Here is a 54,986-nt window from a genome sequence, read left to right as displayed (position 1 = left end):
CACTTCTTCCGCAACCAGAAGTTCGTGGGCGCGGTCGCGGGCACGATCCTCGTGGCGTTCGGCATGACCGGGTCGCTGTTCCTGCTCACCCAGCACCTCCAGTTCGTCCTCGGCTACGAGCCGCTGGACGCCGGGCTGCGGACCGCGCCGCTGGCACTGACCGTCGTCGCGCTCAACTTCACCGGCATAGGGGCGAAGTTCGTGCTCAAGGCCGGGACGCCGGCGGCCATCGCGCTCGGTATGACCCTGGTGTCCGCGGGGCTGGCGGCGATCGCGCTGTTCGGCGGGCACGGGTACAGCGGGATGCTGCTCGGCCTGATCGTCATGGGTGCGGGGGTGGCGCTGTCCATGCCGGCCATGGCCAACGCGATCATGAGTGCGATTCCGCCCGAGAAGGCCGGTGTGGGAGCGGGGATCAACGGGACGCTCGCGGAGTTCGGCAACGGGCTGGGAGTCGCTGTCCTCGGCGCCGTGCTCAACTCGCGGTTCGCGTCGCTGGTCGCCGTGTCCGCGGCGTCGTTGCCCGCGGCGCTGGCATCGGCGGACTCGGCGGAGGAGAAGGCGCGGATCTCCGACGCGTTCGCCTCCGGCCTGGAGAGCAGTCAGTTGGTGGGGGCGGTCGCTGTTCTGCTGGGTGGTTTGGTCGCGGCGGCGTTGTTGCGGCGGGCCGAGCGGGCAGAGTCCGCCTAGGAGCTCGGGCCGAAGGGCAGTCGGGCGGGTGCGGGGCCGCTGTGGTTGATCGCGCTCACGCGGCGGAGTCGCATATCGACACAGCCCGCGCCCCTGAAAGACGGCGCCGACTAGCATGATCGGCGTTGGAAGGTTAGGGAAGGTGCGCCATGGCGAAAGCGGCCGACAAAGCCGGGCGGAGCAGCGTCTGGCTGGACGGCAAGGCGCACCGGCGACGCGGTGGGGGACAGCCCTCCGGGCTGGACCGGGCGCGCATCATCGAGGTCACCGTGCGGCTGCTGGACGCCGAGGGGCTGGCGAAGTTCTCGATGCGGCGGCTGGCCGGAGAGCTGAACGTCACCGCGATGTCCGTCTACTGGTACGTCGACACCAAGGACGACCTCCTCGAACTCGCCCTGGACGAGGCCATGGGCGAGATGCGGCTGCCCGAGGCGGAAGCCGACGAGGGCTGGCGCGACCAGGTGCGTGCCCTCGCCCGGGAGTACCGCAGCCTGCTGGTGCGCCACCCCTGGGTGTCGCAGCTGGTCGGCACCTACCTCAACATCGGTCCCAACAACGTGGCGTTCTCGGGCGCCGTGCAGCGCGTGATCCGCAGGACCGGACTGCCCGCGAACCGGCTGACGAGCACGATCTCGGCGGTCTTCCAGTTCGTCTACGGGTACGGCACGCTCGAGGGCCATCTCTCCGCCCGGGCCGCGGCCACCGGCATGACCCTGGACGAGTACTTCCAGGACGCCATGAGCGCGGCGACCGAGTCCCCGCAGGCCGCCGACCTCATCCAGGAGTCCCAGGAGATGATGGCGGCCCGCGGCGGCGACACGGTGGCGGAGATGCTGGAGCGGGACTTCGAGTTCGCGCTGGAGCTGCTGATCGCCGGCATCGAGACGATCGTCTCCCGCGAAGCGAACCCCTAGCTAGTCCCCTTCCACCAGCCGCGCCGGGAACCCGCCGGTGGCCACCGGACCCCAGCGCTCCGGGGTGATCCGGATGATCGACTTGCCCTGCTTGGCCATGGCCGCGCGGTACTCGTCCCAGTCGGGGTGCTCACCGGCGATGTTCCGGTAGTACTCCACGAGCGGTTCGATGGAGTCGGGAGTGTCGACGACCTCGGCGGTGCCGTCGATCTGGACCCAGGGGCCGTTCCAGTCGTCGCTCAGGACGATCAGGCTCACGCGCGGGTCCCGCTTGGCGTTGCGGGTCTTGGCCCGCTCCGGGTAGGTGGAGACCACGATGCGGCCGGAGTCGTCGACGCCGCAGGTCAGGGGTGAGCCCTGGGGGCCTTCATCGGCCCGCCGGGTCAGCAGGATCGCGTGGTGCCGGGGTCGTACGAAGTCGAGCAACTCGTCGAGGGAGACACGGGTGTTCGTCGCGATGTTCGGTGCCATGGGCGGCAGCCTACGACGCCATGGCCTCCGCGAGGTTGTCGTACACGGGGACGTCCCGGCGCAGTCCGGTCAGCTCCAGAACGCTGCTCGTGACGCCGTCGGGCCGGGCCACCAGGCGCACCCGGGCCCCGGGGCGCAGCCGGTGGCGGACGTCGTTGATGAGGCGGACGCCCTGGGAGTCCATGAAGGACGTGCAGGAGAGGTCGAGGACGAGCAGCTCCAGCCGGTCGCCACGGTCGCGGGCCGCGGACATGATGAGCGGCAGCAGCTCGGCGGCGTTGCAGAAGTCGATCTCCGCGGGCATCGTGAGGCAGACACGGCCGGGCAGGTCCCGAGGTTCGGTGGGATTCGGGATGAAAGTCACAGCACTCACCTGGCAGACGTTCGTCCGGATTCCGGTAAGGCCGCTTCCTGACCCTTGGGCCCATTCCACCATGCCGGGCCGCGGCCGCGGAAGCGCCTGTCGCGGCCGTCGGCCGGACGTCACCTGGACGCAACCGAGCAGCTAGAGTGCTGTCCGTCCTGTGCTCGCAGTCGGGAATGTGCTGCGGAGCTCTCCTGCGCACGGCCATGGCCGTGCATGCCGAAGAGGTTCGTGGTGGCTGCGTCCGAGTTTCCTGATTTGCCCCGTTTCCCGGCTGGCTCCGAGCTGGCCGAAGCCCTGACGGTGGCGTCTCAGCAGCTGCACGAGACGCTCACCCCCCACAACACCCTGCGGACGGCCGTCCGGCTGGCCGTGCACCTGATGCCCGGGGCCGAGCACGCCGGCATCTCCACGCTCGAGCGTGGCAGCCAACTCCGTACACTCGCCTGGACCGACGAGGTCGTGCGGTCCGCGGAGGCCCGGCACACCGGCCGCGAACCGCACGGGCACTGGGAGCGGTTGTGGAACGACCCGGTGGCGCTGATAGGGGACAGCGAGGCGGACGACGGCTGGGACGTGCTGTCGGCCCTGGGCCTGCGCTCGGCGCTGTCGCTGCGGCTGCGCGCCGACCGCCGCCGGCTGACCGTGCTCACGGCCTACGCGCGCAAGCCGGGCGTCTTCGACGAGGACGCGACGCGCATCGGCCGGCTGTTCACCGCGCACGTCAGCATCGCCCTGGACTCCGCGACCGTGCGCGAGCAGCTCACCGAGGCCATGCACACCCGGGACCTGATCGGCCAGGCCACCGGCATCCTGATGGAGCGCCAGGGCATCGACGCGGCCGCGGCCTTCGAGAGCCTGGTGCGGGCCTCCCAGCGGGAGAACGTGAAACTGCGCGACATCGCCCGCCGCATCGTCGGCACGCACAACAGCACCTGACGTGAGCCCGGTTACGTCGGGGGCGTGCGCGGGCCGCGACGGGATACACGTACGGTCATGAGTTCCGAGACGTCCGACACGCTGGACCAGGCGATGGTGCGCAGCAGTGGTCTCGACACCCTGCTGCACGATCTGACCGACCGTGCGGTGCGAGAGGTGCCCGGCGCCGCAGCGTGCAGTATCACGGTGCGCCGTGCCGGGCGGCTGCTCACCCTGGCCGGCAGCGACGGCCTGCCCAGCGGCCTGGACCTGCGGCAGTACGAGAACGGTTCGGGCCCCTGCGTCGAGGCCGCCGAGACCGGCGCCGAGCAGTACGCTCCCGATCTGTCGACGGAGTCCCGCTGGCCGTCGTACACGCGGTACGCGCTGTCCGTGGGCGTCGGGTGTGTGCTGGCCGTGCCCATCGGCATCGAGGGCGAGACGGGCGCGGCGCTCAACTTCTACGGCGAGCGGCCCGGGGTGCTGGGCGCGGGCCGGGATGCGGCCCGTGCCTTCGCGGCCCGGGCCGGGGACGCGATCGACGTGGCGCTGCGCATCGAACGCGGGCGCCAGTCCGCGGCCGACGTACGCACCGCGCTGCTCTCCCGCAGCGTCATCGACCAGGCGATCGGCATCCTCATGGCCCGGGAGCGGATCGACGCGCGCATCGCGCTGGAGCGGCTGCGCCGGATCTCACAGGACCGGAACGTCAAGCTCCGCGACCTGTGCGACCAGTTGGTGGCCAGAGTGTCCCGGCCGGCGGACCCGGCCTCAGACCGCCGGAAGTGACGTGCCCTGCACGGCCTGGATGTCCAGCTCCACCTTGAGCGTCGTGCCGATGGCGGCGATGCCCGCCTGCAGGACCTGGTTGTAGTTCATCGCGAAGTCCTCGCGGTGCAGTTCGGTCGTGGCACGGAACGCCGCGCGGGTGCCGCCCCACGGGTCCGGGCCCGTGCCGAGGTAGGCCAGATCGAGGTCGACCGGCCGTACGACACCGTGCATGCCCAGTTCGCCGTGGACCGTCCACCGGTCGGACCCGGCCGCCGTCAGCCCGGTCGACCGGTAGGTGATCTCGGGGAACCGCTCGACATCGAGAAAGTCCGGTGACTTCAGGTGCCCGTCGCGCATGCCGTTGCCGGTGTCGACGGACGCGGCCCGGATCACCGCCTCCACACGGGACTTGGTGACGTCGTCCGGGGCGATCTCGATCGAGCCGGAGAACTCCGTGAACCGGCCGTGCACGCTGGAGATGCCCAGGTGCTGTGCCACGGCGGCCACGCTGGAGTGCACCGGGTCCACGGTCCACGGGCCCGGCGGAGGCAGCTCGGTGCCGCCCTGCCGCGCCAGCGTCACCGTGCCGACCTCGGCCCGCCCCCTCGCGGTGACGATCACACTGGAGGCCGCGGGCGCGTACCCGACGGCCGTGACGATGACGGTGTACGCCCCCGCCTCCAGCGGTGTCACGTCCCGCACGGCGCCCTCGGCGTCGGCCTCGGCACGCAGCACCTGCGCGCCCCTCATGTCCGCCACCGTGACGACCGCGTGCGACACGGCCCAACCGTCCCGGGTACGGATCCTCGCGGTCAGTCCCATCTCAGCTGCTCCTCAGAATGAAACCGGCCCGCGACAGGGGGCGCGCCTCCGCTCAGGGCGCGCCCCACCGCCACGGGCCGGGGTCGGACTACTCGCCGGGGTGGGCGAGTTCGATGTCGTGGGCGTCGTCGCCGCGGCCGGTCACCGTCAGGGCGGTGGCCACCGGCGGGTAGCCCGTGGCGATGACGGTGTACTCGCCGCCGTCCAGGTCGGTGAAGGCGTACGCCCCGTCCGTGCCGGTCGTGGCCGAGCCGACGACGTTGCCCGCCTGGTCGACCAGCGTCACTCGGGCATCGGCCAGCGGGCCGTGCGGAGCCCGCACGACACCCTGGACGCGGGCGCCCGAGTCCAGGTCTATCTCGACCCGGGTGACCCCGGTGCCGCCCACCTCGACGGGCAGGGCACGCGGCCGGAACCCGGCGGCGTTCACCGCGACGGTCACCGCCCCCGGCACCAGCTCGGCGAAGGTGAACTCGCCCTGCTCACCGGTGGTCCCGGTGGCCAGCAGGTCGCCGCGCACATCGGTCACGATGACCATCGCGTCCTTGACCGGCTGCCCGTTCTCGGCGGCCCGCACCAGACCGGTCAGCCCGCTGGTGCCGCTGAGCAGGATGTCGTAGGCGACCGGCTCGCCGTTCACCACGACCGTGGAAGCCTGCGGCTGGTAGCCGTCGGCGGAAGCGATCAGTACGTACGACCCGGAGCCCGGGGCGTCGACCGCGTACGAGCCGTCGGCCTGTGCCACGGACCGGCCCAGCTGACGCCCGGCCAGGGAGATCAGCGTGACGGCGGCCTGCGGCACGGGCGCGGACTCGGCGCCGCGGACGAATCCCTTCACCGGGACGCCGCCGCTGGTCTCCTCCGGACGGACCGCCGTGGCGACGGCGGCGAGCCGCTGCGTCCCCTCGGGCCCGGTTCCGTCGACGGCCTCGTTCTCCGCCACGGCCCAGCTCGGCACGGCCTTCTCCGAGGCGGGAGCCTCGACGGCCGCATCAGCGGGAACCTCGGCAGGTGTCTCCGGCTCGGCGGCCTGCGCCAGCCCGCCCTTCGTCTTCAACGGGACCTCCTTGATGAACAGCGACACCAGCAGGGCGAGCAGCGCCAGCGGAGCCGAGTAGAGGAAGACGTCCGCGACACCGTGGCCGTAGGCGCTCTCCACGACGGTGCGCAGCGGCGCGGGCATCGCGTCGAGGTCGGGGATGCCGCCCCCGCCCGTGCCGGCGTGGCCGAGGGCCGCGCCCTTGGGACCGAGGTCGGCGAGGCCGTCCTTGACGTAGTCGGTGATCTTGTTGCCCAGCACGGCGCCCAGCGCCGAGACGCCGACCGCACCGCCGAGGGACCGGAAGAAGGTCACCGTGGAGCTGGCGGCACCCAGGTCGCCCGGCTCCACCTGGTTCTGCGTGCAGAGCACCAGGTTCTGCATCATCATGCCGATGCCGAGACCCAGCAGCGCCATGAAGATCGCGATGTGCCAGTACTCGGTGTCGTAGCGGATCGTGCTCAGCAGGCCGAGGCCCGCGGTCACCAGCACACCACCTGCGACCAGCCACGCCTTCCAGCGCCCGGTCCGGGTGATGACCTGTCCGGAGACGGTCGAGGAGACGAACAGCCCCGCGATCATCGGAATGGTCATGACCCCGGACATCGTCGGCGACTTGTCGCGCGCCAGCTGGAAGTACTGGCTGAAGAACACGGTCCCCGAGAACATCGCGACACCGACGAACAGGGAGGCGACGGAGGCCAGCGTGATGGTGCGGTTGCGGAACAGCCGCAGCGGAATGATCGGCTCGCTCGCCTTCGACTCGACGAGGACGAACACCGCCAGCAGCACCAGCGAACCGCCGACCATCGCGTACGTCTGCCAGGACAGCCAGTCGTACTTGTCACCGGCGAAGGTCACCCAGACCAGCAGCAGGCAGACGGCAGCGGTGATGAAGAAGGCGCCGGCCCAGTCGACCTTGACCTTCCGCTTCACCACGGGCAGGTGCAGGGTCTTCTGCAGCACGATCAGGGCGATCACCGCGAAGGGCACGCCGACGTAGAAGCACCAGCGCCAGCCGAGCCAGTCGGTGTCGGTGATGACACCGCCGACCAGCGGACCGCCGACCATGGCGGTGGCGAAGGTGGCGCCGAGATAACCGTTGTAACGGCCGCGCTCACGCGGCGAGATCATCGCCGCCATGATGATCTGGGCCAGCGCGGACAGGCCGCCCATGCCGATGCCCTGGACCGCGCGGAACCCGATGAGCATGCCGGGGTTCTGCGACATGCCCGCCGCCGCCGACCCCAGTACGAAGATGACCAGGGCGACCTGGATCAGCAGCTTCTTGGAGAACAGGTCGGCGAGCTTGCCCCACAGCGGGGTGGACGCGGTCATCGTCAGCAGGGACGCGGTCACGACCCAGGTGTAGGCGCTCTGGCCGCCACCGAGGTCGCCGATGATCCGGGGCAGGGCGTTGGAGACGATCGTCGACGACAGGATCGCGACGAACATGCCGAGCAGGAGGCCGGTGAGGGCCTCCATGATCTGCCGGTGCGTCATCGGAGCGCCGTCGCCGGAGGAGCTGTGCGAGCCTCCTCCGTGCTTGGCATGAGCCCGCACACCGGCTGGTGTGGTCGTTGCCATGGGCTTCCTTTTCTTACGTGCTTGCGGGTGTACGGGTGGTCTGTTCGACAGCGGGTGGTGCCGCCCGGGGCGCGGGCCGGCAGTCGAAGCTCTCCCGCAGTCGCGCCATCAGGTGCGTGAGCCGGCGGACGTCCTCGTCGGACCAGTCGCTCAGGCGCTCTTCCAGCACCTCGGTGGTCCGCCGGGACAGCTCGTCGAGCTGTGCGTCGCCGGCGGGGGTGAGGCGCAGGATGCGCGAGCGCTTGTCCGCAGGGTCGGGGGAGCGTTCGATCCAGCCCCGGTCCACGACGTGCGTGACATGGCGGCTGGTGACCGACATGTCCACCGCGAGCAGCTCGGCGAGCTTGCTCATGCGCATGTCGCCATGGCGGCCCAGCAGGGTCAGAACGGCCGCCGACCCCCCGGGGCATTCGGCCGGCATGATCCGGCCGAGCTCCCGCTTCACGGCGCCGAAGGCACTGAACTGGCGGACCAGCTCTTCGTACTGCGCCCTCTCGGCCATGACACCTCCCGCTTTCGTTGCTTAGGGCAACCATAGGAGCTGTTGGTTGCTGCAGGCAAATAAAGGAGGTGAATGTGGCGCCAAAACTTGGCAAAGGCAAGTATTGCGTCAGTAAATGTGCTGGTGGCGAGGGTGGCTGTACCGGTCGTCCCGGGGCAAACGGAAGGCCAACCCCCACTTGGGGAGCCCCGGCGTTTTCGCTAGGGTCTCGGGCCATGGCTAACAACCAGGCCCCCCAGGGCAACCACGACCCTGCCGGCAACACCCAGATGTTCCGCGCGTTCGTCGACGAGGCCCCGCAGGGGCGGCAGGCCGCGGCGACGTCCGCCGGCGGCGGCCCGCGCATCGGCCTCATCCTCGGCGTCGTAGTCGCCGTAGCGGTTGTCGCGGCGGTGGCTTGGCTGGCGCTGGCTTAACGCGCACGGCAGGTTTCCGACCCGGCACCTCTGCGGCCGGTTTCCGAGTGCTCGACGTTGTTGCTGAGGCCGGGTGGGTGCGCGACTCGGCGCGACGAGGTGCCGCTGCGCCCACCCGTACCGCCCCTAGCGGCACGCATGCCCGCAGCTGGAGCGGCTGAGCCACGACGCGCCCGCAGCCGCCGGCTCACGGAAGGGGAGTGTCCGCCCGCAGCGGTTGTCGCGTCAACGGACAGTCAGTCGGCGTCCAAGCCCATCGCGACGTTCCGAGGACGGATACCCCGCGGCGCGGCCCCGACCCACCACCACGGCACAGGCGCTACGCGCACCCCCACCGAAGCCGCACAGGCCGCCGCAGGCGTAGGGCCCGCCACGAACAACCCGTAGGCGGCCCTACGACAAAGCCGTGGGCCGCCCCGCGTCGTCAATCCGAGATCAGACCTTCCCGCAGCTGCGCCAGCGTCCGCGTCAGTAGCCGGGAGACGTGCATCTGCGAGATGCCGACCTCCTCGCCGATCTGCGACTGGGTCATGTTCGCGAAGAACCGCAGCATGATGATCCGCCGCTCACGAGGCGGCAGCTTGGCCAGCAGCGGCTTCAGGGACTCGCGGTACTCCACGCCCTCCAGCGCGGTGTCCTCGTACCCCAGCCGGTCCGCCAGCGACCCCTCGCCGCCGTCGTCCTCCGGCGCCGGCGAGTCCAGCGAGGACGCCGTGTACGCGTTCCCCACCGCCAGCCCGTCGACGACGTCCTCCTCGGACACCCCGAGCACGGCCGCGAGTTCGGTGACCGTAGGAGACCGGTCCAGCTTCTGCGAGAGCTCGTCACTGGCCTTCGTCAGCGCCAGCCGCAACTCCTGCAGCCGCCGCGGCACCCGCACCGACCACGACGTGTCACGGAAGAACCGCTTGATCTCCCCGACCACCGTCGGCATCGCGAAGGTCGGGAACTCCACCCCGCGTTCGCAGTCGAACCGGTCGATCGCCTTGATCAGCCCGATCGTGCCGACCTGGACGATGTCCTCCATCGGCTCGTTCCGGGACCGGAACCGCGCGGCGGCGTACCGCACCAGCGGCAGGTTGAGCTCGATCAGAGTGTCACGGACGTACGCACGCTCGGGGCTGTCCTCGTCGAGCGCGGCCAGCCGCAGGAACAGGGAACGGGACAGGGTGCGGGTGTCGATGGCGCCCGCGGTCGGAATCACCGGGGCGGGCTCGGCCGCCAGGACGGCCGGAGCATCATCGATGGGGCCGAGTGAGTCGAGAGCATGGGGAGCTGTCTCGCTCTCCGCGAGTGTGAGCACCTTCGAGCTGCCCTGTTCTGCGGACATGCCACCCCCTTTGGGTCGCGGGACGGTCGCGGCGAACGCTCCCGTCTGGGGAACGCAGCCTTCACCTGAATACCGGAGCCGAAGCCCCGGCAAACGCGCTTCCCGCAGAATGTCACATGTCGGCAACACGCTGTAGTGACATGTCGACATCTGAGACGCGAATAAGCCCTGCAAACAAGGGGTCTGACGGTCTATCGGCCCGCAACTGCCGGGAACGGCCCTGATGAGCGATTCCCTCGCCCAGGTGACCTCTCGCTCCTGTTTGCGGTTACGCGTCGATTCTGTTCGCAGACCGCAATCGCTGGAAGCTACGCGCGAGTAGCCGCGAGACGTGCATCTGCGAGACGCCGAGTTCCGCACTGATCTGAGACTGCGTGAGATTGCTGTAGTACCGCAGCAGCAGAATCCGCTGCTCCCGCTCTGGCAGTTGTACGAGCAGGTGTCGTACGAGATCCCGGTGCTCCACGCCGTCCAGCGCGGGATCCTCGTAGCCGAGCCGGTCCAGCAGCCCCGGCAGCCCGTCGCCCTCCTGCGCGGCCTCCAGTGAGGTCGCGTGGTACGACCGCCCGGCCTCGATGCAGGAGAGCACCTCGTCCTCGGTGATGCGCAGCCGCTCGGCGATCTCCGAGGTCGTCGGCGTGCGCCCGAACGAGGTGGTCAGGTCCTCGGTCGCGCTGTTGACCTGCACCCACAGCTCGTGCAGCCGGCGCGGTACGTGGACCGTACGGACGTTGTCGCGGAAGTACCGCTTGATCTCGCCGACGACCGTCGGCATGGCGAAGGTCGGGAACTGCACGCCCCGGTCCGGGTCGAAGCGGTCGATGGCGTTGATGAGCCCGATGGTGCCGACCTGGACGACGTCCTCCATCGGCTCGTTGCGGGAGCGGAAGCGGGCGGCCGCGTAGCGCACGAGCGGGAGATTGGCCTCGATGAGCGCCCCGCGCACCCGGTCGTGCTCCGGCGTGCCCGGCTGGAGCTCCTTGAGCTGGCCGAAGAGGACCTGCGTGAGGGCGCGCGTGTCGGCGCCACGGCTCCGCTGAGGAGTCGTTTGCGGAGCCGCTTGGGAAGTCGCTTCCGGGGAGGCTTCCGAGGCAGAGGAGGGTGCCTGAGGCGCAGTACTGGCCAGCACGGTCAACTCCACCTCGTCATCCGTCAACCCATCAGTCGACTCTTCCATCAAAAGCGGTCATAGCATCACAACACATGTCCACTGTGCGCAAGCACCCCATAACTACGTGTTGAGGGATGAAAAGCGGCATCCATCGGCGCGCACCACGGAAGAGCCCCCGTCAAGACGACGGGGGGCTCGAAGTCCGGTGGCCGGGCGGCCTCAGAACTCGTAGTCGGCGATCACCCACGTGGCGAACTCGCGCCACAGTGCGACACCCGCCTGGTGGTCGGGATGCTCCACGTACCGGCGCAGCGCGTCCGCGTCGTCGAAGGCCGAGTTGATGGCGAAGTCGTGGGCGATGGGGCGGTCGCTGATGTTCCAGCCGAGCTCCCAGAAGCGGAGCTCGGGGATCGCGCCGTCGAGCGCGCGGAAGGCCTCGACGCCCTTCACGACGCGCGGGTCGTCGCGTTCGACGCCGTCGTTGAGCTTGAAGAGGACCAGGTGGCGGATCATCACTTTCCTCCGTCGGCGACCCATGTGGCGAAGTCGCCGAGGGCCTTGGCGGCGTCCGATATGCCCTGGAACCCAATAAGGACGTAGTCGGAGGCCTTCTTCGGGTCCGTGATGATCACGTACGCCACGAAGACCACGGCGACGTAGACGGCGACCTTCTTCGCGTTCACCGCCATCGCGGCCTCCCTGTCCCTGGTGTCCCATGCAGCGCACATGATCGCACGAAGGTCCGACCGCACGAAGGGGCAGATCGCACGAAGGGCCCCATCTGACGACGGGGCCCTTCTCAAGCGGTAGCGGAGGGATTTGAACCCTCGGTGACTTGCGCCACACTCGCTTTCGAGGCGAGCTCCTTCGGCCGCTCGGACACGCTACCGAGGGAGACACTACAGCAAGGTGCGGCATGCCTTGAAATCGGTATTCAGCGGCCTCGGAAGAACTCGGTGAGCAGCCGGGAGCACTCCTCGGCGAGCACGCCCTCGATCACCTCGGGACGGTGGTTGAGCCGCCGGTCGCGGACCAAATCCCAGAGGGAGCCGGCCGCGCCGGCCTTCTCGTCACGGGCGCCGTAGACGAGACGGTCGACGCGGGACTGCTGGATGGCGCCCGCGCACATCGTGCAGGGCTCCAGTGTCACCACGAGGGTGCAGCCGGCGAGCCGCCACCGGCCGAGCTCGGCGGCGGCCCGGCGGATGGCGAGGAGTTCCGCGTGGGCCGTCGGGTCGCCGCCGGCCTCGCGTTCGTTGTGCCCGGCCGCGAGCACGGTCGTGCCGTCCGGGGCCAGTACGACGGCGCCGACGGGGACGTCTCCGCCCCGGACGGCCCCGGCGGCCTGGTCCAGGGCGAGTCGCATCGCGGGTCGCCAGGGGTCCCGTACCGGATCCGGCGGTCCTGGCCTGGCGGGACCGGTCAGCGGACGGTCTCCAGGGTCTCCGAGGCGCCCAGGGACTCGGCGATCTCGGTGACGGCCTCGGTCGACATCAGGCGCAGCTCCTTCTCGCTGACGCCGAGGTCGTCGAGGATCTGGGGGTCGCCGACCGGACCGTGCGGCACGGCGTCCGCCGACCCGGTGGCCCCGTCGCCGCCGTCGGCCTCGTCCTCGTCCTCGTCCTCGTCGGGTTCACCGTCCTCGGTGCCGTCGAGGTCGAGGGCGTCCAGGTCGTCCCCGGCGTCCGGGTCGCGGCCGAGCAGTTCGTCGGTGAGGAGGATCTCGCCGTAGCTGCTGCGGGCAGCGGCGGCGGCGTCGGAGACGTAGATGCGAGGGTCGTCCTCGCCGTCCAGGCGGACGACGCCGAACCAGGCGTCCTCCTGCTCGATGAGCACGAGCACCGTGTCCTCGTCGGGGGAGGATTCACGGGCCAGGTCGGCAAGATCCGACAGGGTTTCCACATCGTCGAGCTCTGTGTCGCTCGCTTTCCACCCGTCTTCGGTGCGCGCGAGCAGTGCGGCGAAGTACACCGTGACTCTCCCACTGGTCAGAGGCGTGCCGGTTGGGGGTCCCCCCGGCGGAGGTTGAGGGCGGGGAGTGCTCGTCCGAGCCCCGCCCACTCGGAATCGTGGCAGAAACCAGGCGTTCAGGGGACGTCTTCGGCACCCTGTGTCCGGCAGTTTTGATCGCCCGCCCGTTGCCGCCACCTGCGGATCGTACGCGGCTTTCCCTCACTTCACCCATGGTCACCGCGACAACGCCCGCGCGGTTCGTGATCTTCTCCGACGGTTTCCTCACCCGTTTCCTACCAGGAGGAAGACATGGGGGTCTGTCCCACGGTCGGGCGTGTACGGGTTCCCTCGGGGGGAGGGGCGAAGGCGGGCGGGTTCTGCGGGCGGGACGCGATCGGTTCCGCCGGCGGACGCATCCGGCTCTCACGGACGGGCCCGCGGGGCCACGGCAAACCCGTGGGGCGGCACGACACCGATGGACGCGTACGGGTGCCGGCAAACCTGCGCGTCGTGGAGGGCCGCGCTCTTGACGGACGGCGCCCGGGGCCCATCGGCGGAAGGCAGGCGGGCGCCGCCGACAGAACCCGTCTGGGCCCCAGGCCGGACGGATGCGGGGCCGGCGGTCGGACGGGTGCCGGGCCGAGGGCCGGAGTCGGCCGGGCCGGAGCCTGGCGCGGGCGGGTCTGCCGGTGGCAGGTGTGCGGGCCCGCCGGTGGGTTCGTTCGGGCGGCCGGCGTGCGCGACCGGTGCTACCAGCGGAATGTGCGCATGCGCATGGCGTGTCGTAGGCGAGCCGTCTTGGCGCGGCGGGGCTGGACCCGGTCGCGTAGTTCGCGGGCCTCGGCGAGGTCGCGCAGGAAGCGGGCGCGGCGTCGGCGGCGTTCGGCGGACGACACGTCAGGCTCGTCCGTCCGGCCGGCCGCCGGGCCCGCCCCGGGCCATGCGCGCGGCGACGGATCTTCTCGGTATTTCCGGTCGGGCATCTGGCTCATCACCCCCAGTTCGTCCTTCCCCGCCTTCCCTCGGAGGGGCGATTGACGCCGGCGAACGCCGTGCGGCCCGTGTCACCCGGCCCGGCTACTGTTGTGGACATGCGTCTCCACGTCGTCGACCACCCGCTGGTCGCCCACAAGCTCACCACGCTGCGCGACCAGCGCACCGACTCCGCGACCTTCCGCCGTCTCGCCGACGAGCTGGTCACCCTGCTCGCCTACGAGGCCACGCGCGACGTGCGCACCGAGCAGGTCGACATCCGGACGCCGGTGGCCACGACCACGGGCGTCAAGCTCTCCCACCCGCGCCCCCTGGTGGTGCCGATCCTGCGGGCCGGGCTCGGCATGCTGGACGGCATGGTCCGGCTGCTGCCGACCGCCGAGGTGGGCTTCCTCGGCATGATCCGCAACGAGGAGACGCTCGAGGCCTCCACGTACGCGACGCGGATGCCGGAGGACCTGTCGGGACGTCAGGTGTACGTGCTGGACCCGATGCTCGCCACCGGCGGCACGCTGGTCGCGGCGATCCAGGAGCTGATCAAGCGCGGCGCCGACGACGTGACCGCCGTGGTGCTGCTGGCCGCCCCGGAGGGCGTCGAGATCATGGAGCGCGAGCTGGCCGGCACCCCGGTGACGGTCGTGACCGCCTCGGTCGACGAGCGCCTGAACGAGCACGGCTACATCGTGCCCGGCCTCGGCGACGCGGGCGACCGGATGTACGGCGCGGCGGAGTAGGACATTCCCGGGCCCATGAAGGGCCCTCGCATCAACCCGCTCAGCAGTCCTTCTTCGGCGTAGCCGCCGGCCCGGGCCTGGTCAGTTCGGCCAGGGCCCGGTCGGCGGCGGGCTTCTTCGCCAGTTCCTTGAAGCCGTCGCCGATGACGAGGTCGACCGCGGCACCCTTGCGCGCCGCCTCCGTACGCCGTTCGGCGCCCGGGAGCTGCGTGCCGAGCACCGGCAGCGAGGCGTCGAGGGCGGCGGCGGGGCCGAGCAGCACGCCGGTGCCCTTGACCTTCTTGTCGTACTGCTTGGTCGCGTTGCCCACGTCGCCGATCTTGAAGCCGCGCTTCTTCAGCTCGTCGGCGGTCTTCTTCGCCAGGCCGCTGCGGGTGGTGGCGTTGAAGACGTTGACCGTGATCGTGCGCGGCTCGGGCAGCGCCTTGGCAGCGGGCGAGGCACTCGCCTTGGTCTTGGGGGCGCAGTCCGTGCCGTTGCCGGCTGCCGAAGCCTTGTCGACGCCGCCGGTGAAGACGTCGATGAGCTGCAGCGTGCCCCAGCCGCCCACGCCGAGCACGGCCACGGAGGCGACGACCACGACGACGAGCCTGCCGCGCCGCCGGGGCCCGCGCATCCGGGGGTGCTTGTTGCCCGTGATGCGGTACTTGCCGCCCATGCCGGGGGGAGTCAGCATGCTCATGAGCGCAGCGTAGTGCGCTCGGGCGACGATGCCTACTAGATGATCATTCGACTTCGGCCAGACGGACCAGACGACCCCCGAAAGGGGCAAGCCGTTACCGACAGGGCCGGCCCTTTACCGGCGGAGGGTCAGTCCAGCTCGAGCACGCGCGCGTGCAGCACCTGGCGCTGCTGGAGCGCCGCCCGCACCGCGCGGTGCAGGCCGTCCTCCAGGTACAGATCGCCCTGCCACTTCACGACATGCGCGAAGAGGTCGCCGTAGAACGTCGAGTCCTCGGCGAGGAGGGTCTCCAGGTCCAGCTGCCCCTTGGTCGTCACGAGCTGATCGAGGCGGACCGGGCGCGGTGCGACGTCCGCCCACTGCCGGGTGCTTTCCCGGCCGTGGTCGGGGTACGGCCGGCCGTTTCCGATGCGCTTGAAGATCACACGGAAAGCCTACCGGGCAAGACGTTCCGGGCGCAGCCATGGCGCCGTAGTGCGACGCTGAAAAAAACCCCACAAGACGGTACGAACCGGGAACAGGGGCGTGAATATGCCGGACCGCGAGACCATGCCGTCGGCCCCGGCTCCGGAAGTGTCGGAGCGTGCTGCCGCCCTCCCCCAGGAGGCCCTGAAGATCGCCTCCGGCTACGCCTTCTCCGGACCAGCCCTGCAGCTGGGCGCCCTGCTGTGGGACGGGCGGTGCCTGCCGGACGCGCAGATCCGGGTGCCGCTGGCGATGCTCAACCGCCATGGCCTGGTCGCGGGCGCCACCGGCACCGGCAAGACCAAGACGCTCCAGCTGATCGCCGAGCAGCTGTCCGCCCAGGGTGTGCCCGTCTTCCTCGCCGACATCAAGGGCGATCTCTCCGGGATCGCGGCGCCGGGCCGCCCGGACGCCCGGGTCGAGGGCCGGGCCGGGGACGTCCACCAGCGCTGGACGGCGACCGGCTTCCCGGCCGAGTACTACGCCCTGGGCGGCGTCGGCCACGGCATCCCCGTCCGGGCCACGGTCACCGGCTTCGGACCGGTGCTGCTGTCCAAGGTGCTGCGGCTGAACCGGACCCAGGAGCAGTCCCTCGCCCTGATCTTCCACTACGCCGACAGCAAGGGCCTGGAGCTGATCGACCTCAAGGACCTCCGGGCGGTCGTGACCTTCCTGACCTCGGACGAGGGCCGCCAGGAGCTGAAGACGATCGGCGGTCTGTCGGCCGCCACGGCCGGGGTGATCCTGCGGTCCCTGACGGCCTTCGAGGCGCAGGGCGCGTCCGGCTTCTTCGGGGAGCCGGATTTCGACACGGCCGAGTTGCTGCGGACGGGTGAGGACGGACGCGGCGTCGTCTCGGTCCTGGAGCTGAGCGCCGTACAGGACCGGCCGCACCTGTTCTCGACGTTCCTGATGTGGCTGCTCGCCGACCTCTTCCACGATCTGCCCGAGCTCGGCGACGTCGACAAGCCCCGGCTGGTCTTCTTCCTCGACGAGGCGCATCTGCTCTTCGACGACGCCTCCGAGGCGTTCCTGGAGTCCATCACGCAGACCGTGCGCCTGATTCGCTCGAAAGGGGTCGGAGTCTTCTTCGTGACGCAGACCCCGAAGGACGTACCCGCGGATGTCCTCGCCCAGCTCGGCAACCGCGTCCAGCACGCGCTGCGTGCCTTCACCCCCGACGACCAGAAGGCCCTGAACGCCACGGTGAAGACCTTCCCGAAGTCCCCCTACGACCTCGAAGAGGTGCTGACCAACCTGGGGACGGGCGAGGCGGTGGTGACGGTGCTGAGCGAGAAGGGCGCCCCGACGCCCGTCGCCGCGACCCGGCTGCGCGCGCCCGAGTCCCTGATGGGCCCGGTCGGCCAGGAGGCCCTGGACCGGGCGGTGGCGGAATCGCCGCTGTACGAGCGGTACGCCCGGGCCGTGGACCGGGAGTCGGCGTACGAGCGGCTGACGGACGACCGGGGAGGCCGAGGTGACCGGCGCGGCCGGGGGGCGAAGGGGCCGGACGAGATGCGGGACGACGCCACCGCCCCGGTGGAGGAACGTGCGGAGGAACGGCCGTCAGCCGTGGAGCAGGTGGTCGGCAGCGGGGTGTTCAAGTCCCTGGCCCGGTCCGTGGGGACGCAGATCGGGCGGGAGATCACGCGGTCGCTGTTCGGGACGGCCCGGCGTTCGGGGCGGCGGAGGCGCTAGCCCTACGCTGTGCCGCCTCCGCCGCGGGTGGGTCAGCCGCGTTCTCGTTCCTTGCCCGAGGGCTGCCGCGGCTTGCGCGGGTCCGGCTCGGAATGGGGCTTGGGGGCGCTGCGGACGGCCTCCGCGCGCAGCAGGGCGCGCAGGACCGCGTACGGGTCTTGAAGCATGGCTGTTCCTCGTCGTTCCTCGTCGTTCCTGTTCCGTGCGGGCTGAGGGACCGGTGTCCGGTCCGGTCAGCAGCGCAGGACCTCGGAGCGCGGAGGGCGAGGGTCGTGCGGCGGGCCCGGCGGTACGGGCACGGGGCGCGGTGCGGTGTACGCGCGCCAGGGGGCCGGGAGCGGGGCGGGCCGCAGCGGGACGACGGTGCGCCGGGCGGCCCGGCCCGAGGGGCGCAGGACGGTGTCGAGGACATCGCACTCGACGGCCGTGCTCTCCCCTGAGACGGTGGCTGCCGGTGCTGTGCAGGCCTCGGCGTGCTCGCCCGGCAGGAGCAGGGCGAGCAGCAGGACGAGCACCCGCGGCCATGAGTTCCGGCGGGTGCCGCGCGGGACCGTCATGATCCATGCTTGGACCGGGTCGGAAGGGCCCGCCACCGGGGGCGGGCCACGTGGCTGACGCCTGTGGGTCTGTGGGTCTTACGTGTCGGCGGCCTTCGCCGCCTTGGCCGCCGCCTTCATCTCCTGCTTGTGAGCCCGCACCTTGACCAGTGACTCGGGCCCGGTGATGTCGGCGACGGAACGGAAGGACTGCGGCTCGCCGTAAGCGCCCGCGGCCTCCCGCCATCCCTCCGGCCGCACGCCGAGCTGCTTGCCGAGCAGGGCGAGGAAGATCTGGGCCTTCTGCTTGCCGAAGCCCGGCAGCCCGGCCAGCCGCTTCAGCAGCTCCTTGCCGGTGCCGGCGTCCTTCCAGACGGCCTCGGCGTCACCGTCGTAGTGCTCGACGAGGTACTGGCACAGCTGCTGGATCCGCTTGGCCATGGAGCCCGGGTAGCGGTGCACGGCCGGCTTCTGCGAGAGCAGCGCGGCGAAGGCCTCGGGTTCGTGTGCGGCGATCTCGTGCGCGTCCAGGTCGTCCGTGCCGAGCCGCTGGGCGATCGTCGCCGGGCCCTTGAACGCCCACTCCATGGGGACCTGCTGGTCCAGCAGCATGCCGACCAGCGCGGCGAGCGGGCTGCGGCCGAGCAGCGCGTCGGCCTCGGGATCCTGGGCGAGGTGAAGAGTGACGTCCATGCCCCGATCATCCCCCGGGGCGGGCCCGGCCGCGTCCCCAGCCCTCTAGGACGCGCGCCAGTACCCCAGCGCGTGCACCCGCTGCTTGGGCAGCCCCAGTTCCTTGCGTACGTACGCCGCCAGGGTCCGGGTCGTCGCCGTGTCGCAGGCGATCCAGACGAAGGGGTCGGCCGTGCCCTGGAGCAGCCCGGGCAGGTCCGTCCTCACCCGGTCGACCAGGTGGGCGCCGGAGTCCTGGCGCGGCACTTTGCGCAGCTCGTGCCGGGCCGGGTCGGTGCGGAACGGCAGGTCCTCGTCGCCGCCCTCGAACCAGACGGTGGCCGGGGCGGAGCCCAGCGCGGCCAGCAGGGAGTTGATGGCGGGCAGCGAGGCCGGGTCGCCGACGGCGAAGACGTGCGAGGGCGCGGGGCTCGGGTGCTCGAAGCCGGTGCCCTGGACGGTCGCCTCGACGGTGTCACCGGGCTTCGCCGTCCTGGCCCAGTCGCTGGCGCACCCCTCGTGCAGGGCGAACTCCAGGCTGAAGGTGCCGGCCTCCGGGTCCGGGTCGACCAGGGTGTAGGCCCGCTGGTGGGGCTTGCCCGCGTTGTCGAACCACAGCCGGACCCACATGGTCGGATGGACACCGGCCGCCGCCAGCAGACCGCCGTCGGTGAAGGAGAGCCGCCGGTAGTCCGGGGTGACGTCCCGCGCGCCGGTCACGGTGAACACGAAATCCTTGGCGCGCAGCAGCTTGAGGACCGCGCCTTCCCAACCCCGCCCCTGCCCCATCGCTTGTTCACCCTTCACGTACTATTCCGGCGATCAACTTAGGCAAGCCTAACCTAAAGAGTGCCTCACCTGAAGAACAGAAGGAGCACAGCGTGGCCACCGAGATCTACCGTGACGCCTGGGGCATTCCGCATCTGCGCGCCGGCAGCCCGGCCGAACTCGCCCACGCGCAGGGCCGCGTCACCGCCCGCGACCGGGCCTGGCAGCTCGAGGCCGAGCGGCACCGGGCCCAGGGCACCTCGGCGTCCTTCCTCGGCGAGAGCGCCCTGGCCTGGGACCGGTTCGCCAGACGGGCCAGACTCGACGACACGGCCAGACGCTGCTTCGCGGAGCTGGAGAGACGGGACCCCGACACGGCGGAGTGGGTCCGGGCGTACGTCGACGGGGTCAACGCGGGGCTGGAGAAAGGGGCGGGGGCGGCCCCCGAGTTCTCCCGCACCGGCCTCACCCCCGGCCCCTGGCACCCCTGGACCCCCCTCGGCGTCTGGCTCGCCACGCACATCCTCTTCGCCGGGTTCCCGGCCAAGCTCTGGCGCGAGCAGGCCCTCGCCCACCTGGACGCGGACGCCCTCGGCCTGTTCGCCACCGACGGCCCCGGCACCTCCGGCTCCAACGGCTGGCTGGTGAGCGGGGAGCGGACCGTCACCGGGCAGGCCGTCATCGCCGGCGACCCCCACCGCTGGATCGAGGACCCGGGCGTCTACCAGCAGATCCATCTGTCCTGCCCGGAGTTCGACGTCGTGGGCCTGGCCGTCCCCGGTGTCCCCGGCATCGCCCACTTCGGGCACACCGGCTCCGTCGCCTGGGCCATCACCAACGCCATGTCCGACTACCAGGACCTCTACCGGGAGCGGCTGAGGCGCACCGGGGCCGGTGTGGAGGCCCTCGGCCCGGACGGGGGCTGGCACCGGGCGGCCCGGCACACCGAGGTCGTCGAGGTGGCGGGCGAGGAGCCGGTCGAGGTCGAGGTGATCGAGACCGGCCGGGGACCGCTGGTCATCGGCGGCCCGGAAGGCCTCGACGGTGACCCCGCGGACCCCTTGGGCGTGCCCGTGGCGATCAGCCTGCGCTACCCGCCCCGTGTCACCGGCGACCTCGGCTTCGGCGCCCTGCTGCCGCTGCTGCGGGCCCGCCGGGTCGCCGACGTGGACGCGGCCTTCGACCGTTGGGCCGAGCCGGTCAACGTCGTCCAGGCCGCCGACACCGAGGGCGGTGTGCTGCACCGCGTGGCCGGGTGGGTGCCGCTGCGCGCCGAGTCCAACCGCGTGCGCGTGGTGCCCGCCTGGGAGCCCGGCCACGAGTGGCGGGGCCGGCAGGAGACGCCCCGCGCCGGGCTCACCGACGGCGTCGCCGTCATGGCCAACCAGCGCGGCCCGGCCGAACCTCTCGGCGTGGAGTTCGCCCCGCCGCACCGCGCCGGCCGTATCGCCGAGCTGCTCTCCGGCAAGGAGCGCTGGTCCGCCGCCGACATGCCCGCGATCCACATGGACACCCACCTCGCCTCGGCGGGCCCCCTGGTGGACCACCTCCAGGCCCTCCCGGGCCTCACCCCCGAGGCCGCCGCCCTCCGCGAACGACTCCTCGCCTGGGACCGCCGCATGGACGCCGGCAGCGCCGACGCGGCCCTCTACGCGGCCGTGCGCGCAGCGGTCGTACGGAACCTGGCGGCACACCCGGCCTTCGCCGCGCTCGCCACACCCCCGGCCTACCCGGAGGTGTTCCAGCCCTGGCTGGCCCTCCTCCCGCGCGTCGGCTTCGCCCTCGAACACCTGCTGCGGGCCGAGGACCTGTACGGAATCGACCGCCCGGCGGCCGTCCGCGCGGCGATCGAGGAGGTCGCCGAGCGGCCCCCGGCCGGTGTCTGGGGCGACACCCACCGGCTCACCCCCTGGCGACCGCTGCACCCCGAGACGCCGTACGACGAACCGGCCCTGTCCGGCGACCACGACTGCGTGCTGTGCACCTCGGGCGTACCCGGCCTCACCGACCGCGCCGCCCGCGGCCCGGCGGCCCGTTACATCTGGGACCTGGCCCGGCGCGACGACAGCCGCTGGGTGGTCCCGCTCGGCGCCTCGGGCGTCCCCGGCTCGCCCCACCACCGCGACCAGCTCTCCCTGTGGCTCGCGGGAGACCTCGTCCCGGTCGTCACCGACCGGACCCTGCTGAAGAAGGAAACCGATGTCTGACCCGCACACCCCGTACGCCTCCCGCACGGCAGTCCACGAGCAGGCGACCGAAGGCTTCGGCACCGTCCGCGTCCTGCCACTGGACCCGGGATCCGACGCCGCCGTGATCCACCGCTGGGTGAACGAGGACCGGGCCGCCTTCTGGGGCATGACCGACCTGACCGAGCGTCAGGTGGCCGAGACCTACGCCCACCTGGACACCCTCACCACCCACCACGCCTACCTCGTCGTCCGCGACGGCGAGCTGGTCGCCCTCCTGCAGACCTACGAGCCCGAGGCCGACCGCGTCAGCGAGTGCTACGACGTCCGCCCCGGCGACATCGGCGTCCACCTGCTCCTCGCCCCCGCCGGCCCGGGCGGCCCCCGCTCCGGCTGGACGGCCCGGCTGGTGGCGTCCGTCGCCGGATACGTCCTGCTGGGCCTGGACCGGCGCCGGGTCGTGGTCGACCCGGACGTACGCAACGAGAAGGCCGTCGCCCGCTTCCTCGAACTGGGCTTCACGGTGGGTCCGGTCGTCGTCCTGCCCGAGATCGACCTCCCCGGCGTGCACCTCCCGGAGAAGAAGGCACAGCTCGCCTTCCTCGACCGGGAAGTACTCTTCCCCGCGTGACGCCCGAGGACCTCATCGCGCACTACGGCCTGGAACCGATCCCCCGCGAGGGCGGCCTGTTCCGCCAGACCTGGGCCGGCCCCCAACGCCCCGACGGCCGCCCCGAGGGCACGGCGATCGTCGCGCTCCTGACAGCGGACGCCTTCTCCGCCCTCCACCGCCTCCCGACCGACGAGGTCTGGCACTTCTACCTCGGCGATCCCCTGGAGCTCCTCCTGCTCGCCCCGGACGGCGGCACGCGGACGGTGGTGCTGGGCCCGGATGTCCTGGGCGGCCAGTACGTGCAGTTCACGATTCCGGCAGGTACGTGGATGGGCGGGAGGGCCCGCGGGCAGTGGACCTTGTTCGGCTGCACGATGGCGCCCGGCTTCACGTTCGAGGGCTATGAACACGGAGATGAGCGGGAGCTGACGGCGCGTTATCCGGCAGAGGCCGACCGGATCGCGGAACTGTCGCGTTCTTAGGGGCGCGGGGCTGTATCGATGTGCGGCTCCGCCGTGTGGGCGCGACAAGCCCCCACCCGCCCGCAGCCGCCGCACGACACACATCACACACCTCGATGAGCGCTACACCCTTCCCGTCCGTAAGTATCCCGAGGCCGGAAATCCCGAACACGGAGAACCACGTGGACCCACGGCGGAACGAGGAGCGCAATGTCGGACACCCCCGGCGAATCCAAGCCCTGGTGCTGCTCGGCACCGTGCTGGTCCTGCTCCTCCTCAGCGGAGCCCCCGCCTCGGCCCACGCAGCCCTCCGCAGCACCACCCCTGACGATGGATCCGTCGCCGAACAGGCTCCCCGCAGTGTCACCCTGACCTTCACCGAATCCGTGGGTCTGCTCGACGACTCCTTCCGGGTCTTCGGCCCCGACCAGCGCCGCGTCCACACCGACGAGGCCACGCACGCGGACGGCCGCTCCGACACGGCCCGGGTCCGACTGCCCCGGAAGCTCGCCCAGGGCACCTACACGGTGGCCTGGCGGGTGGTGTCCGCCGACAGCCACCCGGTCTCCGGCGCCTTCTCCTTCTCCGTCGGCAAACGGTCCGCCACGACCACACAGATCGACACCGGCCCGGACGAGGACCCGCTGACCGGCGGCCTCTACGACGCCGCCCGCTACCTCGCCTATCTCGCCGCCGCGCTGCTCGTCGGCGCGGCGGCGTTCGCGCTGCTGTGCCGTCCCGCGAACAGGTCCCCGCTGCGGGGGCCGCTGGTGACGGCGTGGTGGACGCTGCTGGGCTCGACGGTCGTGCTGCTCCTGCTGCGCGCCCCGTACGAGGCGGGCACCGGCCCGGCGGCGGCCTTCGACGCCTCCGCCCTCGGCCGTACCCTGACCAGCCGTCCGGGCCTGGCCCTGCTCGCCAGGCTGGCCGTTCTCCTGCTGACCGCTGCCTTCCTGCTGTGGCTGGCCAAGCGCCGGGAGCGTCAGGAACCGCCTGCCGTCCTGGCGGCCGGCACCGCCCTGGCCGCCGCACTCGCCCTGACCTGGGCGGCGGCCGAGCACGCCTCCGCCGGGATCCAGGTGCCGCTGGCCATGACGTCGTCCGTGCTGCACCTGCTGGCGACCGGGGTCTGGCTGGGCGGCCTCGTGGCGCTGCTCCTGACCCTGCGCCGCTCGTCCGGCGAGGAGCTGACGGAGGTCGTGCCCCGCTTCTCCCGTATCGCCTTCGCCTCGGTGACGGTTCTGGTCGTCACCGGCGTCTACCAGTCCTGGCGCGGCCTCGGCTCCGTCTCCGCTTTGTCCGGCACGTCGTACGGCCGGCTGCTGCTCGCGAAACTGGTCGCGGTGACCGTGCTGGTGCTGGCGGCCGGGTACTCGCGCCGCTGGACGGCCCGTATCGCGGCCTCTGCGACGGCGACCGCGACGACGACGGCCCCGGCGGTGGCCGTACGCGAACGGGTCGCGCAGCCGGTCGGCGCCCCGCCGCCGCCGGAAGCGACCGCCAAGCCCGAGACGCGGGACAGCGGGGAACCGGAGCACCCGGAGCCGCCGGCCCCCGAGCCGGGCGACCGGGACGGGATCCGGCGCGGTCTGCGCCGCTCCGTCCTCATCGAGGTCGCTGTCGCCGCCGTGGTGCTGCTGATCACGACCCTGCTCACCACCACGCTGCCGGGCCGCGCGCAGGCCGAGGCCGCGCAGCAGGCCCCGGCGGGCGCGCTGCCGCCCACGACCCTGATCACGGTGCCCTACGACACGGGCACGGGCTCCGTGACCGGCCGTGGCAGGGTGCAGATCACCCTCGACCCGGCCCGTGTCGGCGAGAACGGCGTCCAGGCCGTGGTCTACGGCTCCGACAAGGGCCTGATCGTCATCCCCGAGCTCCGCGTCACGTTCACCCTGACCTCCCGGAAGGTCGGCCCGATCGACGCCGAACTGAAAAACGCGGGCGGCTACTGGAGCACCAACTCCGTCAACCTGCCCCTCCCCGGGACCTGGACGATGAAGACGACCGTGCGGGTGTCGGACGTCGACCAGGTGACGGTGTCGAAGCAGGTGCGGATCTTCTCCTAGGCACCCGGGCCCCGGCCCCTCCCGGTCCCGTTCCGGTGCCCGCCCCGGCGGCGCCGTCGAGGAGCCACGTCATGCACTCGGCGGCGCGTACGGCGGCGTCGGGCAGCCAGGCGGCGAGTTCCTTCTCGCCGTACCGGTACCGGTACCGGTCCGCCTTGCTGCCGGTCCCCCAGGCGGCGCTGCGGCCACGGAACCGTACGACGGACAGCCGCGGCGAGGTCACGGCCGTCACGGGCGGGACCGAGGAGGGGAGCGTCCGCGTCATGTCGACGGCGACCGCGGCCATGGCGGCCGGGATCGGGCCGTTGCCACGAGCCGGGCGGCTCGGGAGCGTGCTGTTCCAGTTCCCGCCGTGGTTCCGGCCCGGGGAGCGGGCGGAGACGTTCCTCCGGGAGTGCGCCGAGCGGACGCGGGGGTGGCCGAACCCGGGCCCACACCTCGTCGAGCACCTCAGGGTCCCGGTGATCGGCCCGCAGCCCGCCCGGCATCGCCGCCTCCCTGGTGGGATGCCCGGTCAGCAGCGAGAACGCCTTCACGTCGAACACGAACCCGTCCGGTGTGCGCTCGGCCCACAACCGGCTGTTCCGCTCGCCCGGCAGCGCGTAGTACGAGGCGTCGACCTCGACGACCGGGAACCGCTCGGCGTAGTGCCGTAATCGCCCCTCGGCGTCCCGCCGCCCCACCGCGCACCAGCCGCTGCCGACCAGCGTCCGGTCGGTCCAGGAACACGTGCCCACGAGGATCCGGCACATGGGGAGCGGTTACCCGGGCCGGGCTCCCGCAGACCCGCGATCGGAGTAACCGGGCCATGGACGCGCTCGTCCGGGGATATGGATGCTTCACCCCGAGAGTGAGACAGGGACGACAGCGTGCAGACCTTCCTTCCCTACCCCGGCTTCCGGGAGTCGGCCCTGGTCCTGGACCGCCGCCGGCTCGGCAAGCAGCGGGTCGAGGCACTGCAGGTGCTGCGCGGCCTGGTCGTACCGGACTACGGGTGGCGCCGGCATCCGGCCGTGCGGATGTGGGCCGGCTACGAGGAGGCGCTGGTCCGCTACGGCCTGGAGATCTGCCGCGTCTGGCGTGAACAGGGCCATCAGGACACCTGCGCGGCCACCCTCGTCGCCGACCTCGCGGCGAGGCGCCCCCACGCACCGGTACGGGACCAGTCCCTGCTGGCCGCCGAGGGCGAACTGCCGCCCTGGCTGGGCGACGACACGTTCCACCGCAGCCACCGCTCGGCCCTGGTCCGCAAGGACCCGGCCACGTATGCGGCGCTGTTCCCCGGGGTCCCCGACGACCTCCCCTACGTCTGGCCCACGTCGGACCGGACCGACGAGCGACCGCCGCAGGGGTGACCCCCGCCACGCTCCGCGCGAGCACCGTTAACTTCCTTCCGTGCAGTCCCCGTTGTCCGGCCAGAGGTTCCGTGTTCCACTGAATCTTTTCTGGCACATCGGTCACCGGTCACCGCCCCCGGGCGGGCAGGCACTCCATGGGGGGTCCGTGTGTGAAGAACTGGGGTTCGAGAAACTCCTCGGCGAGGAGGGCTTCTTCGCGCGGCTGCTCGGACGGACGCCCTCGGGGGCCGGCCGGGACCCGCTGTACGGCCCCGACCTCCCTGTGGTCCTGCTCACCGGCGGGCCGGGCATGGGCAAGGGCCGCCTGCTGCGCGCCGTACGGGACCGTTTCGCCGCCAAGGTGCCGGTGATCCACCTGGACTGCGCCTCACCGGTGTACGCGGACCGCGCGGACCCGGAGCCCGACGCCCGTTCGGCCACGACCGAGGCCCTGGTCGAGGTCGCCCGCCGGCTGTGCACCTGGCAGGGCACGGGCGGCTCGTTCGCCTTCCCCCGGCTCTTCCCCGGCCTGGCCATGATCGCGACCGGCGTCGCCGAGGGCACGCCCGAGGCGGTGGCGACGGAGGCCGAACGCTACGAGGGCCTGGCCCAGAAGCAGCGCCTGCGCGGCCTCGGAACCGGCGACTTCTGGCGGGGCGTGCTGCGCGGCGGCATCCGCAACCTGCTGATGACCCTGTCCGGGCAGGCGCTCGACCCGTACTCGGCGGCCGTCAGCAACGCCCTGCTGGACGCCCTCTTCGAGCGACTGGCGCCCCGGGGCCGGGCGGAACTGGAGCGGCTCTACGGCGCCTATCCCGGCGCGGCCGGCCAGCCCAGGATCGGGCTGCGCGTCCTCGCCGCCGACTTCCGCGCCGGCGGCGAGGCACGGGTCGTGGCGGAGAGCTTCCTCTTCCGGGCCCTGCGCGAGGACCTGGAGGCCGCGTACGCCTCGCCCTCCGGCTGGCTCCGCCGGGTGGGCCGCCCGGCGGTACTGCTGGACCACGCCGAGTCGCCCCTGGGCGAGCGGCTGCTGCGGGCCGTCCTCACCGACCGCCGGGCCGGGCAGCGCGACCGCGTGGTGATCGTCGGCACGGCACGCCGTCCGGACGGCGGCGCCTTCCTGCACGGCGGCCTGCCGTCCGAGGAGGTGGCGCCCCCGGCGGAGTACCGTCCGGCCGACGGCGCCCCGCCCGCCTGGTCCCGGCGCACGGACGGGGCCGCGGACCGGGCGCCCCTGGCCGACGGCGTGGTCCTGCTGCGGATGCCCCTGCTCACCGGCGACCAGCTCCGCCGCGAAACCGTACGAGGACAGCGGCACGCCGAGCCGGAGGGCGGCGCGAACCGCCGCCGGATCGACGCGGCCGTGGCCCGGCTGAGCGGCGGCCGCCCGCACACGGTGATCCGGCTGTCCGCCGCCGCTGCCGCCTTCCGGATGCCGGCGGACGCCAACGACCGCGACATCCTGGACGCCCCGCTACGGCTCCCCGGCGACGACACCCCGGGACGCCCGGTCGCGGACGTCCTGCTCCGCGAACTGATCCTGGACCAGTTACCCGTACGGCTCCCCACCGAGCACCGGGCCCAGTGGCTCGACCTCCTCTCCCACCTGTCGGTGGCCCACGACACGGAGTGCGCGGACGTCCTGCTCCGCCACCACCAGTCGGGCCACGTCCACCACCTGACCGCCCATCACATCTCGCGGCTCCTCACGGACACCGGATGGCCCACCTGCGAACGCCACTTCATCGGCGACTTCGGCCTCCGCCAGCTGCTGGTGCACCGGCTCTACGGCCTTCGCCCCGGCGGCGCCGCCTGGTACGCCGACCACCATCTGCTGCGCGACCACTACGCGCGGCGCGCGGCGGGGGAGGCCCAGGATGCCCAGGACGACGGGGCCTTCCGCTCGCTCACCGCCCACCGGATGAACCACCACCTGGTGTCCGGCGGCGCGGACGACGTGGTAACCCACCTCGCCGCCACCCTCCCCGGCCGCCCCGGCGCCTGGTGCGCGGACCTCCTGGAGATCGCCCAGGCCCCCTACCCGGGTGGGGCGGACGCCCGACGCGAGCGAGCCCAGGGTCTGGTGGGGGCGGACGGCCCGCCCCTGCGCCGCACGGTCGACCAGCTGCTGCACGCGGTCTGGCTGTGCGAGGAGCGCACCAGGCCGACCGGCAAGGAGACGGCCCGCACGCTGGCCAAGCTGCTGGACCTGCTCTCGATCATGGACTTCGAGGGCGCGGGCCGGCTCAGCAGGACGGCGACGGACTGGAGCGGCCTGGCGGAGAACGAGCAGCCCCTGCTGCGCTGCACCTGCACCGAACAGCTCCGGCGAAGGAGATGACGGGCAATGCCCAGATGGCGGAAGATCCTCTACTCGGTGTTGCTCGTGGGGGCGATCGTGGCAGGGGTGGCCCTCACCACCTCCTTCCTCGGCAGGCCGGACACCTGCGCCGACGGCGTTGAGCGGATCGAGGGCGAGTGCGTCGGCGTCAACGGCGAGGGTTACGACTTCGGCACCCCGGAGATCGCCGACGTGGCCCGGGCCATCGCACGCGAGAACCGGAGGATCGCGAACCAGCCGCACGTCACGGTGGCGATGATGCTGCCGCTCCAGTCGGACCGCGAGGCCCTGCGCCGGCAGATGCGCAGCGACCTCCAGGGCGCGTACCTGGGACAGCGGCAGGCCAACGAGGGCGAGGGCGAACCACCCAGGATCCGCCTGGTCCTGGCCAACCCCGGACAGGCCTACGGCCATCAGGCGAAGGTCGTCGGCACCCTCCTCCGGATGGCAGCCTCCCCCGAGGACCGGCTGCGCGCGGTCACCGGCTTCAACCTGAGCCTCGCCGCCACGGAGGCGGCGGTGAAGCGCCTGACGGAGAACAGGATCCCGGTCCTCGCGGCCAGAATCAGCGGCGACAGAATCGCGAACGAGGACCGGCCGGACGGCATGGCCGCCCTGAAGTTCCCCGGCCTGGCCCGCATCCTCCCCACCAACAACGACGCGGCCCAGGCCCTGGCCAACTTCAACGGCGAACGCGGCCGCCAAAACCTCAGAACGGTGCTGGTCTACGACAAACGCCCCGACGGCTACAACGAATCGCTGGCCAGGGCGTTCAGCAGGATCAAGGAGAAGGGACCGGCCGGCCCCGCCGCGATGTCGTTCGAGTCACCGTCCATCGACGAGCCGGGCTCGACCGGCAACCAGTTCACCCAGACGGCCAACAACATCTGCGACTCCGAGGCCGACACGGTCTACTTCGCGGGCCGCACGCTCCACCTGCGCATCTTCGCCCTCAAACTCGCCCAGGTGGGCTGCGAGAACCGCCACTACACCATCGTCAGCGGCTCCGACGCGGCATCGCTGCGCCAGGCCATGACGGAGAAGGACTGGGCGCGGCTCCGCGGCGAGGACGGCAGCCCGAAGGTGACGGTGCAGTACGCGGCCCCCGCACACCCCGACGCGTGGACCACGGAACTGACGGCGTGGACGAAGCGCTACACGGCGACCCACAACAAGAGGCCGTCCGCCCAGGACCTCCCCCAGTACCTCACCGAACCGAAGGCGGCCCTGGACACCCTCAGAAACCAGATCACCACCACCCGGCGCGAGGGCACAGCACTCGGCTCCACCCCGAACCTCGACGACTCGCGCACGATGCTCGTCTACGACGGCCTCATCACCATCGGCAAGGCCCTCCACCAGGCCCAGCGAGGCGCCCCCGAGACCACCGCCCCCACCCGCGAGGACGTGGGCCGCCAGTGGTCCCTCCTCCAGTCCCGCCACCGCGTCCAGGCCACCAGCGGCCTGATCTGCCTCACCACAGGCGGCAACGCCTACGACAAACCGGCCGCCGTCGTCGAACTCGACCCGGGCCGAAAGGGCGCGGGCACCCTGAAATTCGTAGGCCTCGGCTGGCCGACGGGCACACCACAGCCGAAGAACTGCGTGATCCCGAGCACGACGCGCTGATCCGCCCCGAGAGGTCATCCACGACGGACAACGCCGAAGGGCCCCACCGCAAGCGGTGGGGCCCTTCGACATCGTGCCCGGTGAGGCACTGGCGGAGGATACGAGATTCGAACTCGTGAGGGGTTGCCCCCAACACGCTTTCCAAGCGTGCGCCCTAGGCCTCTAGGCGAATCCTCCGCTGGGAACATTACATGACCGAGAGGAGTGCTTGCGAACTCGTTCCCTGCCCCTGACATCAGGTAACCTGGGCGCAGCCCCTCACGCGGCGCTATCTGACTGAACTCCCCCAGGGCCGGAAGGCAGCAAGGGTAGGTTGGCTCTGGCGGGTGCGTGGGGGGCGTTTGCGTTCCCGGCCTTCCGGGGCGGGGCTCGTTGTCAGTGGGCGCCTATAACCTCGTATGCGTGTCGTCTCTCGCTCTGTACCGCCGCTATCGCCCGGAGACCTTCGCCGAGGTCATCGGGCAGCAGCACGTCACCGACCCGTTGCAGCAGGCGCTGCGCAACAACCGGGTCAACCACGCGTACCTGTTCAGCGGGCCCCGCGGCTGTGGCAAGACGACCAGCGCGCGGATCCTGGCGCGGTGTCTGAACTGCGAGCAGGGCCCGACGCCCACGCCGTGCGGTGAGTGCCAGTCCTGTCAGGACCTCGCACGCAACGGCCCCGGTTCCATCGACGTCATCGAGATCGACGCCGCGTCGCACGGCGGCGTGGACGACGCCCGTGACCTGCGCGAAAAGGCCTTCTTCGGACCCGCGAGCAGTCGCTACAAGATCTACATCATCGACGAGGCCCACATGGTCACGTCGGCCGGCTTCAACGCGTTGCTGAAGGTCGTCGAGGAGCCGCCGGAGCATCTCAAGTTCATCTTCGCGACCACCGAGCCCGAGAAGGTCATCGGGACGATCCGTTCGCGGACCCATCACTACCCCTTCCGGCTCGTCCCGCCCGGGACCCTGCGGGACTACCTCGCCGAGGTGTGCCAGAAGGAGACCATCCCGGTCGACGACGGTGTGCTCCCGCTCGTCGTGCGGGCCGGTGCCGGCTCCGTGCGTGACTCCATGTCCGTCATGGACCAGCTGCTCGCCGGTGCCGCGGCGGACGGTGTGACGTATGCCATGGCGACCGCCCTGCTCGGGTACACCGAAGGCTCCCTGCTCGATTCCGTGGTCGAGTCCTTCGTCACCGGCGACGGAGCCGCGGCCTTCGAGGTCGTCGACCGCGTGATCGAGGGCGGGAACGACCCCCGTCGGTTCGTCGCCGACCTGCTGGAGCGGCTGCGTGACCTGGTGATCCTCGCCGCCGTTCCGGACGCGGCGGAGAAGGGGCTCATCGACGCCCCCGCCGATGTCGTCGAGCGCATGCAGGCCCAGGCCGGCACCTTCGGCCCCGCCGAGCTGAGCCGGGCCGCCGACCTCGTCAACGAGGGACTGACGGAGATGCGCGGCGCCAACTCGCCCCGTCTCCAGCTGGAGCTGATCTGCGCCCGAGTCCTGCTCCCCGCCGCCTACGGCGACGAGCGGTCCGTCATGGCCCGCCTGGACCGCATCGAGCGCGGCGTGAACTTCTCCGCGGCCCCCGCCGGCATGCCCGCCATGGGCTATGCGCCGGGGCCCGAGGGGCATGGTGGACCGGCGGCCGCGGCTGCGGCGGCTGCTCCGGTTCCGCCCGGCAGCGGTCCGGCCGCGGCCCGTGCGGCGGTACGGGCTTCCGGGGCACCGGGGAGCGGGACCAGCGGCGGCAGCGGGACCGGCAGCAGTGGCGGTGATACGGCGGCTGCCGCCGGCTACGTCCCCGACGCTCCGGGTACCCCGGGCTCCCCCGGCGGTCCCGCCGAACAGCCTCCGGTCGCCTCCGGCCCTGCCGCCGGCGGTCATGCCCAGCCGCCCCAGCCTCCGGAGCCGTCCCAGGCACCCCCAGCGCCAGTGACGCCCGCGGCCCCCGCCCCCGGCGCCTGGCCCACGGCCGCCTCCGCCGGCAGCGGCGGCCGTCGCCCCGGCGGCTGGCCCACGGCCGCCTCGGGCGCACCCGCCTCGAACGCCGCAGCAGGGATGGCCCCCGCGGCGAACACACCCGCCCCGAGCACCCCCACCGCCAGTACCCCACCGGCGCCGTCACCGTCCCCCTCGGCCCCCGCTCAGGCCGCCCCCGCTCCTGCTCCCGCAGGTGGTCTCGACCCCCGCATGCTCTGGCCGAACATCCTGGAGGCCGTCAAGAACCGTCGGCGCTTCACCTGGATCCTGCTCAGCCAGAACGCCCAGGTGGCCGGCTTCGACGGCACGACCCTCCAGCTCGGCTTCGTCAACGCGGGTGCGCGGGACAATTTCCTGAGCAGCGGCAGCGAGGACGTGCTGCGGCAGGCGCTGGGCGAGCAGTTCAACGTCCAGTGGAAGATCGAGGCGATCGTCGACCCCTCCGGGGGATCCGCGCCCCCCGCTCCGGGCGGCCCCTCCGGTTTCGGAGGAGGCAACGGCGGCCACGGCGGCGGGCCCGGCGGCGGCACCAGTGGCTACGGCGGCGGCAGCTACAGCTCCGGCGGTGGCGGCTACGAGGCGGGAGGCGGCAGCGGCGGTACGGCAACGGCCCAGCGCCCCGCCCCGTCCCAGTCGACGGCCCCGTCCACCCCGGCCCAGCAGTCGAGCACCCCCGCCCCCACCTCGGGCTCTGGACCCGCGAGGCCGGCCCCCGCGCCCCAGCCCTCCGCCCTGAAGCCGCGGTCCGTGTCCGTCGAGGACGACATCCCCGAGGACGACGACCCCGACCTCGACGAGTCGGCCCTCTCCGGGCAGGACCTGATCGTGCGGGAGCTGGGGGCAACGGTGGTGGACGAGTTCACGAACGAGCCCTAGCCTCCCCCCTTCGGAGGAACCTCCAACCCCACACCCCCACCCCCTTCGGAAGCCCGCACAAAGGAAACCCGGCGCTTCCCGTTAGGCTGACCCCCGTGAAGGTCCTCGTCATCGGCACCGGCGCCCGCGAACACGCCCTGTGCCACTCCCTGTCCCTCGACCCCGACGTCACCGCGCTGCACTGCGCCCCCGGCAACGCCGGCATCGCCGAGGTCGCCGAGCTGCACCAGGTCGACGCCCTGGACGGCGCCGCCGTCACCGCGCTGGCCACCCGGCTCGGCGCGGAGCTCGTGGTCGTCGGACCGGAGGCGCCGCTGGTCGCCGGTGTCGCCGACGCCGTGCGCGAGGCGGGCATCCCGGTCTTCGGCCCGTCCGGTCCGGCCGCGCAGCTCGAGGGCTCCAAGGCCTTCGCGAAGGACGTCATGGCGGCGGCCGAGGTGCCCACGGCACGCTCGTACGTCTGCACGACGGCTGACGAGGCCGACGCGGCCCTCGACGCCTTCGGCGCTCCGTACGTCGTCAAGGACGACGGGCTCGCCGCCGGCAAGGGTGTCGTCGTCACCGACGACCTCGAAGCGGCCCGGGCGCACGCCGCGGCCTGCGAGCGCGTGGTCATCGAGGAGTTCCTCGACGGCCCCGAGGTCTCCCTGTTCGCCGTCACCGACGGCGAGACGGTCGTCCCGCTCCAGCCCGCCCAGGACTTCAAGCGCGCGCTGGACGGCGACGAGGGCCCGAACACGGGCGGCATGGGGGCGTACTCCCCGCTGCCGTGGGCCGACCCGAAGCTGGTCGACGAGGTGCTGCAGACGGTCCTGCAGCCGACCGTGGACGAGATGAAGCGCCGCGGCACGCCGTTCTCCGGCCTGCTCTACGCCGGTCTCGCGATCACCTCCCGCGGCGTCCGCGTGATCGAGTTCAACGCCCGCTTCGGCGACCCGGAGACCCAGGTCGTCCTGGCCCGTCTGAAGACGCCGCTGGCCGGTCTCCTGATGGCCGCCGCCACCGGCAACCTCGCCCACCTGGAGCCGCTGCGCTGGAGCGACGACGCGGCCGTGACCGTGGTCGTCGCCTCGCACAACTACCCCGGCACCCCGCGCACCGGCGACCCGATCACCGGCCTCGACGAGGTCGCCGCCCAGGACGCCCCGCACGCGTACGTCCTGCACGCCGGTACCAAGAGCGACGGTGACGCGATCGTCAGCGCGGGCGGCCGCGTCCTGTCCGTCACGGCCACCGGCAAGGACCTCGCCGAGGCCCGCGACCGCGCCTACACAGCCGTCGGCCGGGTCCGCCTCGACGGCTCCCAGCACCGCACGGACATCGCCGCGAAGGCGGCAGGCGCGTAGCAACACCGCCCCTTCGCCGATGAACCTCACAGGCCCCGGATCCGTCTCAGGATCCGGGGCCTGAAGTTTTCGGTAGGTGAGGGCCTGACCCTCGCTTTCCGTCATCCACCTCTCCCCAAAGCCATTCCATCGAGTGACCGATGCCCTATCCGGCTGACGGGGGGCTGAGCCCCAACTAGGGTGCGGCGCAAGCGTTCCGGCACTTGGCCCACCGGCATTGCGATGTCAGTGGCTGGTGCCACAGTGGGGGAGTGAGCAAGGAAAGCGTCAGGTCAACGGGGAGGGGGTGAGGTCGGTCGTGACCGGAATGGGTGTGGAGGCAGGCGCGCAGATCGCGCGGGCACGGGCACTGGCGGTGCTGCGCATCCGCAGCCGCGCGCTGGCCGTCGCCCTGTTGCCCGCAGCCGTCGCCGTGATCCTGCTCGCGGGCGCGTTCTCCGGCCGTCTCGTCGGACCCGGCTGGGACGCCGCCCGCTGGGTCCTGACCCCGGTCGCCGTCCTCGTGCTGCTCGCCGCAGCCGGGATCGCCCTGGTCGTCGCCCGGGCCCGTCCGGCCATGAGCCCGACCGTCCCGATCGCCGAGGACGCGGCTCCCGATCTGTATCGGATGGTGCGCGACCTGGCCGACCGTCTCGAGGTCCCCGCCCCCTCCGCGATAGCGCTCACGCCGGACTGCGACAGCTGGCTGGAGGACCGCACCCACCCGGCCCACGGACCGCCTCCGGCCGAGGAGCACGACGACATAGCGGGCGCGGGGAAGAACCCGCACCGTCGGCACCCGGTCGCGCCGGTCCTCGTCATCGGCTCCCCTTTCCTGTGGTGGATGCGGGTCGGAGAGCTGCGCGCGGTCCTCGCCCCGGTCGTCGCGGGTACGGGCCCCTCCGCCCACCCGGACATAGCCGCGGCCCGGCGATTCGTCCGGGGCCTGGACGCCGCGGTGGCCGTGACGTCGGCGCCCCGCCGCGACCCGGTCTCGCGTGCCGTGCTGGCCGGCGTCGGCTGGGTGGCCCGGCTGCTGCTGCGCAGTTGCCGCCTTCCTGCCGCCGAGCTGGAGCGGGGCGTGGCGGCCGCGGCCGCGGAGCGTGCACAGGCTGTGGATTACGGGCTGCGGATCGTCGCCCAGGAGCAGGTGGGCCTGGCGTACGCGGGGTGGGACCGGCTGCTGACCCGCGTCGCGCTGCCCGCCTGGCGGATGGGCCGCTGGCCCTCCCGGCTGGACGCCGGTGTGGTGGCGGCACTCACGGAGCTCTCCCGGCGCGACCGCCTGGCCGAGGGCTTCGCGTCCCGGCTGGGGGAACGGCCGGCCTGCGATCTGCTCGAGGAGCCGGGCACGGTCGACGAGTCCGCCTCACTCCTCGCCGCCCGCCTCTTCCACGGCGGCCCCGCCGGGCCCGGGCCCGACTGGTCGCCGGTGGACTGGAGCGAGTATCCGGAGGAGGTCGTGGACCGCAAGTGGCGCATCGACGCGGCCCGGCTCCACCGCGTCCTGGACGCGATGGGTGTCCGCCCCGCCACCGGCCCCGCGGCCCCCGCCACCGGCGGCCCGACCCTGTCCCGCGTGCTGGACCACCTGACGGACCGGGCCGGCGAAGCACACAGAAGCACCGCCCCGGCCGGTGAAGCGCCCTTCCCCACCAGAACCCCGGAACCACCGCCTCCGCCCAACGACGCCGAAGACGCATACGAAGACGAAGAAGACCTCTCCGGCACCACTCCTCGCAGCGCGAACCTGGCCGCCCGCCTCAGCGCCGAACTGGCCCGCGAAGAGGCCTCCGCGGCACCCCGCCCGTCGACCGCGACCTCACCGGCAGCCGGTTCCCCGGCCACCCCCGACCCCCTCGCCCTCTGGGACGACCGAGCCCTCCCCCTCTTCCCTCTCCAGCCCCCGCGCACGGCCCGTGAACTGCTCGCCGATCACCTCACGGCGATGATCTGCTGTGCCGCGATGGACACCGCCGGTGCGATGCCCGGCCTGGACTGGCTGGACGGCCCCACACTCCTCCACAACGGCGAGCGCACCGCCGATCTCGCGCCCAAGATCCTCACCCTGATCGAGGAGGGCGACCCCACCCCCTTGCGCGCCTGGCTGGCCGAGCTGGGGATACGCCCGGAGAAGCCGGTCCGGCTCGTCTGACCGCCGGAGCACCCGCTTCCACTTCTGGCCAATTCGAAACGAACAGTGACGAAGTGCGCGCGTTATGTGATGTGCTTGGACCGTTCGGGCGCATGGCAAGGGCTGACGACATACGACAAGCACATAAGCGCGACGACATCACACAGGGGCGCACGGACCGCACTCACCGCACAGACCACAGGCACCACACCCACAGGCATCACACCAGTACGCACCAGCACGGGGGCGAAGGGGAGGGGAAGCAGCCATGGCTTCGGAGCAGATCCGCCGCTGGGAGTCGGGAGCGCTGGCGCACGCCGTGACGGATCCCTTCGGACAGGGCCCCGTTCCGTGGCTGCGCGGCACCGTCACGTACTTCGACGACACCGGCCAGGTCGTCCCCTGGTACGTGGACCTGGACGTGCCCCACGCCCCGAGGAAATCCACCCGTTCCAACGGCCCCCGGGCCGCCGACGACGTCCACCGCCAGATCAAGGGCTTCACCTCCACCGGCGCGGTCGCGCCCGGCGAGGCCATCGACTTCCACATCACGGTCGATCCGCCCCAGGAGTTCGGCGTCGACATCTACCGCATCGGCCACTACGGCGGCGACGGCGCCGCCAAGATCACGACCAGCCCGCGGCTGTCCGGCATCGTCCAGCCCGCGCCGCTCACCGCGGACCGTACGGTCTCCTGCCACCACTGGTGGTTGTCCTGGCGGCTCCAGGTCCCGTCGTACTGGAACATCGGCGCGTACGTCGCCGTCCTCACCACCGCCGGCGGCTACCGCTCCCACGTCCCGTTCACGGTCCGCCACGACCAGCCCGCCGACCTGCTCCTCGTCCTGCCCGACATCACCTGGCAGGCGTACAACCTCTACCCGGAGGACGGCCGCACCGGCGCCAGCCTTTACCACGCCTGGGACGAGGAGGGCCGGCTGCTGGGCGAGTCGGACGCGGCCACGACGGTCTCCTTCGACCGTCCGTACGCGGGCGCGGGCCTCCCCCTCCACGTCGGCCACGCCTACGACTTCATCCGCTGGGCCGAGCGCTACGGCTACGACATCGCCTACGCCACGGCGAGCGACCTGCACGCGGGCCGCGTCGACCCCACCCACTACCGCGGCCTGGTCTTCCCGGGCCACGACGAGTACTGGTCGGCGGCCATGCGCGGCAGCGTGGAGCTCGCCCGCGACGCCGGCACCTCGCTCGTCTTCCTCTCCGCCAACTCCATGTACTGGCAGGTGGAACTGGGCCCCTCCCCGTCCGGCGTCCCCGACCGCCTGCTGACCTGCCGTAAACGCAGGGGCCCGGGCAAGCCGGTGCTGTGGCGGGAGATCGACCGGGCGGAACAGCAACTCATCGGCATCCAGTACGCGGGGCATGTCCCCGAGCCGCAGCCCCTGATCGTGCGCAACGCCGATCACTGGCTGTGGGAGGCGTCCGGAGCGTACGAGGGCGACGAGATCGCCGACCTGGTGGCCGGCGAGGCCGACCGCTACTTCCCGCGCACCCCGCTGCCCGAGCACGAGGAGCGCGTGCTGCTCGCGCACTCCCCGTACACCGACAAGGAAGGCGCCCGGCGCCACCAGGAGACATCCCTCTACCGCGCCCCTTCCGGCGCCTGGGTCTTCGCATCCGGAACCTTCGCCTGGACCCCGGCTCTGGACCGCCCGGGCCACGTCGACCCGCGTATCCAGCGCGCCACCGCAAACCTCCTGGACCGCATCTGCAAACGCGACTGACCCCTGTCCGTGATCACCTTCCGCATACGGGAGAATCAAGCCATAGGACAGAACCACGGGGAGGAACCGTGTCCGGATTCGTAGAAAAGCCCGAGCCGATCCAGGTCCCGGGTCTGGTACATCTGCACACCGGCAAGGTGCGCGAGCTGTACCAGAACGAGGCGGGCGACCTCGTGATGGTCGCCAGCGACCGCATCTCCGCGTACGACTGGGTGCTGCCGACCGAGATCCCCGACAAGGGCCGGGTGCTCACGCAGCTCTCCCTGTGGTGGTTCGACCAGCTCGCCGACCTGGTCCCGAACCACGTCCTGAGCACCGAACTGCCCGCCGGCGCCCCCGCCGACTGGGCGGGCCGCACGCTGGTCTGCAAATCCCTGCGGATGGTCCCCGTGGAGTGCGTGGCCCGCGGATATCTCACCGGCTCGGGCCTCGTCGAGTACAACGAGTCCCGCACGGTCTGCGGCCTTGCCCTCCCCGAGGGGCTGGTCGACGGCAGTGAACTGCCCGGGCCGATCTTCACCCCGGCCACCAAGGCCGCCGTCGGCGAACACGACGAGAACGTCTCCTACGAGGAGGTCGCCCGCCAGGTCGGCGCGGACACCGCGGCCCGGCTGCGCCAGGCGACTCTCGCCGTCTACGCCCGGGGCCGGGACATCGCCCGGGAGCGGGGCATCCTCCTCGCGGACACGAAGTTCGAGTTCGGCTTCGACGGCGACGACCTGGTCCTCGCGGACGAGGTCCTCACCGCGGACTCCTCCCGTTTCTGGCCGGCCGACCAGTGGCAGCCGGGCCGCGCGCAGCCGTCGTACGACAAGCAGTTCGTCCGCGACTGGCTGACCTCGGCGGAGTCCGGCTGGGACAGGAAGAGTGAGCAGCCCCCGCCGGCGCTGCCCCAGCAGGTCGTTGACGCCACTCGCGCCAAGTACGTGGAGGCGTACGAGCGCCTGACGGGTCTGACCTGGGCCTAGGCGGTGTCCGACTCAGGACACGAAGAAGCCCCCGGCCGGAACCGGGGGCTTCTCGCTGGAGCGAACGACGAGGTTCGAACTCGCGACCTCAACCTTGGCAAGGTTGCGCTCTACCAACTGAGCTACGTTCGCATGCGCCGTGGCGCGAGAACCACTATACCCAACCTCGCTCCCGTGCGAGCCGCACCGCCGCATGCCGGTTCTCCGCCCCGAGCTTCGACACCGCCGACGACAGATAGTTCCGTACGGTCCCCTGGGACAGCGCGGCCCGCTCGGCGATCTCCGCCACGGGCGCCCCGTCGGCGGCGAGTTCCAGTACCTCGGCCTCCCGCGCGGTCAGCGGCGAGTCCCCGGCGGCGATCGCGTCGGCGGCCAACTCCGGGTCGACATAACGGTTGCCGGCATGCACGGTACGGATGAGCTCCGCGAGTCGCTGCGCGCTCACGGTCTTCGGCACGAACCCCCGCACCCCGGCCTCAAGCGCCCGCTTCAGATGCCCGGGCCGCCCGTGGCTGGTGACGATGAGCACCCTGCAGCCGGGCAGTTCGGAGCGCAGGGATGTGGCGACCTTCACACCGTCGGCGCCGGGCATCTGGAGATCCAGCACCGCGACGTCGGGCTCGTGCGCCCGGGCCATCGCCAGCGCCTCCGGCCCGGTGGCCGCCTCGGCGACGACCATGAGGTCGTCCTCCAGCGACAGCAGCGCGGCGAGCGCCCCACGGATGAGGTGCTCGTCGTCGGCGAGCAGCAGCCGCACGGGCCCTACGGCGGTCATGGTGTGACCTCACTCACAGGGTCCACGGTGGCGGCGGCCGCCGGGCCGGAGGAGGCATCAGTGCTGAAAGGGCCGGCTGCCGAGGGCAGCGGAATCTCCGCCGTCAGCCGGAACAGTCCCCGCCCCGCAGGCCCGGCCTCCAACGTCCCGTCGATCTCTGCCAGCCGCTCCCGCAACCCGGCGATCCCTGAGCCGGAAGAGCCAGAAGAGCCGGAAGAGCCAGAAGCGCCGGAAGAGCCGACCGCCCCGGCCCCTATGGCCACCCCGTCGCTCTCCACCCCGTCGTTCTCCACCGACAGCACCACGCCCCCCTCCACCACCCGCAACCGCACCGCACACCGCCGCGCGTCCCCGTGCCGCAGGACATTCGTCGCTGCCTCCCGCACCACCCACCCCAGGGCGGACTGCACCGCGACCGGCAGCCCGGCCGCCGTCGCCCCGCTCACCGTGCAGTCGATACCGGCCGCGGCCAGCACTCCTTGCGCCCCGGCGAGTTCCGCCCCGAGGTCGGCCTCGCGGTAGCCGCGGACGACTTCCCGCACCTCGCGCTGCGACTCGTGTGCGAGCCGCTGCACCTCGACCATCTGTGCCACGGCCTCCGGCCGCCCCCGCTGGGCCAGCTGCACGGCCAGTTCGCTCTTGAGCGCGATCACGGCGAGGTTCCGCCCCATGACATCGTGCAGATCCCGCCCGAACCTGAGCCGCTCCTCGGCGACGGCGAGCCGGGTCCGGGTCTCTCGTGCCTCGTCGAGTTCGTAGACGATGTCGAGCAGCCACACGGAGACGACGGCCGTGAAGGCGAGCACTCCGGCCGCGAGCAGCGCCATCAACGCCGTGAAGAGGGATTCGCCCAGCGAGGCGCCCCGGGTGAGCGCCACGAGCCAGGAGACCGACGCGAAACCCACGACGATCGCGAACACATGCCACCGCTCGCGGACACCGAGGGCGATGGTGCCGATCCCGATGATGCCGATGACCCCGACGGCCCCGTTCGCGGCGTTGTCCACGCTCTCGCCGCCCGGCCCGTGGTCGGCGATGCCGATCGCGACGGCGCCGACCACGGCGGTCACGGCGGCCAGCGTCCACAGCAGCCGGACGGGCTGCGGCCGCCTGCCGCGCGTCCAGTCCAGCGACCGCTTCACGGTGACCAGGCACACCGCGGCGTGCACAGCCGACATGAGCAGCAGCCCGGCCCCGATCCACGCCCCCAGCGGGACCACGGCCAAGAGCCCGACCATGACGAACTCGGTCACCGCGAAGGACTGGAAGGACCACCGCGTGTACGTCTCGACCTTCTCCGGCGTGGTCTGCCGCCGCCACCACCCACCCGGCCCGCGCATCAGCCCGTCCCTCCCCCTCCGGTCAGCGCCGCGGTTCCCAGCGGAACCACCGTCGTACAGCAAACACCGACACGACGGTCCAGGCCACCGCCGTCGCCACGGCGCCCAGCGCCTCGTACGCCGACAGGTCGCCGGTCCAGCCGCCGCGCACCAGGGTGACGACGGGCGTCAGCGGCAGCAGTTCGCACAGGGAGGCCAGCCGGTCCGGCAGCAGCTCCAGCGGAAAGAACATGCCCGAGCCCATCATCGAGACGACCAGCAGCGGCATGGGCGTGACCTGCGCGCTCTCGCCGGTCCGGGTGAAACCGGCGGTGACCGCGGCGAGGGCGGCGCACAGTACGAGCCCCAGCAGCAGGCCCACGACGGCCAGCTGGGGCGCCGACGGCGCGGGCATGTCCAGCAGCACGGTGCAGCCTGCCGCGAGCAGCAGGCACTGCACGAGTCCGGTGACGGCGGCGGGCACGGCGGAACCGGCCAGGATCTCGGCGTCCCGCAGCTCACCGGTGCGCAGCCGCTTGAGGACGAGTTCCTCACGCCGGACGACGAACACGCCGACGAGCACCGAGTAGACGGCGAACAGCAGGGAGAAGCCGACCGCGGCGGGCAGCACCAGGGTGCCGGCGTTCAGCCCCGCTTCCGCGAGGTCCATCTCCTGGGCCGCCGACCGCACGCTGACCGGCATCACCAGCGGCACGAACAGCGCGGCGACGAGCGCGCCCCTGTTCCGCCCGAGCAGGGTCAGCTCGGCGCGGGCGAGTGCCGTCATGCGGCTCGTCGGCGTGGTGCCCGCGGCTTTCGTGCCGGGCGCCGGGCGGGGCGTCGCGTGGGTGGCACTCATGCCGCGTACTCCTTCGTCGTCCTTGCCGGGGCCCGCCCCGCCGACGCCTCCTTGGCGATCCCGAGGAACGCCTCCTCCAGGGAGGCCGACCGCACGTCCAGGCGGCGCAGTTCCACCCGGGCCCGCTCGGCCCACAGCAGCAGACCGGTGGCCGCGCGCTGCAGTTCACGGGTGCGGAGCCGGACGATCCGGCCGTCGGTCTCGTGCCCGGTCACGCCCAGTTCCCCGAGTGGCGGCAGATCGCCCACGAAGTAGCCGTCGGGCAGTTCGAAGGAGATCCGCGACGGCTGGGCGGCGGTCACCTCGGCCGGGGTCCCGGTGCTGGCGATGCGGCCCTCGTGCATGATCGCCAGCCGGTCGGCGAGGCTCTCGGCCTCCTCCAGGTAGTGCGTGGTCAGCAGCACGGTCGTGCCGCCGTCGCGCAGCGCGCTCACCAACTCCCACGTTTCGCGGCGGCCTTCGACGTCCAGTCCGGTGGTCGGCTCGTCCAGGAAGAGCACCTCGGGGTGGCCGAGCAGGGCGAGCGCCAGATCCAGGCGGCGCCGCTGCCCGCCGGACAACTGCTTGACCCGGACGCCGGCCTTCGACTCCAGTCCGACCAGCGCGAGGACCTCCGCCGGCGGCCGGGCCCCGCTCACGCACCCCGCCCACATCCGCGTGGTCTCCGTGACGGTCAGCTCGGACGGGAAGCCGCCTTCCTGGAGCATGACGCCGGTGCGGGGCCGGACGAGCGCCCGTTCGGTGTACGGATCGTGCCCGAGGACCCGCACCCGGCCGTCCGCCGGCGCCGCGAGTCCCTCCAGCAGTTCGACGGTCGACGTCTTGCCCGCGCCGTTGGTGCCCAGCAGCGCGAAGATCTCCCCGCGGCGTACGGAAAAGCTGATTCCGCTCACCGCCTCGAACCCGCCCCCGTACACACGCCGCAGGTCAGTGACCTCAATCACGTGTTCGCGTCCGTTGCTTTCCATGCCTTCAGCGTTCCGCCCCGGCGGGCCCCTCGGCAGTGCGCGCTGTCATCACTCGGCATGACAAATGTCAGACGAACCCGCGATGAACACGAAAAGACCCCGGTCCATCAGGACCGGGGTCTCATTCCCGAGCGGACGACGAGGTTCGAACTCGCGACCTCAACCTTGGCAAGGTTGCGCTCTACCAGCTGAGCTACGTCCGCAATTGCCCCCGATCAGCTCTCACTGATCGGTGCGGGCACCAGCCTACCTGATCCACAGGAGTGGTCGGTACGGTGATGCAGAGCGGGTGACAGGAATCGCACACTGCGCCTTCCCCCTGGAAGGGGGATGTTCTACTACTGAACTACACCCGCATGTTTCCGTGAGCTGGGCCTTTCGGCCTTGCCCCTCGGCGTGCTCCAGACTCTAACTGATCAGCCGGGGGGCTGCGCAAGTCGGTTGGCGCGAGGGGCGGATGGCCGGCTGTCGGCCCGGGCTCACCGGGCGGTCACTGCGCGGCCGTGAACGCCTCGTAGACCTTCTTCGGGATGCGCCCGCGCGCCGGGACGTCCATCTTGTTGGCCTGGGCCCAGGCCCGCACGGCTGAGGGGTCGGGGGCGACCTCCGTCTGTCGGTACGCCTTGCCCGAGCGGGACCGCTTGCGGCCGGCCTCCACGTAAGGCGCGAGCGCCTTACGCAGTTCGTCGGCATTGCCTTCGTTCAGGTCGATCTCGTACGACTTGCCGTCCAGTCCGAAAGCGATCGTTTCCGCCGCTTCCGAGCCGTCGATGTCGTCAAAGAGAGTGACCACGACCTTCTGCGCCACGAATATCGGTCCCTTCCTGCGGCACTTGCCAATTCATTTGTACAGTGCCGTGCAATGCATTGTGAAGTTCGACTAAATCCTTCCGCGTGTCTGAACGCAATAGGTTTTGGGTGACGACCCGGAATCTTTCCTGGAAATTTTCGTGTGTGGACCCGACGATGCGGGATCGTGATGACCGTCACGTAGTTTCCTACAAGTCGACGCGCGTAGAAATTTTGTGCGGGTAGTCTGAAGGGACCTGCTCAGCACCACACACCGGGAGTGCCAGTGGCACGCGTCGTAGTCGACGTCATGCTCAAGCCGGAGATCCTCGACCCCCAGGGCCAGGCGGTGCAGCGCGCACTGCCGCGGCTGGGTTTCGAGGGGATCTCGGACGTCCGCCAGGGAAAGCGTTTCGAACTGGAAGTTGACGGGCCGGTCGACGAGGCCGCCCTCGCCCGCATTCACGATCTTGCGGAGTCCTTCCTCGCGAACACCGTGATCGAGGACTTCACTGTCCGGGTCGAGGAAGTCGCGGAGGCCGTGAAGTGACCGCTCGTATTGGCGTGGTCACTTTTCCCGGCAGTCTGGACGACCGGGACACGCAGCGCGCGATCCGGGTCGCGGGCGCCGAGCCGGTCGCCCTCTGGCACAAGGACAAGGACCTCAAGCAGGTCGACGCCGTGGTGTTGTGCGGTGGTTTCTCCTACGGCGATTATCTGCGCGCCGGGTCCATCGCCCGTTTCTCGCCGGTGATGGAGCCCCTGCTGGAGCAGGCGAAGGCCGGTCTGCCGGTGCTCGGCATCTGCAACGGCTTCCAGATCCTCACCGAGGCCCATCTGCTGCCGGGCACGATGCTGCGCAACGACCACCTGCACTTCATCTGCCGTGACCAGAAGCTGCGCGTGGAGAACGCCGAGACCTCCTGGACCACCGACTACACGGCCGGCCAGGAGATCCACATCCCGCTGAAGAACAACGACGGGCAGTACGTCGCCGACGCGTACACGCTCGACCAGCTGGAGGCCGAGGGCCGCGTCGCGTTCCGCTACCTCGACTTCAACCCCAACGGCTCCCAGCGGGACATCGCCGGCGTCACCAACGAGGCCGGAAACGTGGTCGGCCTCATGCCGCACCCCGAGCACGCCGTCGAGCCGCTGATCGGTACGGGTCGTACCGACGGCCTGCCGTTCTTCACCTCGATCCTCAAGAAGCTGGTCAACGCATGAGCCGGACGCCTCTGGACACGGTCGAGCACGCGGCCGAGACCCCCGACGTCGAGCTGCCCTGGGCCGAACTGGGCCTGAAGAAGGACGAGTACGAACGGGTCGTGGAGATCCTTGGCCGCCGGCCCACCGGTGCCGAGCTCGCCATGTACTCGGTCATGTGGTCCGAGCACTGCTCGTACAAGTCCTCGAAGGTGCACCTGCGCCAGTTCGGCGAGAAGGCCCCGCAGAGCGACGCGCTGCTCGTCGGCATCGGTGAGAACGCCGGTGTCGTGGACGTCGGCCAGGGCTACGCGGTCACCTTCAAGGTCGAGTCGCACAACCACCCGTCGTACGTGGAGCCCTACCAGGGCGCGGCCACGGGTGTCGGCGGCATCGTCCGCGACATCATCGCCATGGGTGCGCGGCCCGTCGCCGTCGTCGACCCGCTCCGCTTCGGTGCGGCCGACCACCCCGACACCAAGCGTGTGCTGCCGGGTGTCGTCGCCGGCATCGGTGGCTACGGCAACTGCCTGGGGCTGCCCAACATCGGCGGCGAGGTCGTCTTCGACTCCTGCTACCAGGGCAACCCGCTGGTCAACGCCGGTGCCATCGGTGTGATGCGGCACGAGGACATCCACCTCGCGAAGGCCTCCGGCGCCGGCAACAAGGTCATCCTCTACGGGGCCCGGACCGGCGGTGACGGCATCGGCGGCGCCTCGATCCTGGCCTCCGAGACCTTCGACGACGCCAAGCCGTCGAAGCGCCCGGCCGTCCAGGTCGGCGACCCCTTCCAGGAGAAGCTCCTCATCGAGTGCACGCTGGAGGCCTTCGCCGAGAAGCTGGTCGTCGGCATCCAGGACCTCGGCGCGGCGGGCCTGTCCTGCGCGACAAGCGAGCTGGCGTCGAACGGCTCGGGCGGTATGCGCGTCACCCTGGACGACGTCCCCCTGCGCGACTCCACGCTCTCGCCCGAGGAAATCCTCATGAGCGAGTCGCAGGAGCGCATGTGCGCGGTCGTCGAGCCGGAGAAGGTCGACCGCTTCCTGGAGATCTGCGAGAAGTGGGACGTCATCGCCACCGTCATCGGTGAGGTGACCGACGGCGACCGCCTGGAGATCTACTGGCACGGCGGCAAGATCGTCGACGTCGACCCGCGCACGGTCGCCCACGAGGGCCCGGTCTACGAGCGCCCGTACGCCCGCCCTTCCTGGCAGGACACGCTCCAGGCGGACGACGCGAACAAGCTGCCCCGGCCGGCGACCTCCGAGGAGCTGAAGGACCAGGTCCTGAAGCTGGTCGGCTCCCCGAACCAGGCCTCCAAGTCCTGGATCACCTCGCAGTACGACCACTTCGTGCAGGGCAACACGGTTCTCGCCCAGCCCGAGGACTCCGGCATGATCCGGATCGACGAGGAGTCCGGCCTCGGCGTGGCCCTCGCGACCGACGGCAACGGCCGGTACACGAAGCTGGACCCGTACCACGGCGCCCAGCTGGCGCTGGCTGAGGCGTACCGCAACGTCGCCACGACCGGTGCGAAGCCGCTCGCCGTCTCCGACTGCCTGAACTTCGGCTCGCCCGAGGACCCGGCGGTGATGTGGCAGTTCGCGGAGGCCGTGCGCGGTCTGGCGGACGCCTGTCAGCAGCTGGGCACCCCGGTGACCGGCGGCAACGTCTCCCTCTACAACCAGACGGGAGAGGCCGCCATCCACCCGACCCCGGTGGTCGCGGTCCTCGGCGTGATCGACGACGTGGCCCGCCGCACGCCGGTCGCCTTCCAGGAGGAGGGGCAGCTGCTCTACCTCCTCGGCGACACGCGTGAGGAGTTCGGCGGCTCGGCCTGGTCCCAGGTCGTGCACGACCACCTCGGCGGGCTGCCGCCCAAGGTCGATCTGGAGCGCGAGCGGCTGCTCGCCGAGATCCTGGTCGCCGCTTCCCGCGACGGCATGATCGACTCCGCGCACGACCTGTCCGACGGCGGTCTGATCCAGGCGGTCGTCGAGTCGGCGCTGCTGGGCGGCAAGGGCGCCCGCCTGATCGTCCCGGACGGGCTGGACGCGTTCACCTTCCTCTTCTCCGAGTCGGCGGGCCGCGCGGTCGTGGCCGTGCCGCGCTCCGAGGAGCTCCGTTTCAACGACATGTGCGGTGCGCGAGGCCTCCCGGTCACCCGTATCGGTGTCGTCGACGGCGACTCGGTGGACGTCCAGGGCGAGTTCGCTCTCCCTCTGTCCGAGCTGCGCGAGACGCACGAGGCGACGATCCCGGCGCTGCTGGCCTGAGCCGAGGCAGTCGTGCCTGTGCCCCGTCGAGGTCCCACTCGACGGGGCACAGGTGTCTTTCAGGGCAGCAGGCCGGCATGCCGGTTCGCTCGCGCCGTCACTGGTGCACCGCGCTGTTCCTCAGGGCCCGGATGATCGCCTCGGGCGAGTCCGCCGAGATGTAGACCGTGTCGACGTCGAGGCTCTGCCCGTCGCCCAGCTCGACCGGCACGGGCTCCTCCAGGAGGACCCGCATGTTGACCGAGCCGCCGATCGAGCACGCCACGGCCGAGGCCTCGTTCGGGACACGGCGCAGGCCCCGTCCCTCGATCGTCCGCATGGACTGGTTCGCCGACCGCACCATCGGACGCGGCAGCTCCAGGCCGCCCATGAACCCGGTGCGCAGCGCGACCCGGTCGGCCGAGACGGTGTGCGGATCGCGGGCCATGGCGGCCAGGACGCCGAAGCCGGTGAGGATCAGCGCGAGCTCCAGGAGCGCGTGCGGGATCCGGCCGGCCGGCGGAAGGATCTCGGAGACGAGGAACGCCAGCGGGATCTCCGTCAGGGTCAGGACCATGACCAGGGAGCGGACTTCGGAGGAGTGCCGGATCGCCGTCGTGCCCGGCGGTGTGCCGAGGGGGCGCCGAGTGATCACCGCCATCAGCGCGCGGGTCAGGATCCCGGCCCTGTGTCCCATGTGCGGCTTGGGAGTCACCTCTAATCCACTGTGCTGCGACACGCTGTCTCCCGGCTCCGGCGATGTGACACCACATCATCGCGCACGAGCGACGATCAGCCCCGGGCCGGTTGCATGAGATTACGTAATTCCGTAATGTCGACGGAGTGGAACTCGAAGCACGCGTAGCCGACCTGGAGCGCCGTCTTGCGGCCCTGGAAGGCGCCCACCGCGCCGGACCCCGCCTCGACGAGAGCGACTTCTGGGCCCTGAACGGGCTGAAGGAGCAGCTGGCCGAGCTGGGGGCCCCCGACGGCGGCATCCTCTACACGGGTTCCGTGCGCCTGCCGACGGGCGAGCCGTACACGTGGCAGATGGGAGCCCTGACGGAAGGGCTGCTGGAGGAGGACTGGACGGCGGCCGCCGAGTCGTTCGCGGCGCTCGGTCACCCGGTCCGGCTCCGGCTGCTCCGCGAGGTCCTCGGTGGCCGGCGCACCGCGGCCGAACTCGCCGAGCTGGACGAGGTCGGCACGACCGGCCAGGTCTACCACCACCTGCGCCAGCTCACCGGCACCGGCTGGCTGCACACGACCGGCCGGGGCCGCTACGAGGTTCCGGCCCAGCGCGTCGTACCGCTGCTGGTGGCGGTGGCGACGGCCAGGCCGTAGAAGCGAGGAACCAGGCCGTAGAAGCGAGGAAGAGGAAACGGGGGACAAGATGTCCGCACACAAGCTCGGCACGGTGGCCTTCCAAGGCCTTCAGCTGGCCTTCATCGGCCTGGTGATCGCCCATATCTGCTTCGGCTGGGACTACCCCATCCTGTGGAACTGCCTGCTGCTGTTCCTCGCGTACGCCGTCGTCACCGTCGCCAACCGGTGGGGCGGCGCCCCGGACAGCCCGCGCCGGGCCAGGGAACCCCTCGAAGTCGCCCCGCCCGTGACCGGCCGCTGGTCCGCGCTGAACAGCCCGGCCGACCGCACCCCGAGCCACGGCGTCCACGCCCACGGACAGACGTACGCCATCGACATCCTCGCCGAGCCCGAGCCGGGCTCCCGCCCCGCCTTCCGCCCGCTGTGGCCGCTCGCCCGCCGCCCCGAGGACTTCCCGGCCTTCGGTGCCGAGATCCTCGCCGTCGCCGACGCCACGGTCGTACGGGCCACCGACGGGCAGCGCGACCACCTCAGCCGCAACTCACTGCCAGGCCTGCTCTACCTGATGCTCGTCGAAGGCTCGGTACGAGAGATGTCCGGAGTCCGCCGCATCCTCGGCAACCACCTCGTCCTGGACCTCGGCAACGGCACCTACGCCGCCTACGCCCACCTCCAGCGCGGCTCCCTCACCGTCCGCGAGGGCGACCGCGTCCGGGCCGGACAGCTGCTCGCCCGCTGCGGCAACTCCGGCAACTCCTCCGAGCCGCACCTCCACTTCCAGCTCATGGACGGCACCGACCCGGACGCTGCCCGGGGCGTCCCCTTCACCTGGACCGGCATCGGGGTGCCCGCCAACGGGCAGACCTTCGAGGCACCCCCGGCTGTCACAGCCCCCGCCTAGGCTGACCCCCATGCCCCCGGCCAAGAAGCGCCCCCGCGCCTACGACCCCGCCAAGACCCGGGCCGGCGTGCTCGCCCAGTTCGGGAACATACGCCGGGCCGTGGGCACCCTCGGCCCGGACCGGCTGGACCTGCCCACGCGCCTCGGCGACTGGACCGTGCGCGACCTGGCCGCGCACTGCGCCATGGCCCTGGACGCCGTGGGACGGCTGCTCGCGGAGCCCGAACCCGCGCGGCAGGACGGCCGGCTGCTCGACTGGCCGTTCGCCATAGCCGACGACGCCCCCGCCATCGCCGCCACCGCCCGCCGCCTGGCCGAGGAGCACCCGGACCTCGACGCCCATCTCGCCGACGCCGAGCACCGCTTCACCGCGAACCTCGACGCACACCCCGCCGGCCGGCTCCTCCCCACCAGCGCGGGCGCCCTGCCCCTGGCCGACTACGTCGTCACGCGCAGCGTCGAACTCGTCGTCCACACCGACGACCTCAACACCGCCGTCCCCGGCCTGGGCATCCCCTACGACCGCCAGGCCCTGGCCGCCTGTACCCGGCTGCTCGCCGACGCGCTCGCGGCGAAGGCGCCCGGCGGCTCGACGGAGGTGCGGGTGCCGCCGTACGCGGTCGTGCAGTGCGTGGAGGGCCCCAGGCACACCCGGGGCACCCCGCCCAACGTCGTCGAGACGGACCCGCTCACCTGGATCCGGCTGGCGACCGGGCGGCTGACCTGGAAGCAGGCGCTCCAGGACGCCCACGTCAGCGCGAGCGGCGAGCGGGCCGACCTGGACCCGTACCTGCCCTTGATGAGGTAAGGGAACGAGGCAGGGGAACCGATCCCCCGGTTGCCCCGTCGAAGTGGCATGGACAAGCAGAAGCAGCGCATGACCCTGACGGCCGCCGCCATGCTCGTCCCGCTCATGGCGGCCTGCGGCAGCGAGAAGGCGGACAGCGGCAGCGGTTCGGTCGGTGCCGACAAGCCGGCGGTGACCGGCATGCGGTGGAGCGTGGACAGCGTCACCGCCGACGGCACCACCCAGAAGGCACCCACCGGCGCCCACATGACCATCGACAAGGGCCGGGCCGAGGACAGCTTCGGCTGCAACAACTTCGGCGCCGACGCCACCGTCGACGGCGACCGCGTCCGGCTCAGCAAGACCATGGCCACGGAGATGGCCTGCGAGAACAAGCCCATGGCCTTCGAGAAGACCCTCTCCCGCGCCCTCTCCGACCAGGAGTTCAAGGCGAAGGTGGACGGCGACCGCCTCATCCTCACCACCGACAAGGGCGACACCGTCCGTCTCACCAAGGCGAAGGACGCCGAGCTGAGCGGCACCAAGTGGACCGTCACCACCCCGGAGGCCGACGGCCGCGCCCACCTCACCTTCGACGAGAAGAAGGGCACCGTCTCCGGAAGCCTCGGCTGCAACAAGGTGAACGCCAAGGCCACCGTGCGCGACGGCCGTATCACCCTGGGCCCTCCGGCCACGACCCGAATGATGTGCGAAGACTCACTCATGAACGGCGAGAAGACCCTGCTGCGACTTTTCGACGGGGAGCTGAAGTACGAAGTCGATCACCAGACTCTTACGCTGACCAGCGAGAACGGTACGAGCGTGCGAGCCGTCGCCGAACAGTGATCCACCAAAAAGTCCGGAATCCCCAATTCGGACCAGTGGTCGACCTCGCCTACACTCGGTGGCGTGCCACGTGGTGACGGACGACTCAACCACGACCTGCTCCCCGGTGAGAAGGGCCCCCAGGACGCTTGTGGCGTCTTCGGTGTCTGGGCTCCGGGCGAAGAGGTCGCCAAGCTCACGTACTTCGGGCTCTACGCCCTCCAGCATCGAGGCCAGGAATCCGCGGGAATCGCGGTCAGCAACGGCTCTCAGATCCTTGTCTTCAAGGACATGGGTCTGGTCTCCCAGGTCTTCGACGAAACCTCCCTCGGCTCGCTCCAGGGACACATCGCGGTCGGACACGCCCGCTACTCGACCACCGGTGCCTCCGTGTGGGAGAACGCCCAGCCGACGTTCCGTGCCACCGGGCACGGCTCCATCGCGCTCGGCCACAACGGCAACCTGGTCAACACCGCCCAGCTCGCCGAGATGGTCGCCGACCTGCCCAAGCAGGAGGGCGGCCGCACCCCGCGCGTCGCGGCGACCAACGACACCGACCTGCTCACCGCGCTCCTCGCGGCCCAGGTCGACGAGGACGGCAAGCCGCTGAACGTCGAGGAGGCCGCCCACCGCGTCCTCCCGCAGGTCAAGGGCGCCTTCTCCCTCGTCTACATGGACGAGCACACCCTGTACGCGGCCCGCGACCCGCAGGGCATCCGCCCCCTGGTCCTCGGCCGCCTGGAGCGGGGCTGGGTCGTGGCCTCCGAGTCCGCGGCCCTCGACATCTGCGGCGCCTCGTACGTCCGCGAGATCGAGCCGGGCGAGTTCGTCGCCATCGACGAGAACGGCCTGCGCTCCTCCCGATTCGCGGAAGCGAAGCCCAAGGGCTGCGTCTTCGAGTACGTGTACCTGGCCCGCCCGGACACCGACATCGCCGGCCGGAACGTCTACCTCTCCCGCGTGGAGATGGGCCGCAAGCTGGCCAAGGAAGCCCCGGCCGAGGCCGACCTCGTCATAGCGACCCCGGAGTCCGGCACCCCCGCCGCCATCGGCTACGCGGAGGCGTCCGGCATCCCCTTCGGCTCGGGCCTGGTGAAGAACGCCTACGTCGGCCGCACCTTCATCCAGCCCTCACAGACCATCCGCCAACTCGGCATCCGTCTGAAGCTGAATCCCCTCAAGGAAGTCATCAAGGGCAAGCGCCTGGTCGTCGTCGACGACTCGATCGTGCGCGGCAACACACAGCGGGCCCTGGTCCGCATGCTCCGCGAGGCGGGCGCCGCCGAGGTCCACATCCGGATCTCCTCGCCGCCCGTGAAGTGGCCCTGCTTCTTCGGCATCGACTTCGCCACCCGCGCCGAGCTCATCGCCAACGGCATGACCGTCGACGAGATCGGCACCTCGATGGGCGCCGACTCCCTGGCGTACATCTCCATCGACGGCATGATCGAGGCGACCACCATCGCCAAGCCGAACCTGTGCCGCGCCTGCTTCGACGGCGAATACCCGATGGAGCTCCCGGACCCCGAGCTGCTCGGCAAGCAGCTCCTGGAGACCGAGCTGGCCGCCGGACCGGCCGCCACGGCCGCCGCCGACGCGATCCGCCGCCCGTAGCCGGCCCGTCACACCTGCCGTACGACACGAAGGTTCTCATCAGCCATGTCTGAGACACCCATCGCCGAGGGCGGCGCCAGCTACGCAGCCGCGGGCGTCGACATCGAAGCGGGCGACCGCGCCGTCGAACTCATGAAGGAGTGGGTGAAGAAGGCCCAGCGCCCCGAGGTCCTCGGCGGCCTCGGCGGCTTCGCCGGCCTCTTCGACGCCTCCGCCCTGAAGAACTACGAGCGTCCCTTGCTCGCCTCCGCCACGGACGGCGTCGGCACCAAGGTCGAGATCGCCCGCCGGCTCGGCATCTACGACACGATCGGCCACGACCTGGTCGCCATGGTCATGGACGACATCGTGGTCTGCGGCGCCGAGCCGCTCTTCATGACCGACTACATCTGCGTCGGCAAGGTCCACCCCGAGCGTGTCGCCGCCATCGTCAAGGGCATCGCCGAGGGCTGCGTGCTGGCCGGCTGCGCCCTGGTCGGCGGCGAGACCGCCGAGCACCCGGGCCTGCTGGGCGAGGACGACTTCGACGTCGCAGGCGCCGGTACGGGTGTCGTGGAGGCCGACCGGCTGCTGGGCGCGGATCGTATCCGTACGGGTGACGCGGTGATCGCCATGGCGGCCTCCGGTCTTCACTCGAACGGGTACTCCCTCGTCCGGCATGTCCTGCTGAACCAGGCGGGCCTCGCGCTGGAAACCCACATCGACGAGCTCGGCCGCACCCTCGGCGAGGAACTGCTGGAGCCGACGAAGATCTACTCGCTGGACTGCCTGGCCCTGATGCGCACCACGGAGGTGCACGCCTTCAGCCACATCACCGGCGGCGGACTCGCGGCCAACCTCGCCCGGGTGATCCCGGACGGGCTGCACGCGATCGTCGACCGCTCCACCTGGACCCCGGCGCCGATCTTCGACCTCGTCGGACGGACGGGTCAGGTCGAGCGCCTGGAGCTGGAGAAGACCCTGAACATGGGCGTGGGCATGATCGCGATCGTGCCGCAGGAGTCCACGGACGTGGCCCTGACGACCCTGGCCGACCGCGGTGTGGACGCCTGGGTGGCAGGAGAGATCACGGACCGGGGCGAGCACACCACCGGTGCCGCCCTGATCGGTGACTACGCGAGCTGAGGCACGGGGGTCATCACCCCGCGGGCCCTGCGGGCAGCACAGAACCCGGTCGGTGACCGGAGTCACCGACCGGGTGAGTGCTTCAGTGCAGGGTCAAGCGCCGCGACGGTGTTGTGAGGACTGGGTGTCCTCATCTTCGTCGTCGTCCTCATAGAGGTCGGCGTACCGTGCGTACAGGTCCTCATCCTGATCATCGTCTTCGACCACCGGCTCGCCGTTAGGCGGCTGCGGATTCGAAGGCGATGCACCCAGCTCCTCGGCCAGGCGTGAGAGGTCAGTCCCACCGCTGTTGTACTTCAGCTGGCGGGCGACCTTCGTCTGCTTGGCCTTGGCCCGGCCGCGCCCCATGGCTCGACCCCCTCAACGACGGGGCTCGACGGCCCCAGAGTCTTGACACGCGTTCATGGTCCGGAACGGACTCTCCGCAGAGAGACCGTGTCCGTAGGGCTTCCACGGTACCTGAGCCCGCGCCCATACGGTACGTCGCCCGCATGACGTGCCCGCGCCCAGGACCCTCGAGGCGCCCCGTCCTCGCTGGTCAACCGCGATTTTAACCACTTATCGGCGGTCGACCCGCCGGTAGAAGTGAGAGTTCTCTCTAACTGCCCACCGACGGGTACCGGCCAAACGTACGAGACCGCTCCGGGTCGGTCCCGTGCCCGCCCCCGGTTCAGCGCGCCCGGCGGGCCATGGCCGCGTCGTGCATCCGCTGCTCGGCGATCCGGTCGGCCGCGGCGGCCGGCGGAATGCCGTCCTCCTTCGCACGTGCGAATATGGCCAGCGTCGTGTCGTAGATCTTCGACGCCTTCGCCTTGCACCGCTCGAAGTCGAAGCCGTGCAGCTCGTCGGCGACCTGGATGACACCGCCGGCGTTCACCACGTAGTCCGGCGCGTAGAGGATCCCGCGGTCGGCGAGGTCCTTCTCCACACCCGGGTGGGCGAGCTGGTTGTTGGCGGCGCCGCAGACCACCTCGGCGGTCAGTACGGGCACCGTGTCGTCGTCCAGGGCGCCGCCCAGCGCGCAGGGGGCGTAGATGCCCAGTCCGTCGAGCCGGATCAGCTCGTCGGTGTTCTTGACGGCGGTCACGTCCCGGTGCCGCTCGGTGATCCGGCGTACGGCGTCCTCGCGTACGTCCGTGACGAAGAC

At 71.4% G+C, this 54,986-nt stretch carries 55 protein-coding genes, 5 tRNA genes and 1 other RNA gene (2 of these 61 only partly in view); 29 read left to right on the top strand and 32 right to left on the bottom strand.

The window, feature by feature from the left end:
• Both ACQEV8_RS21020 and ACQEV8_RS21015 read left to right on the top strand, forming a co-directional pair.
• Positions 1-690 carry the final stretch of an MFS transporter gene (locus tag ACQEV8_RS21020; protein ID WP_432972863.1) on the top strand. 741 nt of this gene lie to the left of the window's left edge, so the window shows 690 of its 1,431 coding nt (coding positions 742-1,431); the start codon falls outside the window, past its left edge; its stop codon occupies positions 688-690.
• 149 nt (positions 691-839) lie between these two features.
• On the top strand, positions 840-1,604 hold the full coding sequence (locus ACQEV8_RS21015) for a TetR/AcrR family transcriptional regulator (RefSeq protein ID WP_432962409.1): 765 nt from the start codon (positions 840-842) through the stop codon (positions 1,602-1,604).
• Here ACQEV8_RS21015 and ACQEV8_RS21010 read toward each other — a convergent pair whose 3' ends face one another.
• The gene (locus ACQEV8_RS21010) at positions 1,605-2,075 is read right to left on the bottom strand and encodes a PPOX class F420-dependent oxidoreductase (RefSeq protein WP_432962407.1); all 471 of its coding nucleotides are present in this window, start codon (positions 2,073-2,075) and stop codon (positions 1,605-1,607) included.
• 10 nt (positions 2,076-2,085) lie between these two features.
• Positions 2,086-2,439 carry an STAS domain-containing protein gene (locus ACQEV8_RS21005; protein ID WP_432972860.1) on the bottom strand — a complete coding sequence of 118 codons (354 nt, stop codon included), beginning with the start codon at positions 2,437-2,439 and terminating at the stop codon, positions 2,086-2,088.
• A gap of 216 nt (positions 2,440-2,655) precedes the next feature.
• On the opposite strand from ACQEV8_RS21005, the gene ACQEV8_RS21000 reads away from it, so the two are divergent.
• Together ACQEV8_RS21000 and ACQEV8_RS20995 are read left to right on the top strand one after the other, a co-directional pair.
• On the top strand, positions 2,656-3,378 hold the full coding sequence (locus tag ACQEV8_RS21000) for an ANTAR domain-containing protein (protein WP_432962405.1): 723 nt from the start codon (positions 2,656-2,658) through the stop codon (positions 3,376-3,378).
• 57 nt (positions 3,379-3,435) lie between these two features.
• Complete coding sequence (locus ACQEV8_RS20995) at positions 3,436-4,146, top strand: GAF and ANTAR domain-containing protein (protein WP_432962403.1); 711 nt, start codon at positions 3,436-3,438, stop codon at positions 4,144-4,146.
• On the opposite strand, the gene ACQEV8_RS20990 is transcribed toward ACQEV8_RS20995, so the two are convergent.
• The 3 genes from ACQEV8_RS20990 to ACQEV8_RS20980 form a co-directional block, all read right to left on the bottom strand.
• On the bottom strand, positions 4,129-4,950 hold the full coding sequence (locus ACQEV8_RS20990; RefSeq protein WP_432962401.1) for a YceI family protein: 822 nt from the start codon (positions 4,948-4,950) through the stop codon (positions 4,129-4,131). The genes ACQEV8_RS20995 and ACQEV8_RS20990 overlap by 18 nt on opposite strands.
• An 88-nt stretch (positions 4,951-5,038) precedes the next feature.
• On the bottom strand, positions 5,039-7,576 hold the full coding sequence (locus ACQEV8_RS20985) for an MFS transporter (protein ID WP_432962399.1): 2,538 nt from the start codon (positions 7,574-7,576) through the stop codon (positions 5,039-5,041).
• 13 nt (positions 7,577-7,589) lie between these two features.
• The gene (locus tag ACQEV8_RS20980) at positions 7,590-8,078 is read right to left on the bottom strand and encodes a MarR family winged helix-turn-helix transcriptional regulator (RefSeq protein ID WP_432962397.1); all 489 of its coding nucleotides are present in this window, start codon (positions 8,076-8,078) and stop codon (positions 7,590-7,592) included.
• Positions 8,079-8,293: 215 nt separating this feature from the next.
• Between ACQEV8_RS20980 and ACQEV8_RS20975 the strand changes: the two genes are divergently transcribed.
• The gene (locus ACQEV8_RS20975; protein ID WP_328412956.1) at positions 8,294-8,494 is read left to right on the top strand and encodes a hypothetical protein; all 201 of its coding nucleotides are present in this window, start codon (positions 8,294-8,296) and stop codon (positions 8,492-8,494) included.
• Between the two features lie 424 nt (positions 8,495-8,918).
• On the opposite strand, the gene ACQEV8_RS20970 is transcribed toward ACQEV8_RS20975, so the two are convergent.
• From ACQEV8_RS20970 to ACQEV8_RS20935, 8 genes are all read right to left on the bottom strand, one after another.
• Positions 8,919-9,824 (bottom strand): RNA polymerase sigma factor SigF, encoded by a 906-nt coding sequence (locus ACQEV8_RS20970; protein WP_382492514.1) that lies wholly within the window; start codon positions 9,822-9,824, stop codon positions 8,919-8,921.
• Positions 9,825-10,092: 268 nt separating this feature from the next.
• A complete protein-coding gene (locus tag ACQEV8_RS20965; RefSeq protein WP_432962394.1) occupies positions 10,093-11,001 on the bottom strand; it encodes an RNA polymerase sigma factor SigF in 909 nt (302 codons plus the stop codon).
• Positions 11,002-11,154: 153 nt separating this feature from the next.
• Entirely contained in the window at positions 11,155-11,448 is a 294-nt protein-coding gene (locus ACQEV8_RS20960) for a Dabb family protein (RefSeq protein ID WP_432962392.1), read from the bottom strand.
• Positions 11,448-11,624, bottom strand: a complete 177-nt coding sequence (locus tag ACQEV8_RS20955; protein WP_432962390.1) for a hypothetical protein — start codon at positions 11,622-11,624, stop codon at positions 11,448-11,450. Before ACQEV8_RS20955 ends, ACQEV8_RS20960 begins: the two co-directional genes overlap by 1 nt.
• A 115-nt stretch (positions 11,625-11,739) precedes the next feature.
• A tRNA-Ser gene (locus tag ACQEV8_RS20950) sits at positions 11,740-11,824 on the bottom strand.
• A gap of 45 nt (positions 11,825-11,869) precedes the next feature.
• The gene (tadA, locus tag ACQEV8_RS20945; RefSeq protein ID WP_432962388.1) at positions 11,870-12,301 is read right to left on the bottom strand and encodes a tRNA adenosine(34) deaminase TadA; all 432 of its coding nucleotides are present in this window, start codon (positions 12,299-12,301) and stop codon (positions 11,870-11,872) included.
• A gap of 56 nt (positions 12,302-12,357) precedes the next feature.
• The gene (locus ACQEV8_RS20940) at positions 12,358-12,906 is read right to left on the bottom strand and encodes a hypothetical protein (RefSeq protein WP_432962387.1); all 549 of its coding nucleotides are present in this window, start codon (positions 12,904-12,906) and stop codon (positions 12,358-12,360) included.
• Positions 12,907-13,637: 731 nt separating this feature from the next.
• A complete protein-coding gene (locus tag ACQEV8_RS20935) occupies positions 13,638-13,871 on the bottom strand; it encodes a hypothetical protein (RefSeq protein WP_432972857.1) in 234 nt (77 codons plus the stop codon).
• A gap of 108 nt (positions 13,872-13,979) precedes the next feature.
• On the opposite strand from ACQEV8_RS20935, the gene upp reads away from it, so the two are divergent.
• Positions 13,980-14,615 (top strand): uracil phosphoribosyltransferase, encoded by a 636-nt coding sequence (gene upp / locus ACQEV8_RS20930; RefSeq protein WP_189727300.1) that lies wholly within the window; start codon positions 13,980-13,982, stop codon positions 14,613-14,615.
• Between the two features lie 40 nt (positions 14,616-14,655).
• On the opposite strand, the gene ACQEV8_RS20925 is transcribed toward upp, so the two are convergent.
• Both ACQEV8_RS20925 and ACQEV8_RS20920 read right to left on the bottom strand, forming a co-directional pair.
• On the bottom strand, positions 14,656-15,273 hold the full coding sequence (locus ACQEV8_RS20925) for a LytR C-terminal domain-containing protein (protein ID WP_432972854.1): 618 nt from the start codon (positions 15,271-15,273) through the stop codon (positions 14,656-14,658).
• Positions 15,274-15,425: 152 nt separating this feature from the next.
• The gene (locus ACQEV8_RS20920) at positions 15,426-15,722 is read right to left on the bottom strand and encodes a type II toxin-antitoxin system VapB family antitoxin (protein ID WP_003999914.1); all 297 of its coding nucleotides are present in this window, start codon (positions 15,720-15,722) and stop codon (positions 15,426-15,428) included.
• A gap of 106 nt (positions 15,723-15,828) precedes the next feature.
• On the opposite strand from ACQEV8_RS20920, the gene ACQEV8_RS20915 reads away from it, so the two are divergent.
• Positions 15,829-17,460, top strand: a complete 1,632-nt coding sequence (locus ACQEV8_RS20915) for a helicase HerA-like domain-containing protein (RefSeq protein WP_432962385.1) — start codon at positions 15,829-15,831, stop codon at positions 17,458-17,460.
• 32 nt (positions 17,461-17,492) lie between these two features.
• On the opposite strand, the gene ACQEV8_RS20910 is transcribed toward ACQEV8_RS20915, so the two are convergent.
• The 4 genes from ACQEV8_RS20910 to ACQEV8_RS20895 form a co-directional block, all read right to left on the bottom strand.
• Positions 17,493-17,627 carry a hypothetical protein gene (locus ACQEV8_RS20910; protein WP_432962383.1) on the bottom strand — a complete coding sequence of 45 codons (135 nt, stop codon included), beginning with the start codon at positions 17,625-17,627 and terminating at the stop codon, positions 17,493-17,495.
• 66 nt (positions 17,628-17,693) lie between these two features.
• A complete protein-coding gene (locus ACQEV8_RS20905) occupies positions 17,694-18,017 on the bottom strand; it encodes a hypothetical protein (protein ID WP_432962381.1) in 324 nt (107 codons plus the stop codon).
• Positions 18,018-18,095: 78 nt separating this feature from the next.
• Positions 18,096-18,689, bottom strand: coding sequence for an HhH-GPD-type base excision DNA repair protein (locus tag ACQEV8_RS20900; protein ID WP_432962379.1), 594 nt, complete (start codon positions 18,687-18,689; stop codon positions 18,096-18,098).
• Between the two features lie 45 nt (positions 18,690-18,734).
• On the bottom strand, positions 18,735-19,457 hold the full coding sequence (locus tag ACQEV8_RS20895) for a siderophore-interacting protein (protein ID WP_432962377.1): 723 nt from the start codon (positions 19,455-19,457) through the stop codon (positions 18,735-18,737).
• A 92-nt stretch (positions 19,458-19,549) separates the two neighbouring features.
• Here ACQEV8_RS20895 and ACQEV8_RS20890 point away from each other — a divergent pair, with 92 nt between their 5' ends.
• The 4 genes from ACQEV8_RS20890 (at position 19,550) to ACQEV8_RS20875 (ending at position 24,765) form a co-directional block, all read left to right on the top strand.
• Entirely contained in the window at positions 19,550-21,643 is a 2,094-nt protein-coding gene (locus ACQEV8_RS20890) for a penicillin acylase family protein (RefSeq protein WP_432962375.1), read from the top strand.
• On the top strand, positions 21,636-22,253 hold the full coding sequence (locus ACQEV8_RS20885) for a GNAT family N-acetyltransferase (protein ID WP_432962373.1): 618 nt from the start codon (positions 21,636-21,638) through the stop codon (positions 22,251-22,253). Before ACQEV8_RS20890 ends, ACQEV8_RS20885 begins: the two co-directional genes overlap by 8 nt.
• On the top strand, positions 22,250-22,717 hold the full coding sequence (locus ACQEV8_RS20880) for a cupin domain-containing protein (RefSeq protein ID WP_432962371.1): 468 nt from the start codon (positions 22,250-22,252) through the stop codon (positions 22,715-22,717). The genes ACQEV8_RS20885 and ACQEV8_RS20880 overlap by 4 nt, the downstream gene beginning before the upstream one ends.
• A gap of 221 nt (positions 22,718-22,938) precedes the next feature.
• The gene (locus ACQEV8_RS20875; RefSeq protein ID WP_432972851.1) at positions 22,939-24,765 is read left to right on the top strand and encodes a copper resistance CopC/CopD family protein; all 1,827 of its coding nucleotides are present in this window, start codon (positions 22,939-22,941) and stop codon (positions 24,763-24,765) included.
• Here the strand turns inward: ACQEV8_RS20875 and ACQEV8_RS20870 are convergent.
• Entirely contained in the window at positions 24,762-25,517 is a 756-nt protein-coding gene (locus tag ACQEV8_RS20870) for a DUF72 domain-containing protein (protein ID WP_432962369.1), read from the bottom strand. The genes ACQEV8_RS20875 and ACQEV8_RS20870 overlap by 4 nt on opposite strands.
• Before the next feature lie 117 nt (positions 25,518-25,634).
• Here ACQEV8_RS20870 and ACQEV8_RS20865 point away from each other — a divergent pair, with 117 nt between their 5' ends.
• The 3 genes from ACQEV8_RS20865 to ACQEV8_RS20855 all read left to right on the top strand — a co-directional run bounded on the left by ACQEV8_RS20865 (position 25,635) and on the right by ACQEV8_RS20855 (position 30,072).
• Positions 25,635-26,120, top strand: a complete 486-nt coding sequence (locus tag ACQEV8_RS20865; protein WP_432962368.1) for an MSMEG_6728 family protein — start codon at positions 25,635-25,637, stop codon at positions 26,118-26,120.
• Positions 26,121-26,268: 148 nt separating this feature from the next.
• A complete protein-coding gene (locus tag ACQEV8_RS20860; RefSeq protein ID WP_432962366.1) occupies positions 26,269-28,443 on the top strand; it encodes a hypothetical protein in 2,175 nt (724 codons plus the stop codon).
• 6 nt (positions 28,444-28,449) lie between these two features.
• Positions 28,450-30,072, top strand: a complete 1,623-nt coding sequence (locus ACQEV8_RS20855) for an amino acid ABC transporter substrate-binding protein (RefSeq protein WP_432962364.1) — start codon at positions 28,450-28,452, stop codon at positions 30,070-30,072.
• Between the two features lie 89 nt (positions 30,073-30,161).
• Here the strand turns inward: ACQEV8_RS20855 and ACQEV8_RS20850 are convergent.
• Positions 30,162-30,249 (bottom strand) — tRNA-Ser (locus ACQEV8_RS20850).
• A 72-nt stretch (positions 30,250-30,321) separates the two neighbouring features.
• On the opposite strand from ACQEV8_RS20850, the gene ffs reads away from it, so the two are divergent.
• The 6 genes from ffs to ACQEV8_RS20820 all read left to right on the top strand — a co-directional run bounded on the left by ffs (position 30,322) and on the right by ACQEV8_RS20820 (position 39,090).
• An RNA gene (gene ffs / locus ACQEV8_RS20845) (signal recognition particle sRNA small type) lies at positions 30,322-30,420 on the top strand.
• Between the two features lie 54 nt (positions 30,421-30,474).
• Positions 30,475-32,919, top strand: a complete 2,445-nt coding sequence (locus ACQEV8_RS20840; RefSeq protein WP_432962362.1) for a DNA polymerase III subunit gamma and tau — start codon at positions 30,475-30,477, stop codon at positions 32,917-32,919.
• 95 nt (positions 32,920-33,014) lie between these two features.
• Positions 33,015-34,265, top strand: coding sequence for a phosphoribosylamine--glycine ligase (gene purD / locus ACQEV8_RS20835; protein ID WP_432962360.1), 1,251 nt, complete (start codon positions 33,015-33,017; stop codon positions 34,263-34,265).
• A gap of 307 nt (positions 34,266-34,572) precedes the next feature.
• On the top strand, positions 34,573-36,399 hold the full coding sequence (locus ACQEV8_RS20830; protein WP_432972848.1) for a hypothetical protein: 1,827 nt from the start codon (positions 34,573-34,575) through the stop codon (positions 36,397-36,399).
• A 247-nt stretch (positions 36,400-36,646) separates the two neighbouring features.
• Entirely contained in the window at positions 36,647-38,122 is a 1,476-nt protein-coding gene (locus ACQEV8_RS20825) for a N,N-dimethylformamidase beta subunit family domain-containing protein (RefSeq protein ID WP_432962358.1), read from the top strand.
• Between the two features lie 68 nt (positions 38,123-38,190).
• Positions 38,191-39,090: a phosphoribosylaminoimidazolesuccinocarboxamide synthase gene (locus tag ACQEV8_RS20820; RefSeq protein WP_432962356.1), complete on the top strand. Its 900-nt coding sequence runs from the start codon at positions 38,191-38,193 to the stop codon at positions 39,088-39,090.
• A 56-nt stretch (positions 39,091-39,146) separates the two neighbouring features.
• Here ACQEV8_RS20820 and ACQEV8_RS20815 read toward each other — a convergent pair.
• From ACQEV8_RS20815 to ACQEV8_RS20780, 8 genes are all read right to left on the bottom strand, one after another.
• Positions 39,147-39,222: transfer RNA gene (locus tag ACQEV8_RS20815), tRNA-Gly, on the bottom strand.
• Between the two features lie 22 nt (positions 39,223-39,244).
• Positions 39,245-39,865, bottom strand: a complete 621-nt coding sequence (locus tag ACQEV8_RS20810; RefSeq protein ID WP_432962354.1) for a response regulator — start codon at positions 39,863-39,865, stop codon at positions 39,245-39,247.
• The gene (locus ACQEV8_RS20805; RefSeq protein ID WP_432962352.1) at positions 39,862-41,205 is read right to left on the bottom strand and encodes a sensor histidine kinase; all 1,344 of its coding nucleotides are present in this window, start codon (positions 41,203-41,205) and stop codon (positions 39,862-39,864) included. Before ACQEV8_RS20805 ends, ACQEV8_RS20810 begins: the two co-directional genes overlap by 4 nt.
• Before the next feature lie 22 nt (positions 41,206-41,227).
• On the bottom strand, positions 41,228-42,043 hold the full coding sequence (locus tag ACQEV8_RS20800) for an ABC transporter permease (protein ID WP_432962350.1): 816 nt from the start codon (positions 42,041-42,043) through the stop codon (positions 41,228-41,230).
• On the bottom strand, positions 42,040-43,011 hold the full coding sequence (locus ACQEV8_RS20795; protein ID WP_432962348.1) for an ABC transporter ATP-binding protein: 972 nt from the start codon (positions 43,009-43,011) through the stop codon (positions 42,040-42,042). Before ACQEV8_RS20795 ends, ACQEV8_RS20800 begins: the two co-directional genes overlap by 4 nt.
• A 130-nt stretch (positions 43,012-43,141) precedes the next feature.
• Positions 43,142-43,214: transfer RNA gene (locus tag ACQEV8_RS20790), tRNA-Gly, on the bottom strand.
• A gap of 81 nt (positions 43,215-43,295) precedes the next feature.
• Positions 43,296-43,367 (bottom strand) — tRNA-Gly (locus ACQEV8_RS20785).
• A 134-nt stretch (positions 43,368-43,501) separates the two neighbouring features.
• Positions 43,502-43,819, bottom strand: a complete 318-nt coding sequence (locus ACQEV8_RS20780; RefSeq protein WP_215120453.1) for a histone-like nucleoid-structuring protein Lsr2 — start codon at positions 43,817-43,819, stop codon at positions 43,502-43,504.
• Between the two features lie 267 nt (positions 43,820-44,086).
• On the opposite strand from ACQEV8_RS20780, the gene purS reads away from it, so the two are divergent.
• Genes purS through purL form a run of 3 tightly spaced genes read left to right on the top strand, consistent with a single transcriptional unit; the run spans position 44,087 to position 47,282 of the window.
• Positions 44,087-44,350 (top strand): phosphoribosylformylglycinamidine synthase subunit PurS, encoded by a 264-nt coding sequence (purS, locus tag ACQEV8_RS20775; protein WP_010045045.1) that lies wholly within the window; start codon positions 44,087-44,089, stop codon positions 44,348-44,350.
• On the top strand, positions 44,347-45,027 hold the full coding sequence (gene purQ / locus ACQEV8_RS20770) for a phosphoribosylformylglycinamidine synthase subunit PurQ (protein WP_432962345.1): 681 nt from the start codon (positions 44,347-44,349) through the stop codon (positions 45,025-45,027). The genes purS and purQ overlap by 4 nt, the downstream gene beginning before the upstream one ends.
• Entirely contained in the window at positions 45,024-47,282 is a 2,259-nt protein-coding gene (purL, locus tag ACQEV8_RS20765) for a phosphoribosylformylglycinamidine synthase subunit PurL (RefSeq protein WP_432962343.1), read from the top strand. The genes purQ and purL overlap by 4 nt, the downstream gene beginning before the upstream one ends.
• Positions 47,283-47,379: 97 nt before the next feature.
• Here the strand turns inward: purL and ACQEV8_RS20760 are convergent, their stop codons facing one another.
• Entirely contained in the window at positions 47,380-47,958 is a 579-nt protein-coding gene (locus ACQEV8_RS20760) for a hypothetical protein (protein ID WP_432962341.1), read from the bottom strand.
• 146 nt (positions 47,959-48,104) lie between these two features.
• On the opposite strand from ACQEV8_RS20760, the gene ACQEV8_RS20755 reads away from it, so the two are divergent.
• The 6 genes from ACQEV8_RS20755 to purM all read left to right on the top strand — a co-directional run bounded on the left by ACQEV8_RS20755 (position 48,105) and on the right by purM (position 53,839).
• Positions 48,105-48,605 (top strand): ArsR/SmtB family transcription factor, encoded by a 501-nt coding sequence (locus ACQEV8_RS20755; protein WP_432962339.1) that lies wholly within the window; start codon positions 48,105-48,107, stop codon positions 48,603-48,605.
• A 49-nt stretch (positions 48,606-48,654) separates the two neighbouring features.
• Complete coding sequence (locus ACQEV8_RS20750) at positions 48,655-49,488, top strand: M23 family metallopeptidase (RefSeq protein WP_432962337.1); 834 nt, start codon at positions 48,655-48,657, stop codon at positions 49,486-49,488.
• A 10-nt stretch (positions 49,489-49,498) separates the two neighbouring features.
• Complete coding sequence (locus tag ACQEV8_RS20745) at positions 49,499-50,296, top strand: sterol carrier family protein (protein ID WP_432962335.1); 798 nt, start codon at positions 49,499-49,501, stop codon at positions 50,294-50,296.
• 48 nt (positions 50,297-50,344) lie between these two features.
• Entirely contained in the window at positions 50,345-51,121 is a 777-nt protein-coding gene (locus ACQEV8_RS20740; RefSeq protein WP_432962333.1) for an META domain-containing protein, read from the top strand.
• A 63-nt stretch (positions 51,122-51,184) separates the two neighbouring features.
• Positions 51,185-52,714 carry an amidophosphoribosyltransferase gene (gene purF / locus ACQEV8_RS20735; RefSeq protein ID WP_432962331.1) on the top strand — a complete coding sequence of 510 codons (1,530 nt, stop codon included), beginning with the start codon at positions 51,185-51,187 and terminating at the stop codon, positions 52,712-52,714.
• A 45-nt stretch (positions 52,715-52,759) separates the two neighbouring features.
• Positions 52,760-53,839 carry a phosphoribosylformylglycinamidine cyclo-ligase gene (gene purM / locus ACQEV8_RS20730; protein WP_432962329.1) on the top strand — a complete coding sequence of 360 codons (1,080 nt, stop codon included), beginning with the start codon at positions 52,760-52,762 and terminating at the stop codon, positions 53,837-53,839.
• 93 nt (positions 53,840-53,932) lie between these two features.
• Here the strand turns inward: purM and ACQEV8_RS20725 are convergent, their stop codons facing one another.
• Positions 53,933-54,187 (bottom strand): DUF3073 domain-containing protein, encoded by a 255-nt coding sequence (locus ACQEV8_RS20725; RefSeq protein ID WP_432962327.1) that lies wholly within the window; start codon positions 54,185-54,187, stop codon positions 53,933-53,935.
• A 322-nt stretch (positions 54,188-54,509) separates the two neighbouring features.
• Positions 54,510-54,986, bottom strand: the final stretch of a protein-coding gene (locus ACQEV8_RS20720; RefSeq protein ID WP_432962325.1) for a Leu/Phe/Val dehydrogenase. Its footprint extends 627 nt past the window's final position; only the last 477 of its 1,104 coding nucleotides appear in the window; its start codon lies beyond the right edge, outside the window — the gene reads right to left on this strand; the stop codon is at positions 54,510-54,512.

It is taken from the genome of Streptomyces sp. CA-179760, assembly GCF_050937045.1.
Lineage (GTDB): Bacteria > Actinomycetota > Actinomycetes > Streptomycetales > Streptomycetaceae > Streptomyces.
Note: the sequence above shows the minus strand (reverse complement) of the source record. Positions and strands in the feature narration are given on the sequence as shown.

Excerpts from the sequence above, each read along its gene's own strand:
- ACQEV8_RS21015 (WP_432962409.1), top strand. The coding sequence starts at position 840 with ATGGCGAAAGCGGCCGACAAAGCCGGGCGGAGCAGCGTCTGGCTGGAC.
- ACQEV8_RS21010 (WP_432962407.1), bottom strand. The coding sequence starts at position 2,075 with ATGGCACCGAACATCGCGACGAACACCCGTGTCTCCCTCGACGAGTTG.
- ACQEV8_RS21000 (WP_432962405.1), top strand. The coding sequence starts at position 2,656 with ATGCCGAAGAGGTTCGTGGTGGCTGCGTCCGAGTTTCCTGATTTGCCC.
- ACQEV8_RS20995 (WP_432962403.1), top strand. The coding sequence starts at position 3,436 with ATGAGTTCCGAGACGTCCGACACGCTGGACCAGGCGATGGTGCGCAGC.
- ACQEV8_RS20990 (WP_432962401.1), bottom strand. The coding sequence starts at position 4,950 with ATGGGACTGACCGCGAGGATCCGTACCCGGGACGGTTGGGCCGTGTCG.
- ACQEV8_RS20985 (WP_432962399.1), bottom strand. The coding sequence starts at position 7,576 with ATGGCAACGACCACACCAGCCGGTGTGCGGGCTCATGCCAAGCACGGA.
- ACQEV8_RS20980 (WP_432962397.1), bottom strand. The coding sequence starts at position 8,078 with ATGGCCGAGAGGGCGCAGTACGAAGAGCTGGTCCGCCAGTTCAGTGCC.
- ACQEV8_RS20975 (WP_328412956.1), top strand. The coding sequence starts at position 8,294 with ATGGCTAACAACCAGGCCCCCCAGGGCAACCACGACCCTGCCGGCAAC.
- ACQEV8_RS20970 (WP_382492514.1), bottom strand. The coding sequence starts at position 9,824 with ATGTCCGCAGAACAGGGCAGCTCGAAGGTGCTCACACTCGCGGAGAGC.
- ACQEV8_RS20965 (WP_432962394.1), bottom strand. The coding sequence starts at position 11,001 with ATGGAAGAGTCGACTGATGGGTTGACGGATGACGAGGTGGAGTTGACC.
- ACQEV8_RS20960 (WP_432962392.1), bottom strand. The coding sequence starts at position 11,448 with ATGATCCGCCACCTGGTCCTCTTCAAGCTCAACGACGGCGTCGAACGC.
- ACQEV8_RS20955 (WP_432962390.1), bottom strand. The coding sequence starts at position 11,624 with ATGGCGGTGAACGCGAAGAAGGTCGCCGTCTACGTCGCCGTGGTCTTC.
- tadA (WP_432962388.1), bottom strand. The coding sequence starts at position 12,301 with ATGCGACTCGCCCTGGACCAGGCCGCCGGGGCCGTCCGGGGCGGAGAC.
- ACQEV8_RS20935 (WP_432972857.1), bottom strand. The coding sequence starts at position 13,871 with ATGCCCGACCGGAAATACCGAGAAGATCCGTCGCCGCGCGCATGGCCC.
- upp (WP_189727300.1), top strand. The coding sequence starts at position 13,980 with ATGCGTCTCCACGTCGTCGACCACCCGCTGGTCGCCCACAAGCTCACC.
- ACQEV8_RS20925 (WP_432972854.1), bottom strand. The coding sequence starts at position 15,273 with ATGGGCGGCAAGTACCGCATCACGGGCAACAAGCACCCCCGGATGCGC.
- ACQEV8_RS20915 (WP_432962385.1), top strand. The coding sequence starts at position 15,829 with ATGCCGGACCGCGAGACCATGCCGTCGGCCCCGGCTCCGGAAGTGTCG.
- ACQEV8_RS20910 (WP_432962383.1), bottom strand. The coding sequence starts at position 17,627 with ATGCTTCAAGACCCGTACGCGGTCCTGCGCGCCCTGCTGCGCGCGGAG.
- ACQEV8_RS20905 (WP_432962381.1), bottom strand. The coding sequence starts at position 18,017 with ATGACGGTCCCGCGCGGCACCCGCCGGAACTCATGGCCGCGGGTGCTC.
- ACQEV8_RS20900 (WP_432962379.1), bottom strand. The coding sequence starts at position 18,689 with ATGGACGTCACTCTTCACCTCGCCCAGGATCCCGAGGCCGACGCGCTG.
- ACQEV8_RS20895 (WP_432962377.1), bottom strand. The coding sequence starts at position 19,457 with ATGGGGCAGGGGCGGGGTTGGGAAGGCGCGGTCCTCAAGCTGCTGCGC.
- ACQEV8_RS20885 (WP_432962373.1), top strand. The coding sequence starts at position 21,636 with ATGTCTGACCCGCACACCCCGTACGCCTCCCGCACGGCAGTCCACGAG.
- ACQEV8_RS20870 (WP_432962369.1), bottom strand. The coding sequence starts at position 25,517 with ATGTGCCGGATCCTCGTGGGCACGTGTTCCTGGACCGACCGGACGCTG.
- ACQEV8_RS20855 (WP_432962364.1), top strand. The coding sequence starts at position 28,450 with ATGCCCAGATGGCGGAAGATCCTCTACTCGGTGTTGCTCGTGGGGGCG.
- ACQEV8_RS20830 (WP_432972848.1), top strand. The coding sequence starts at position 34,573 with ATGGGTGTGGAGGCAGGCGCGCAGATCGCGCGGGCACGGGCACTGGCG.
- ACQEV8_RS20825 (WP_432962358.1), top strand. The coding sequence starts at position 36,647 with ATGGCTTCGGAGCAGATCCGCCGCTGGGAGTCGGGAGCGCTGGCGCAC.
- ACQEV8_RS20810 (WP_432962354.1), bottom strand. The coding sequence starts at position 39,865 with ATGACCGCCGTAGGGCCCGTGCGGCTGCTGCTCGCCGACGACGAGCAC.
- ACQEV8_RS20805 (WP_432962352.1), bottom strand. The coding sequence starts at position 41,205 with ATGCGCGGGCCGGGTGGGTGGTGGCGGCGGCAGACCACGCCGGAGAAG.
- ACQEV8_RS20800 (WP_432962350.1), bottom strand. The coding sequence starts at position 42,043 with ATGAGTGCCACCCACGCGACGCCCCGCCCGGCGCCCGGCACGAAAGCC.
- ACQEV8_RS20795 (WP_432962348.1), bottom strand. The coding sequence starts at position 43,011 with ATGGAAAGCAACGGACGCGAACACGTGATTGAGGTCACTGACCTGCGG.
- purL (WP_432962343.1), top strand. The coding sequence starts at position 45,024 with ATGAGCCGGACGCCTCTGGACACGGTCGAGCACGCGGCCGAGACCCCC.
- ACQEV8_RS20760 (WP_432962341.1), bottom strand. The coding sequence starts at position 47,958 with ATGGGACACAGGGCCGGGATCCTGACCCGCGCGCTGATGGCGGTGATC.
- ACQEV8_RS20750 (WP_432962337.1), top strand. The coding sequence starts at position 48,655 with ATGTCCGCACACAAGCTCGGCACGGTGGCCTTCCAAGGCCTTCAGCTG.
- ACQEV8_RS20745 (WP_432962335.1), top strand. The coding sequence starts at position 49,499 with ATGCCCCCGGCCAAGAAGCGCCCCCGCGCCTACGACCCCGCCAAGACC.
- ACQEV8_RS20740 (WP_432962333.1), top strand. The coding sequence starts at position 50,345 with ATGGACAAGCAGAAGCAGCGCATGACCCTGACGGCCGCCGCCATGCTC.
- purM (WP_432962329.1), top strand. The coding sequence starts at position 52,760 with ATGTCTGAGACACCCATCGCCGAGGGCGGCGCCAGCTACGCAGCCGCG.
- ACQEV8_RS20725 (WP_432962327.1), bottom strand. The coding sequence starts at position 54,187 with ATGGGGCGCGGCCGGGCCAAGGCCAAGCAGACGAAGGTCGCCCGCCAG.